The sequence below is a fragment of the Gottfriedia sp. S16(2024) genome, assembly GCF_050473765.1.
In the GTDB taxonomy this organism is placed as follows: Bacteria; Bacillota; Bacilli; order Bacillales; family Bacillaceae_G; genus Gottfriedia.
In genome coordinates, this window is the sequence record NZ_JBFLUO010000001.1 from 5,244,503 (window position 1) to 5,299,574 (window position 55,072).

The following is a 55,072-nucleotide window of genomic DNA, read 5'->3' on the forward strand; positions in this document are numbered from 1 at the left end:
ATTATTTACATTACAACCCGCTTCGAGCGTATCTTGTTTATGAAGTTCCCAAGAATCATCCTCTGACATTACTGCTGCAATTCCACCTTGTGCAAGCATCGAATTGCTGTCCCAAATTTTTTTCTTTGTGAATAGAATCACATTTTTAGACTGACAAATTTCCTCAGCAGCCATTAAAGCAGCAATCCCACTGCCAATAATGACAACGTCTGCAGTTCGCATAGTTGCCCCCTCCATTTACAGTACCTCTATTTAAATTTTATCTTATAGATAAAAAAGCTGTCTTGACACCTATATTTACATATATTTAAACTAATGACAAGAAATTTTTTTTTAATGAGTAAAAAAGGAGACTTTAAATTGATTTATTTAGACTATGCTGCTACGACTCCAATGAGTGAAGAAGCAATTGAGACATTTGTCACTGCCTCTAAAAATTACTTTGGGAATGAGCGAAGTTTACATGATATTGGCTCAAAGGCTTCACTGCTACTTGAAGCATGCCGTAAACAATTAGCGGGATTTATAAATGCTAGCCCCGCTTCAATTTACTTTACAAGTGGAGGAACTGAATCAAATTTAATTGCGATCCAAACCCTCTTAAAGAGTACAAAAAAAATCGGAAAACATATTTTAACTACAACATTAGAGCATTCTTCAATTGGTAATTATTTAAAAGTATTGGAAGAACAAGGCTATGAAGTATCTTATTTGCCGGTAACAAATAGCGGGATTATCTCATTAGAAATGATTGAAAATGCCATTCGTGAAGATACTGTATTAGGTATTTTTCAACATGTAAATTCTGAAATTGGAGCAATTCAACCGATTAACGAGATTGCAAATTTATTTAGTTCGTCTAATATTTTACTTCATTGCGATTGTGTACAATCATTTGGAAAAATAGCAATAGATGTCTCAAAATATGAAATTTCTAGTTTGAGTATTTCAGGTCATAAATTATATGGACCAAAAGGGATTGGAGCCCTTTATTTAAATCCTAAATTAACTTGTCAACCTATCTATCCCGGTACATCACATGAAAGTGGAATTCGTCCCGGAACTGTTAATGTTCCAGCAATTGCATCATTCGTAACATCAGCTGGTCATATAATAAAAAATCAAGACGAAGAGCAAAAGAGATGTCACAATTTAAAAAATGTTTTAAAATCACAATTACAAGATGTTAACCAACTTGTAAAATTTGAAGGTAACGATGGCGAATGTATTCCAAATATAATAGGAATGAGGATTATTGGACTTGAAGGTCAGTTTGTGATGCTTGAATGTAATCGACATCAATTTGCCATTTCAACTGGAAGCGCTTGTGCCATTGGCATGCAGAAACCTTCAGAAACGATGTTAGCCATTGGAAGAGACCCTCATGAGGCAAAACAATTCTTCAGAGTTTCAATCGGAAAACATACAATAGAAGATGACTTAATCAAATTTTCGTCTGTGTTAAAATTAATCATTAATCAAAATTTTTAATCGAGGAAATTAAAATGAATAAAAAACTTTTAGGGGAAGAAAGAAGAAAGAAAGTTTTACAATGGTTAAAGGAGTCTGAGTCACCCCTATCAGGTAATTCCTTAGCTAAAAAAGCAAATGTTAGTCGACAAGTAGTTGTAGGTGATATTACACTTTTAAAAGCGAAAAATGAGCCTATACTAGCAACTGCTCAAGGTTATATTTATATACATCCTAATAAGGAAACTGACAAAATTAAAAAAGTAATTATTTGTCACCATACAGCAGAAGAAACTCAAAAAGAACTAGAAATATTAGTCGATCACGGTGTTACAGTTAAGGATGTAATGGTTGAACATCCTGTCTATGGATATATCACAGCCCAATTACAAATTGCAAACCGTTATGATATAACCTTATTTCTTCAAAAAATGGGAGAAACTAGCTCTGTCCCACTGTCTAATTTAACAAATGGAACACATCTTCATACGATCGAAGCAGATAGTGAACAACAGCTAGAAAGTGCGATCTTACAATTAAAAAATGAAGGTTTTTTGGTAGATATACCGTAAGTATAGGGTTATGAGGTTTGAAATGGTATTGGTAGATTTCTTTGATTATACGGTAAGGGCGATGTCTCATGTGTCAGAGTAAGGAACACATGGGCATCCCTTTTTTATTAGAGCAGGGTATCTAAGCCAGACTTTAATTTGTAGTTAATATTTTAGATTTTTTTATTGATCATTTTAGCCATTTTATAGTCAAAATAGGAAGAATTAGAGTAAAATTGCTCCCTTCCTTTTTAATGGTCATTATTTTGTACAATTTTAAGCCAAAATACCTTTACTAGCATGGGTAAAACTTTATCTTATTTGCGATTTTCGAAATTCATTTGCAGTTCGCGATTTATTTGCGATTCCCCAATCCTTATTTGCAGTACTTTATTTTTGAAATAAAAAAAAGAGGGTGTTGGACACCCTCTTTTTATATAGAAATTTTTAATCGATAAATTCGAATTCGTATTCAGAAATTTTAACGATATCTCCGTTTTTAGCACCTCGTTGGCGTAATGCTTCATCGATCCCCATACCACGCATTTGACGTGCAAATCGACGAATTGACTCTTCACGTTCAAAGTTAGTCATTTTGAATAGTTTTTCAAGCTCTTCACCTTTAACGACGAACGTTCCATCACTTTCACGAGTAATCTCAAAAGTAGGTTCTTCTTTTTGATATTTATAAAGAACTCGTAATGGTTTGTCTTCCTCTTCGTCATGAAGTGGGAATTCTGGAGTTGTTTCCACTAAATCTGCAACTGTAAATAATAAATCACGTAAACCTTGACGTGTTACTGCAGAAATTGGGAAAATTTGAACTTCATCTCCAACTTGTTCTCTAAACTTATTTAAGTTTTCTTCAGCTTCTGGAATATCCATTTTATTTGCAACGACTACTTGAGGTCGTTCAGTTAAACGTAAATTATATTCTTTTAGCTCTTGATTAATTGTTAAGTAATCATCATATGGGTCTCTGCCTTCAAGACCTGACATATCAATTACATGAACAATTACACGTGTTCTTTCAATATGACGTAGGAATTGATGCCCAAGTCCAACACCTTGATGTGCCCCTTCAATTAACCCTGGTAAATCGGCCATAACAAAACTACGATTATCTTCAGTTTCTACAACACCTAAATTAGGAACAATTGTTGTAAAATGATATTCAGCAATTTTTGGTCTAGCAGAACTTACAACTGATAATAATGTTGATTTACCAACACTTGGGAAACCAACTAAACCAACATCAGCTAACACTTTAAGTTCAAGTTTAATGTTTCTTTCCTTACCTGGCTCTCCATTTTCAGCTATTTCTGGAGCCGGATTTGCAGGCGATGCAAATCGACTATTCCCACGGCCTCCACGGCCTCCTCTTGCAATAATAGCTGTTTGACCATCCATTGTAAGGTCTGCTATTAATTCACCTGAATCAGCATCTGTTACGATCGTCCCAGGTGGTACTTTTACAATCATATCTTCTGCATTTTTACCATGTTGATTTTTAGACATTCCGTGTTGACCACGATCTGCTTTAAAATGACGTTTATAACGGAAATCCATTAATGTTCTTAAGCCTTCATCTACTCTAAATACAACATTAGCTCCCTTACCACCGTCTCCACCAGCAGGGCCACCTTTTGGTACATATTTTTCACGACGGAAGGCTACCATACCGTTTCCACCGTCTCCACCTTTTACATATATCTTGACTTGATCAATAAACATAAATCCACCACTCTTTTATTTTTCCAATTTAAATTCGATACTACATTCTTCTGTCTCGCAAAAATATGACATCATTCTAATTTTTGAGCTGTCATTTGATGATGAAACAATCCACTTCAACATATCTTCTTTCTTTGTTAGTTTACCTCTGAAGTCAAAAAAGAAACTAACTGTTTTATCATTTATTTCAATTGTTAAACTAACAAAATTTTCCTCATAAATATGTACCCAAGATTCTAGTTTTTCTAAAAAATTTTGAATCCATACTGTCATCACTTCGTCTAGATTTTTAAGCGAACATGGTTCCCCTAAAATTTCATAATCTAGTACAATTGTACGAGGCTTCCAGTTATAGGTAATGATAAATTCTGCAAACTCTGGAATTTGTAACGAACAAATTTTAGCTTCATTTAAAGAATCAGCAACAATTTTCGTAATCGTTTCTTCTAGCTGGTCAGATTGACCTGTGGCCATATATCCTTTTATTAATTGAATTCGGTTTAACCAATCATGACGCGAATGCCTTAATACCTCTAGAACGTCCCATTTCTCCTGCATTGTATTTCTCCTATAGGTTTACATTTTTGGTATTTATGAAGGTATAAAAAAGTTAGACTCGGCATTTTGATTGATCATTTTGAATGTCTCAAACTAGTGTTTACCTTGTAAAATGCCGAGTCTCGGAGCATATTGTTTGAGAGGTTGCTATAACAACACTTTTTTCTATGTTGAAAAGCAATTTATTATAAATAAATAGATCTTAAGTACAGAAAAACTCTAACCTAAAAGGTTAGAGTTTCTAAGTTAGTTTCTTAAGCTTCTTGAGCTACAGGGTATACACTTACTTGTTTGCGGTCACGGCCTAAACGTTCGAATTTAACTACGCCATCAACCTTCGCAAATAATGTGTCATCTCCACCACGACCAACGTTTACACCTGGATAAATCTTAGTGCCGCGTTGACGGTAAAGAATTGAACCACCAGTTACGAATTGTCCGTCAGCACGTTTAGCGCCAAGACGTTTTGACATTGAGTCACGACCGTTTTTTGTAGAACCTACTCCCTTTTTAGAAGCAAATAACTGAAGATTTAATTTTAACATGGTTACACCTCCTGTTTTACTCGTTTATAGTGACATAGTCACCGTAACTTGCAGCGATAGTTTGTAAAGATACGATCATCGCTTCAAGGATAAGTTGCGCTTTTTGCATATTATCTTCATTTAAATCAATCGGTAATTGATACTTCAAGAAACCTTTCTTTTCATCAATCACTGTATTTAATTCAGAATCTATACGACAAATTGCTTCCAAAGCATTTACAGTTCCTACTGAAACTGCTGATATACCGGCACAAACAATGTCAGTCCCAGCATCAGAAAAAAATGCATGTCCACTTATTTTAAAGGAACCTATACGTCCATCTTTTAAACGTTCAATTGTTATTTTAGTCATTACTTAAAATTAAGCGTTGATTTTTTCGATAACAACTTTAGTGTAAGGTTGACGATGACCTTGCTTACGACGGTAGTTCTTTTTAGATTTGTATTTGAATACAAGAATCTTTTTAGCTTTACCGTTCTTTTCAACTTTTGCAGTTACAGTAGCTCCTTCAACAGTTGGGCTACCAACTTTGATGTTTTCGCCACCTACGAATAAAACTTTGTCGAATGTTACAGTTTCACCTGCGTTAGTATCAAGCTTTTCGATGTAGATTGCTTGACCTTCTTCAACTTTGATTTGTTTACCACCAGTTTCAATAATTGCGTACATAATTGCACCTCCTCAATAGTCTAAGACTCGCCACCAATAGGCATGCTAATAATAGCAATTTAATACCTATTATGCGCGGTTGTAGCACGGGTGCGCTACAAACAATAACATTATGATGTTACCATGACATATGTCGAATGTCAACAACTACTTCAGTTAATGTCAGTTTCTAAATAGCTAGTTATTTCCTTGGTCGTTCCAGTTCTAGCTATATTATAAAATGGTGTTTTTGAAGATATAATTTTTAAACAGATTTTTATAAACATTGCTTTTTCTAGTCTTTGAACATGATTATTTTGATCTCCATTTAACGCTTTTGCAACATCTTCACTACATTCAACAAGTAATGCCTCAATATCACGACTTGTTGAGAGTTCCCAAAGCTCTCTTTCTAACTCAAAGGCTGTCTGAACAGTGTTTTTTACAAGCCCACTACCATTACACTCAGGACACTTTTGATGTGTTGCTTCGATATGTGAATGAGCTGTTCTTTTGCGTGTAAGTTCGAATAAACCAAGTCCTGAAAACCCAAATAGCTTTGTATATGCTCGGTCATTTTTAAACGCTTCCTTTAATAAAACACCTATACTTTTTTGCTGTTCAATGGACTTCATATTAATAAAATCAACAATAATCATTCCACCAATATCACGAAGTCTTAATTGGCGAACAATCTCAATTGCAGCTAATTGATTTGTATGATACACGGTTTCTTCACGATTATTTTTCCCGCTAAATTTACCAGTATTTACATCGATTACTGTCATAGCTTCAGTTTGCTCGATTAGTAGAAATGAGCCATTTTTTAACCATACAATTTGTTTAAAGGATTTCTCTATTTGTTCTTCTATTTTAAATGCTACAAAAATATTTTCATTTCCTCTATAACTAATTATTTGAAGATCTTCAGGCAAATAATTTTTATAAGCAGCTAAATCATCAATTATTAATTCACTGATTGTATCTTTAGGATGCAATTTAAAAAACTTAGTAAACAAGGAATTCGCTTCCCATACACAAGTGATTTTTTTAAAACTTTGATTTTTAAACGACTCATAAACTATTTGAAATCCTTTTAACTCATTTAAAATCTCATCCGATTCGGCATTTTCACATGAAGATCTGAAAATTAGCCCCTCACTATCACTAGTGTAATCCCGACCTAATGAATATAATTTATTTCGTTTCGATTCTTTTTTTATTTTATTTGATACAGCAACTTGTTTTGTAAGAGGGAAATATACTACGTAATCACCAGAAAATTCAAGATTATTTGTTAGCTTAGGACCTTTCTCATCAAACGCATCCTTTATTACTTGAACCAAAATATATTGTCCTTTTTGGAACTTTTTTCGTATTAATTCATCTTTATTGATTTCAGTTTCTTTACCCTCGATTGTATCTTCCAATCTCATGAAGCCATTTTTATTTAAACCAATATTTACAAAAATGGCATTTAATTTCGGCATGACCTCTTGGATTTGTCCTACATATATATTTCCCACATGTGTATTTTTATCAGCAGAAGAAAACCATTCTACTAGCTGGTCATTTTCAGTTACAGCAATTCTTTTCTCTGAATGTTTAACATTCATAATAACTTTCTTCAAACTCATCTTCCTAACTATGTATAGTACCTATCATTTTATTCATTTAATTAGAAAAAAGCTAGTTAATATAATCGATTAGTTAGTCTACTCACATGAATATTAGAAATTGAATATTATATTTAGATTTCTCTTACATTGTTCTTTAAAGAGACATTATTTTTCCCTTTCTTTTACTTAATCCTGATTTAGATAGGAGCGATTATATGGATATAATTCTATCAATTCTTATTCCAACTGTCCCCGAAAGAATGGGGTATTTAAATAATATTATTAATGAATTAGATAAACAGAGTAAAACATATCCTGTTGAAATATTAGTACTTTTAGAAAATAAAAAAAGAAGCATTGGTGAAAAAAGAAATGTTCTAATTGAGCAAGCAAAAGGAGATTATGTAGTATTTATAGATGACGATGATCGGATAGAACCAAATTATATCGAATTATTGTGCTCAGCAATAAATGAAACGCCAAATGTTGACTGTATTGTATTTGACGTTTTAGTAAATTTTAATAACCAATATTCAAAAGTTTGTAAGTATGGGAAAGAGTTTGCCCATGGGGAAGATGATCATTATTATTATCGAAAACCAAATCATTTAATGTGCTATTCAAAAAAGATTGCCTCGGCACATAAGTTTCTTAATATTAGTTTTGGTGAAGACGATGAATGGGGCAGACGAGTTTCAAACGATATAAAAATTCAAAAAAGGATCCCTTCTATATTGTATTACTATGACTATATTCCAAAAGACTCATCGTGGTATGTATAAATAGAATTGAATAATACAAATTTAAAAAAATGGCCTCAACTAGAGACCATCTTTTTTTGTCAAACTCTTATATTTTTTGGGATTAAGTAAAATTTCTCAAAGTTGTTGGGAAAAGTTTAAAGTAAATGCAATCTAACTAATTAGTTCTTCAAGCGAATAGGTTGCTTTCTTCTCAGTAAAGTAAGCATGTAATAATTCATTTTCATCTAACATTTGTTGATTTTTTTTATCAAGAGAAAAGACGACGTTGTATTTATACCCTTTTTGAAAGTTAGAAAAAACTTCAAATAATTTTGTTTCTTTATTCAAGGAGATTGATTTAATTTTTTGGATATATTGTTTGTTTCCATAAAATCGTTCCATTAAAAATCGTATAACAACAAAATGCCTATTTTTCCATTCACCCCATAAGGAAACGATTAAAAATAATAGACAAACCCAAATAGTAATGTTCATAGGCTGAATTATGATTGTAAGTAATGAGGATAACACTAAAAATACAAATGATGAGTACAAGCTATATATATGGGCTCTAACGAACGGAAAGATCAATGAAAATAAATGATGTATTAATTTTCCACCGTCTAATGGCCAAATTGGTAATAAATTAAAACAAAGAATACTAAGATTGTAGTTGATAAAAAGCGTATAAAGGTTTTCTGGCATTAAATTCATTCGAAATAGAAAGTTAGCGATTATATATAAAGTTAAATGTTGAATGGGACCAGAGATTGTAACAATAAACTCCTCGTAAGTTGGTCGATTTCCATGTTCATCAAGATCTACAACTCCACCAAACGGAAGTAGCGTAATTTTATTAATTCTCCAATTAAATGAAGTAGCAGCAATGGCGTGACCTAATTCGTGGCAAAAAATAATAATGGATACAAACAATACTGACCAAAAATTAGCTGTCATAATACCAATACATGCAATTAACAAATACAGTGGATGAACTGAAATTTTTGAAGGAAGAATTAGCCATTTATTCAAATGGAATCACCTGTTTCGGATCAATAAATTTTTCCCCCATTTTAATTGCAAAATAATAAGTACCTAGATTCCCTTCATCATTAGATGACACCGTTCCGATAATCTTTTTACTATCCACTTCGTCGTATACTTTTACGTTAGTTGTTCCTAATTTTCCATACCAAGATTCTGAACCATCGGCGTGTTGAATAATAACCGTATTTCCTAAATTATCTTTCTTTCCTACAAAAAGGACTCGACCCTTTTTGATTGACTCTACTTTTTGGTTAGCTTCAGTTTGAATCAATATCCCTTGGCCGTCCGTTTTAAAGCTTTGTAGTACTTTACCACTTGCAGGAACAGCATAATTATCATTTCCTACATTCTTTTTTTGATCATTTAATTGCGGTAAAAAAGCAATTGGACTTCCAAACCGATCTTCATACCATTTCTGTAATGAGGCAAATTGAAATTCACTTTCATAAACTTGGGATAGACCATGCCGAACTTGAGATGCCATAGGTGAGTTACTTTTTAAGATGATGGCTAAAGCTAGTACAATGATCGCGCATAATAAACTTCTAAACATAAAGTTAGAATTATTCATTATTTTCTTACCTTGCTCTTCTACCAAATCATCATAAGTATAAGTGTATCCGCCCTCAGTATTTTGCACTTCTTTTACCGGAAATTTGCTCATCGCTTGATTCGGATTTCCCCATTTTTCTTCTTGTTCACGCCGTTTAGCGATCCGCTTTCTTATATCATCTACGCGCTTACTCAAAGTGTCACCTCTCCTCGCAAACTAGTTAATTAATTTATATGAACGGGTAGGACAACTTATGAGTAGATAATTTGAAAAATGGACAAAGGTATTAGGCAGGATTTTGGGAGAAAATTGAAAAATGGATAAAAGAAAAACACTTCGTTTTTTACGAAGTGTTATCGGATACCAAATAACTTTTTCACTTTAAAGAAAATGCTCTTTTCAGTTTCTAATGATTGTAATGGTACAGATTCCCCTAGCACTCTTCTTGCAATATTTCTATATGCAATAGAAGCTTTTGAATTTGGATTCATAGCTACAGGTTCACCACTATTAGTTGCTTTAATAACGTTTTCATCATCTTGGACAATACCAATTAAATCTACAGCTAACATTGAAGTAATTTCATCAACATCTAAGCTATCCCTATTTTCCATCATATGACTTCTAATACGATTGATTACTAGTTTAGGAGGTTCAATATCCTCTTGATCTAATAATCCAATAATACGATCTGCATCACGAATTGAAGAAACTTCAGGAGTTGTGACAACAATCGCCTTATCTGCACCTGCTACTGCATTTTTATATCCTTGCTCAATACCAGCAGGGCAATCTATTAATATATAATCATAGTCCTTTTTTAATTCATCAACAAGCTCTCTCATTTGTTCAGGAGAAACAGCAGTTTTATCGCTTGTTTGTGCAGCAGGTAATAAATATAAGCATTCAAATCGCTTATCCTTTATTAGTGCCTGATGCGTTTTACAGCGACCTTCAACAACGTCTACTAAATCATAGACGATGCGATTTTCTAATCCCATGACAACGTCTAAGTTACGTAGGCCGATATCAGTGTCAATTAAGCACACTTTTTTTCCAAACATCGCTAATGCTGTTCCTAAATTTGCTGATGTAGTTGTTTTACCAACTCCACCTTTACCAGATGTAATTACTATAGCCTCTCCCACAGTTACATCATGCCCCTTTCTAACCTTGTCAAACTAGGTCTAAGATGAGTCAGAAATTGTATGCGATCGACAATGATTTGGCTATCTTCGTTTATATACGCACATTCCATCTCATTGCCTTCATCACCATAATGATCCGGTGCTCTGTTCATTATGCTGCAAATTCTCAACTGCATTGGTCTCATTATTGATGCCGCAATAACTGCCTCCTTATTACCATTAAAGCCGGCATGAGCAGTACCTCTTAGTGCACCCATAATAAAGATATTTCCACCCGCAATAACAGTTCCACCTGGGTTAACATCACCGATTAACAGTAAATCACCTTTCACTTGGAGAATCTGACCGGATCTTACCATTCTACAAATAGGTACAATTTCCTCCCTTTTCATCCATTCAATAGCGTCTTGCTTCGAAATCACATTACTTTCGATTGTTTCAACCACAAGATTATTCTTTTTACGAACAATTGAACGAATAATTTCATCTTGTTCAGGAGATAAAAAACGATTTCCTATTTTTAATCGAACTGCAAGTAAGGGACGATCATTGCTCTCAAACAAGTGGGTAGACAGTCTTTCTTCAATTTCATCTACTAAAATTTGAAAAGAACATGTATCATCGAGGTGCAGTGTTAGACCATCTTTCGTTCCTTTTATTGTAACATATTGTTGCCTCTGTTCCATGATAAGTGTTCACCCCGATTGTATAATTCGACATGCACCCGAAAAATCCTTTATTTTTCCTCATTATTTTCACTAATCGTTCTTAATAATGATGAGAAAGGATATGCAAAAATTAATATAAATAGTGCATTCAGTAGTAGTGTCGGAAATAATCGATGATTCATAAAGTATGTATTATTCATATTAGTAAATCCGAATAACGCATTTAATCCGTATACTAAATATTCTAAAGCCGCTGTCCAGATTAAAACAAGAATACTTCGAACGAATAAATTCGCATAAAGTATTTTAATTGCTTGACTTATTAAAAAGATAAATAACGGAAAAGCAGCTAAATATATACCTATAATCTCTGTATAAACAATATCATAAACGAATCCAAAGATAACACCATAAATAAGTGCCTTCTTCGGATTGTAATATAATGTAATAAATAATAAACCAAAAAATAAAAAATGTGGAACAATTATCGCATTATGACCAAGAATGTTTGGCGATACAGTTGATACATAAATGTTTTCTAATATAAACAGAAATGTTAAAAGGAGAGGTAAACCATACTTACTCATTTACTAATTACTCTCCTTTCTGTGGCTGATCAATTGAACGCTTAACAGCTAGTACATGATTTATGTCATTAAAATCTGCTTGCGGTTTAATATAAGCTGTTTGTGTTAGCCCATGTTCATCAGGCACAACTTCCTCAACTTTACCTATTACTAGATTAGCTGGGAAAACACCACCAAGACCTGAAGTCACAACTGTTTGTCCTTTTTTTACTTTTGCATTTGAAGGAATTCGTTTGAATAATAAAGCTTGCTTCTCAACATCATAGCCTTCTATCAAACCAAAAACCGTATCTTTTTCTTGAATTTTAGCAGAAATTCGATTTGTTCGATCTGAAGAACTTAATAATTGTACAGTTGATGAAAATTTAGAAACATTTTTAACTTTACCAATTAAGCCCTTAGATGTGATAACTGCCATTTCTTTTTCAATTCCACCTATAGATCCTTTATCAATAGTAATGATTTGTTGCCATTTATCAGGATCTCTTATTGTTACTGTTGCTTGGAATGTATCATAATCACTTAAACTTTTTTTGATTCCAATCGTGTCTTTTAATTCTTTGTTTTCTTTTTCTAATGCTTTCTCACGTACAGATAATTCAACATATTTATCGAGCTTACTTTTCAAAACTTGATTTTCATCATATGTATCTTTTAAGTCCGCCATATTGTTAAATAAACCCGCAATAAGTTGTGCGGGCTTATTAAAAACTTTTTCAGTCAAACTTACTGTATCTTTAATAAACTGCTCAGGAATGGAAAGGTTTCTATTACTTCTTAAAGAATAACCTAGAAGTGCCACTAGTAAGATAATAGCAGCTAAGACAATCATTAAACGTTTATTTTGAAAAAATTGTGGCATTCTTACACCCTCTTATAACAATTCAACTTTTTTGTTCTAACGATTTCATGAATGTAATCCTCACTAATTGTAGTGAGGATTACAAATTTTAATTAATCTTCTTATTAAAGAACTTATTTGCTAGTTCAACTTTTTAGAAAACTAGCCAAATTTATTTATTACCAATCAACCTTATCGATATGAAGAGCTTGAAGAAGAATAATTCTTTTTGAAAATATCGATATTATCTAATGCTTTACCTGTACCCATTGCAACACAGTCAAGAGGGTCTTCCGCAACTATTACAGGCATATTTGTTTCTTGAGCAATTACTTTGTCAATATTACGAAGAAGTGCTCCACCACCAGTAAGAACGATTCCACGATCAATAATGTCCGCTGCTAATTCAGGTGGCGTTTTCTCTAATGTATTTTTTACAGATTCAACAATTGCTTCTACTGTGTCACTTAAAGCTGCTGCAATTTCTTCTCCATGGATTGTAATTGTTTTAGGTAAACCTGAAATTAAATCACGACCACGAATATCCATTTGCTCATCTGAATCAGTTTTAATAGCTGAACCAATTTCAAGCTTTAACTGTTCGGCAGTACGTTCACCAATTGATAAGTTATAGTTCTTTTTAATATATTGGATAATCGCTTCGTCCATATCATCACCAGCAGTACGAATCGATTGGCTAGTAACGATTCCACCTAATGAGATAATTGCAACCTCAGTTGTTCCTCCACCAATATCAACAACCATACTTCCAGTTGGTTCCATAACCGGTAAATTAGCACCAATTGCTGCAGCAAAAGGTTCTTCAATTAAGAATGCATCACGTGCACCCGCTTGTCTTGTTGCATCAATAACAGCTCTTTTTTCAACAGCAGTAATGCCTGATGGTACGCATACCATTACATAAGGTTTACGTGAGAAAAATCCGTTACTCTTTTGAGCTTGATCAATGTAGTGTTTCATCATTGTTGCTGTTGTTTCAAAGTCAGCAATAACCCCATCTTTCATTGGTCTAGTTGCAACAACATTCCCCGGAGTACGACCAATCATAAGTTTTGCTGAACTCCCTACAGCAACAATTTGTTTCGTATCTGTTTTTAAAGCAACAACTGAAGGTTCTCTAACTACTATTCCTTTTCCTTTTACAAAGACTAAAGTATTCGCAGTACCTAAGTCTATTCCTAAATCACGAGTAAATCCACCTAATCCAAACATATGTATCTTCCTTTCTAAAACGTACAACTTTATATTTAAAGTATCTATACTATATTCTCTTATCGTTAGTAAATAACAGGTTTTTATCCATAACTTACATTATAAAACAATTAGCTACTAATGAACACCCTTAAACGTAACCTTTTTCTTTTAAACTGACGTACTTATGTTCACCAATTATGATATGGTCTAGTAATTCAATTCCAATTATTTTTCCACATTCAACTAATCGTTTTGTTACTTCGATATCTTCTCGACTTGGAGTTGGATCCCCACTTGGATGATTGTGTAAACAAATAATCGAGCTTGCAGATCTACGAAAAGCTTCTTTAAAAACTTCACGAGGATGGACAATTGAAGCATTTAAACTACCTTTAAAAATAGTTTCGCGGGCAATAACTTGATTTTTTGTATTTAAGTATAAACATACAAAATGCTCTTGTTCAAGAAATCGCATTTCATCCATCATAAATTTAGCACAATCATCTGGACTTTTAATCATAAATCTTTCGTCATATTGAAGTCGGTTAATCCTTTTTCCTAATTCAAAGGCAGCGATCAGCTGTACAGCTTTTGCTTCGCCGATTCCTTTAATATTTGATATTTCTTCAACGGAAGCACTCATTAATAATCTTAGTCCATCAAATTTCAATAAAAGTTCGTTTGAAACTTTTAAAACCGATTCATTTTTTGTCCCTGTTCTTAATAAAACCGCAAGTAAATCCTGGTTAGACAAACTTCCGGGACCAAATTTTAACAATCGCTCTCTAGGCCTTTCATCTTTCGGAAAATCTTTAATGAGAAGCGAATTTGGCAAAGTACCACCTCAAATCAAAAGTTAAAAATTTAGTTCATTTAGTTTTTTCTTAACTTTATTGATCGGAAGTCCAACAACAGAGTAATAGTCGCCGTCTATTTTCTCTACAAATGTACCACCATATCCTTGTATGCCGTAAGAACCAGCTTTATCCATTGGTTCGTTCGTATTGATATAATCAATTATTTCTTGGTCACTTAGTTCACTAAAGGTAATTTTTGTACATTGATAAAAACTACTACTTTTACCTTCATTAATAATTGAAACTCCAGTAAAAACCTCATGTGTTTTTCCAGATAGCATTTTTAACATTGCAAAAGCATCTTCTTTTGAGGTAGGCTTACCTAGTTTTTTATCATTATAAGTAACGATTGTATCAGCACCTATTACGACTGCGTTTGGAAATTTATTGGATACATCTATTGCTTTTTCTTCCGCCAATTTCATTACAATCTCAGAAGACTGCAGGTTCTGCTCCATTACTTCTTCAACATCACTAGTTTCAATGATAAAAGGGATATTTAACATGCTAAGAAGTTCTTTTCTTCGAGGAGATGCAGAGGCTAATATAAGTTTTTTCATTTCATTCACCTATTATTTTTTTTTAAAAGGAAGGATACATGACTATCCTACCCAAGTAATCACTATAACACAAATTAGTAAAAAACACTTTTAGTTGTCTATTCGTTATTAAAATGTAATAAAATTGAAAGTTTTGTTAAGTATTAAAATGCCCTAATAATAAAATTTCATTTTTAAATATTTTATGTCTAAATCCCGTCTTTTCAGAATAAAGTTTGCTTTAAATTTGAATAGATATAAATTACAATAAGAAATTTTTAATGATATATATTAATTTCTTTCATTTAATTTGTAATAAATAATACACAAACAAAAATATTTTGGCAGTATTTTCAAGTTGTAAAAAAGTCAATTAACTTACCAAGTTTTCGTAAAGGAGTAGAGTGTTGTTCATCAAAAAAAGTCTGCAATAAAGCCTAATCAAAAAGCCTTTACTTAGAGTATCCTACAGTTGTTTATTAATCAGATTGTAGGTCAATTACTATCGAACATTAATTAAACTAATCAATTAATACGCTATTCTATAAATTAGCTCATAATATTTTTAACTCCTGAAAAAAACATTACTAGTTTTATTAGAATCATAAAATTGCTCAAACATATTAACATTTACAACCATAAATAGATCATCCAAAAAATAAAAATTTCATTTCATCATTAATAAATGTCCACTTAAAGTACTTTTTCTCTATTCGCCGTTTTATTTCAACAAACTAAAATACACTAACAAAATTTAATTTGTCAGTGTATTTTTTTGTTCTTTTAATATTTTAAATAATGATAGCAAATCATCTTGGACTGATAGGGTTACTTTATTTAGATTTTGCTTACTACTTGAAGACATAACTTTTTCGATGTTTTGTAGATGCTTAAGTCCACTTAGTAATTGCTTATTTTTAATGTAATCTTTTTGTTTACTCAAAATTAACATCGTTGAGCTTATTTGTTCAAGTTGTTTCTCATTATTAAAGTTTTTTTCTGTTAAATACGATAACATAAAATTAAATGTTTCCACTTCAGCTTTATACATATCTACTGATTGTTTTGGGCCTTTGTAAACTTGCCCACCAACTGTTTCTTCTTTTAAATAAGTACTTTTTAATTTTTTCTTAACTTCATCTGCTAAAAACGTGCTATCTTTCCCACTCAATGCAATAATGACAAAGAATTTATCATTTTTTTCATAAATGACAGGGGTTAAGCCATTTGTAGATAATTCTTTTTCATTTTTCTTCGCTGATTCCATACTTTTATACATTCCAACTTGTGCCAAATCAACCTTCACCGCTGGAATCTTAAGTTGTACTTGAGTCGTTGCTGTACCAGAAACCGATACACTATTTTTTGTTGGGTTAAGTTTATCTGGCTTTGATTGTTTAAATATCCCTAAAAATACAAACCCAAAACATAGTCCTATTAAACTTGCACCTATTATCGAAATAATAATACTTTTCGAAGGTGACTTCTTTGTGAAAAAAGAAATCTTCTTTTTCACTTTCACCTTTTGCTCTGGCTTAATCTTTTTCTTCTTTTTAACATCATCTAAAACGATTACTTTTTTACCTAACCCATCAGGAGTTGGTAAAACCCAATCAAATTCCCCATCCTTCTCTACCTGATCTTGGGATGTCACGGCACCTTCTTCAAATGCTTTTTCCTCGCCATTAATTTTTATTGATATCTTTGAGGACTTGTCCATATGAATCCTCCTACTACTTTATTTTAAAACGTAAAAAAATACTAACATATAATTCCAGAAAAACACGCCGACATTTGTCGAGGACAACCAGGTATCGTGCAACAAAAAATTACAAAAAATTGCCCATTTCTTATCTATACAAAATAAAAAACCACCGTAGGATTCCCGGTGGTTATTTGCTATACATTGCCACTTTATTTCTACCGGCATTTTTTGCTTTTGAATACATAGCTTTGTCAGCACATCGAATTAAGTCTGACGGTTCACTCGCCACAAATGGTGCAACTGCTGCACCTATACTTGCTGTTACTGTTAATTTAATCTTTTGATCTTCGTTAGTCATATGATTTGTTATGTAAAATGGAATAATTTCAAGCGATTTTCTAATTTCTTCTGCTAAATTATATGTTTCTCTTTCATTATGATTTACTAGTAGAACTGAGAATTCTTCTCCACCAAAACGAGCAACTAAACCAGATTGATTCACTACCATTTTAATTCGTCTAGCAACTTCTAATAATACTTCATTACCTGCTTGATGACCGTACATGTCATTCACTCTTTTAAAATAATCTAAATCAAGTAGAAGTAATGAAATTGACTTTATCCTGAATGTTTTCAAACGTTCAAATTCATCTTTTATTTTAGATTCGAGATATTCAAAATTATATAGGCCGGTTAAAGAATCAGTTTCACTTTTGATTTTTGTTTGTAAGTAAAACCTTGCATTTTCAATCGCAATTGCGAGATATAAAGCAAGTATTTCAATCAGCACTATTTGGTATTTTTTATAAGCATTTTTTTGTTCTGATGCTATTGTAAGTACACCAACTACTTCTTGATTTTTTATAACGGGGATTGATAATAAACTTTCTGCTTCTAAAAATATTAAATGATCATTTGTGTACCATTGTGATCGTCTATTAAAACTATATCTTCTTTTTTCAAAAAATACTTTTTCAGATATTGAGCCTTCATGCGTTTCAAAGTAAGGACAACTGAATATTTTTTCATCACATTTATTTTGAAAATACCTTTTTAATTTAAGCGATTTATCTTCAACTATAAATAAATTTCCATATGAAACTGGAATTAAAGTAGTTAATTGTTCAAAAAATTCATCGATTACTTTCTCTTCTTCCATTCTTTGAGACAGCTTTTGACTTATTTTCATCGTTTTCTTTAAATATTTGTTCATATTTAAAGCAGAGGATAAAGAGTTTAAAATAATCATTAAAATAATATAGTAGATTGTTATGTAAATGATTGTAATATATCCTTTTGTCTCTAACATTAAATATAGACTTATTCCGATTGGATACATTAATAGATAAATAAACAAATCCCACTTAAATTCCCTATTAATCAATTTCATTTCTCTCTTATACAAGTAAATTGTAATAAAATAAATAACGATTTGATTAATCCAAAAAGATGTAAGTGTGTAAATGAGGATTGGAATTAAGTTACTCAATATTTCCTTAGTCCCAATAGGTTCAATCTTTCCTCCAACTAAATAATAAAGAAGCGCACTACCAATGGAACAAAGTGCAAACATCATCGAATTAAGCGGCATTCGGTAGAGAGTTTTTTTTGTAATACTTAATCTTATATATAAAATTATATAGGCTAATTGACTAATTAAAAGTTCTGCAACTAAACCATATGATAAAAAAACTAATATTGAGATTCCGAAAATAAAAGAAAATGTAGCATCATTAATTTTAATCGGCATATTTGCTACAATTAGAAATAACGCGATTATAATCAAAAAACTCGAACGATCTATATGTCTAAGAGGGCTAACCAAATTAGCATAATAAAATATGATAGGCATTAGAACAATCCATGCGATCCAAATCAACCTATTACTATGCTTACTAATCAAGATTATGGGCCCTCCTTTACAATTCTAAGCGAATTTTTTTAGCAAGTATCTTCTGACTACTGAGATAAAATATAAAGAACCGGTTATTAACAATATCTCGTTTTCCTGACTATCCTTTATATTCTTCTCTAATGCAATAGATAAATCACTTTCATATTTTATATCGAGTGTATTAGCATTCGAAATTAACTCGTCTTTATTCATCGCTCTAGGAAAATCAAAAGTTGTCATTACAATATTATTTGTTATTTCTCGTAATTCTTTTAACATCTCTTCAACTTTTTTATCTTTTAAGGCAGAGAACAGAATCTTTATTTTCTTATCATGAAAATGGCTATTCATCGTCTCCACTAAACTTTGAATTCCTTCAACATTATGTGCGCCATCAATATAAATGACAGGATTAGATGCTATTTTTTCTAATCTACCTGCTTTATGAGCTATTTTTAATCCCCTTTTGATATTCTCTTCACTAAATTTCATCTCATATTTAGTTTGTAATAATTGAACAACACAAATTGCGCAAGAAGCATTCCTAATTTGATGTTGCCCAAGCATTGATAACTCAATATTTTCAATTAACTTGTCAATGCCATGGTAATTAAATTTTTCATTAAGTGAATCTTTCAAAGGAGAAGCAAAAAAATGCTTTCCATATTCAAAATAATCAGCTTCATTCTTGATTGCAGTATTTTGAATAATCGTTAAAGCTTTATCTTTCAATTCTGCTGTAACAATTGGAATTCCCTTTTTAATGATTCCTGCCTTATGCTTAGAGATTTCTTCTATTGTTTCACCAAGAATTTGTTGATGATCATGGCCAATACTCGTAATAATACTAATTAAGGGTGTCATAACATTTGTGCAATCCTCTAACCCACCTAAACCAGCTTCTACTAAAAATATGTCTGGTTCTTTAATTTTACCGAAATAGTAAAAAGCCATTGCCGTAATGATTTCAAATTCAGTTGGAGCACCACAAGGTAACTGTTCAACTTCTTCAACAACTGGAATCATACAGTTTACTAGTTGAATAAATTCTTGTTCACTAATCATTTCACCGCAAAACATGATTTGTTCACGATAATCTAATATATATGGTGATGTAAAAGTTCCTACAGTATACCCTGCATCTAATAAAATACTTTGAAGAAACGTAATTGTTGAGCCTTTCCCATTCGTACCTGCGACATGAATTGTTTTAACACTTAACTGGGGATTTCCTAATCTAGCAAGCATTTCTTCCATTCTTTGTAATCCAGGTACAATGCCAAATTTTGTTCTGTTATACATCCATTTCAGAGCTTCCTCATATGTATTAACCATCATAACCCTACCTTTATAGTAAAAAACGACGAATCATTAACTCAATTCGCCGTTTTTATCTTACTAACTTTTATTACAGTCAATTAAATCAACTGCTTAAACTACTTATTTACTTAGTTCTGCAATTCGAGCTCTTACAGATTCTTGTTTTTCAAGATAATCTTTTTCTTTACGACGCTCTTCTTCAATAACTGCTTCAGGAGCTTTCGCTACAAATCCTTGGTTACTTAATTTCTTTTGAACTCGTTCAACTTCACTAGTCCATTTTTCTAATTCTTTCTCTAAACGTTTTTTCTCTTCTTCAAGATTAATTAATCCTTCTAGAGGAAGATAAAGTTCTGCCCCACTAATTACTGCTGACATCGATTTTTCTGGTGCAGTTAAGTTAGTAGAAATTGTTAATTCTTCTGGATTACAGAAGCGCTCAATATAAGAACGGTTTTCTTCTAATGCTGCTGCAATCGTTTCATCCTTTGCAGAGATCATTAGTTGAACTTTTTTGCTCATTGGCGTGTTTACTTCTGCACGAATATTACGAACTGAACGAATTAACTCAACTAATATTTTCATCGTTTCAGAAGCTTCTTTATTTGTTAATTCCTCTCTAACTGTTGGCCAAGCAGAAACTGTAATAGATTCACCTTGGTGAGGTAGAGATTGCCAAATTTCTTCAGTAACGAAAGGCATAAATGGATGTAAAAGCTTCATTGTACTTTCTAATACGTGTGCTAGAACTGAACGAGTCATATTTTTTGCATCTTCATTGTCACCGTATAAAGGAATCTTTGCCATTTCGATATACCAGTCACAAACATCGTCCCAAATGAAGTTATAAAGTACACGACCTACTTCACCAAATTCATAACGATCGATTAAAGCTGTTACACTTTCAATTGTTTCATTTAAGCGAGTTAAAATCCATTCATCAGCAACAGATTTTTCTTTCGTTAAATCAATATTTTCATATGTGAAACCTTCCATATTCATTAAAGCAAAACGAGAAGCATTCCAAATTTTGTTTACAAAGTTCCAAGTCGCTTCAACTTTCTCAATACTGAAACGTAAATCTTGGCCTGGTGAACTTCCTGTTGTTAAGAAGTAACGTAATGAATCTGCTCCATATTTCTCAATAACATCCATTGGGTCAACACCGTTACCAAGTGATTTACTCATTTTACGTCCTTGCTCGTCACGTACTAAGCCATGAATTAAAACATCGTTAAATGGACGTTTACCTGTAAATTCAATTCCTTGGAAAATCATTCTTGATACCCAGAAGAAAATAATATCATATCCAGTTACTAATACATTAGTTGGGAAATAGGCTTGGAAATCCTTACTTTCTTCATTTGGCCAACCTAAAGTTGAGAATGGCCATAATGCTGAACTGAACCAAGTATCTAAAACGTCGTTATCTTGATTCCAATTTTCAATATCAGCTGGTGGCTCTTGATTTACATAAATCTCACCAGTTTCTTTATGGTACCAAGCCGGAATACGATGTCCCCACCATAATTGACGTGAAATACACCAGTCACGAATATTTTCCATCCAACGTAGATACGTTTTTTCAAATCGATCTGGTACAAATTTTACGCTATCATCAGAATTTTGTAATGCTACTGCAGCATCAGCTAGTGGTTGCATTTTAACAAACCATTGAGTTGATAAATAAGGCTCAACAACCGCTCCGCTACGTTCACTATGACCTACAGAATGCATATGTTCTTCGATTTCAACAAGAACACCCATCTCTTGTAAATCTTTAACGATTTGTTTACGGCATTCAAAGCGATCCATACCATTGTATTTTCCTGCTTTTTCATTCATCGTACCATCTTCATTCATTACAAGAATGCGAGGTAAGTCATGACGGTTTCCAACTTCAAAGTCATTAGGGTCATGAGCAGGAGTAATTTTTACAACTCCAGTACCAAATTCCATATCAACATAATCGTCAGCAATAATTGGAATTTCACGATTAACGATAGGAAGTGTAACTGTTTTACCAACCATTGATTTATATCTTTCGTCCTCCGGATGAACCGCAATTGCAGTATCTCCAAGCATTGTTTCAGGACGAGTAGTTGCAATTTGAATGTTTCCAGTTCCGTCTGTTAATGGGTATTGCATATGGTAGAATGCACCTTGAACATCCTTATAAATAACTTCGATATCTGATAAAGCTGTTTTTGTTGCTGGATCCCAGTTGATGATATATTCACCACGATAGATTAATCCTTTTTTGTATAGCTTAACGAATACTTCTTTTACTGCATCTGATAGACCTTCATCTAATGTGAAGCGTTCACGAGAGTAATCTAAACCTAAACCGATTTTTTCCCATTGAGAACGAATATGAGAAGCATATTCTTCTTTCCACTCCCAAGCTTTTTCTAGGAATTTTTCACGTCCTAAATCATATCTTGATAAGCCTTCTTCACGTAATTTTGCTTCAACTTTTGCTTGTGTAGCAATACCAGCGTGGTCCATACCAGGTAAATAAAGTACATCATAACCTTGCATTCGTTTAGTACGAGTTAAAATATCTTGTAATGTTGTATCCCATGCATGACCTAAGTGTAATTTTCCAGTTACGTTTGGTGGAGGAATTACGATTGTATATTTTGGCTTTTCTGATTCCACTTGTGCTTCAAAGAATTTCCCATCTAACCAAAATTGGTAACGATCTTTTTCAACTAAATTTGGATCATATTTTGTTGGTAATGATTTTTTTGTAGTTTCCATTCGGATTCATCTCCTCTAATAATTATTGAAAAATAAAAAAACTCCACTCATCCTTGAAAAGGACGAATGGAGTTGAATTCGCGGTACCACCTTTTTTTGTCAGAAAAAACTTGTGTTTAGCTGACACACTTAAAAAAGATAACGGATCATCCGGTAACTTCTAATCACAAAAAGCTTTCGAAGCCACTGCTCAAGGGCGACATTCCAACTCTATTTTCTAGAAACCTCTCACCAAATGGTTTCCTCTCTGAAGAACTAGTTCGTTGTACTCTTCCCTATCAATGCATTTCATTATGAATATATGTAATAGTCTACAAAATTTACTTAAGCTTAGTCAACAGTATTTCTTATTTCTTTGTAGATTATTCAATAAGTGTCAATATAGTACCATATTTTTTAACACATAAAAAAAATACGAAAAATAATTGTAATGATTATTTAACATTCTGGTATACTAGTACTTATTTAATTATGCGATAATTATAAAGTATGTAGATATAATTTTTAGGGGGATATTCATGGGTTTATTTAAAAATACATTAGCTCGTGTTCTCGGAATCGGTGGAACGAGAATCGATACAAAGCTTGAAAAAAAAGAATATCAAGCTGGTGAACGAGTAAAAGGTGAATTATATATAAAAGGTGGACGAGTTAAGCAAGAACTAGATTCCGTCTTTTTACATGTAATGACTGAATATCAAGTTGAATCAAATGATAAGATTATTAATAAGAATGGTACTTTACAAAAATTTATCGTATCAGTTGATCGTATAATAAATGCAAATGAAGAAGTTGTTATTCCTTTCTTTTTCACCTTATCTGAAAATACACCGGTATCACTTCACAAATCCCATATTTGGATTAAAACTCATTTAGAAATAGAAAAGGCTGTTGACCAATATGATGCTGATGGCGTTCAAGTAGTTCCTTCAGTTGGCTTAAAAACGGTAATCCAAGCACTTCAAGAAGAAGGATTTGTATTAAGAGATAGTGAAAACAAAAAGAAATATGGAAAAATTATTCAAGAATTTGAATTTTATCCAATGAATGGCGAATTCCGTGGAAAATTAGAAGAGGTTGAGGTTAATTATTTAAGCTTTGACAAAACAGTCGACTTAATTCTTCAACTTAATCAAAAACAAAAAGAAACAACAAGTAAGTTTTCTAAGTTATTTGGTACTGATGAAAATAATGTTCGAATCTCTTTTTCAAAGGATCATATTACGGACAAGGATTTTGTACGTAAGAGTGTAGTTAATGCTATTAAACGTCATGTAAAATAATAAATATAAAAAAACATCTATCCATGTATTCTCCAACACCATTAGTTGTTGCTACCATTAATGCGGTGATACATTTTTTGGATAGATGTTTTATTTTCTCTTAATTAGGCAGTCTGAATTCATAAATCATCTATAGATTTCGCTGCTTCAATATCCTCTTGAATTTTAGAGACAAAATATTCAATATTAATCATATGCCAGTATGCATTTAATAAATCTCTTACATTGTCTTTTTCATTATTAACCTCGGATCGCTTTAAATATTTAGAAATTTTGGAAGCAAACTGAGTTGGATATGCCATATAGCTTAAAAATAACATTCTTTCCTCTTCTCTTAATGAAAAATTCTTTTCATACATATTAAGCCAATTATTACGATCAGATTGCTGAATAGGATAGGTTTTAAAAGAAGTCTTATAATAGTTAGTTAAGTCTTGAATTGGTGTAGTTTCTTGTGCATTTTCTAGATTAATAAAGACACCTTCACCTCTTTTATTTACAAGAAAGTGCGAAATAGATAAATTTCCATGGTTCATGACAACTCTTGTATTTTCAGTTTCCTTCATTTTTTTAAACCATTCATCTAACTGACCCTTAGCAAATTGATGTGCACTTAATATTTTATGAAAATACGTGCAATAGCTTAGTTCATAAGGTGACATATACCAATTATCTTCAGCAGCTTCAATGAAATTTTCCAATACATCTTTATCTTTACTCCATCTTTTTGTTAACGTATCATAATGGATTTGTAATTGATCTTTATCTACCTTTTTCTCTTTTTGTGTACTGTTGTGCATTTTACCTAGTGAAGTAAACATTCGTTGAAAATGTAAATTCTCATCTGACTTTTCATCAACACTCTCAATCCACGGCATTAAATAGTAATGCTTCGTATTAAATTCAACAATATAATCCCCGCTCTGGGTATGATAAATTGGCACAACATTTCGAAAGCCTTTATCTTGTAAAGAACGAACATTATCAATCAAATTATTTCTATAAACTCGATTCACATTTGCCTCTTTTAGTGCGAATACACCTTGATTCGTATAGATTTTAACTACTTTACCAACAGTTTCAAAATAATTTGGGACAATATGATACTGTGCTAAAATGACGCTTATTTCATCTTTAGGTTTTCTATACAAGATGCGTCACTCTCACTTTCTAAATGCGTAAAAGCCTTGTATTAGTAGACAAGTGTCTTAACTAATACAAAGCTCTCACCATATTGTTATTGTTTTATTGCAGTTACGGGAATATAAATGATTTGCCCTTCTGATAAAAATTCATCATTCAAGTTATTAACACGATTTAACTGCTGAGTTTGTAAGTTATATTTTTTAGCTACGGATTCAATTGTATCTCCATTTTGAGCTAAATATAATTTTAATTTTGTATAAGAATCTTCTCTTCCTTCGCCTGTAAACAAACTTGAAAGTAGATTGTCACTTTTAACACTTCTTGCTTCGCTTACTTCTTCTTTTACTTCCTTGTTTACAACTGGTTCAGCTTTTATTTCTACTTTTGGTAATTCAGGTGGTGCTTCTTGTTGCTCTACTTGAGCTTGATAATAATCCGCATAATAAGGTGGTGTTTGACGAACATCATCATTTGGACTCACGAAAGAATTTTCTTGATTTACTTGAGGGAATGGATTTTGATAGTATTGTTGCTGATTTTGATTATATGCAAATGGTGCTTGCTGAAATTGTTGGTTAACATATGGTTGATAGTTTTGCTCTAAAGTTCGATTATATAGTTCTTCATATTTTTCTATTTCTTTTTGAGCATTACTTTCATTACTAGCATTTTGTAAAGTGCTAAAATCATTATCTAAGAAGCTAGGTCTACTATTTAATGAATTGTTTAAATAGCTGTGTACATTAAAATCATTATTCAAGAAACTAGGTCGCTCATTATACGTATTATTTACACTGTTAGATTCCTGTGCATCATTTACACTTTGACTAGCTTCTGCATCATTATTATTCATTAAGAAGCTCGGGGTTGTTTCCACTGCTTGTGGCTCCATTACTTGCGGTTCCACTGCTTGCGGTTCCACTGCTTGCGGTTCCATTGCTTGTGGTTCCATTGCTTGTGGTTCAAACACTTGTGGCTCCATTGCTTCGGCTGATATATTAAAGCCTCTAAATACGTCTTCATATTCTTCTTCCTCTTGGGCTTCTGATTGTTCTTCTAACTGTTCTGACTGCTCTGACTGAGCCATAATTTCAACATTAAATTGTTCTTCTACTTGTTGTTCCTCTTCAAAACTTTGTTCATTGCTTTCTACTAACTCATAATAATGTTCCACTTCATTTTCAACTTCTTCGACTCGATCTTCAACTACTTCTTCAGGCTGAAAAACCTCTAAGTAAGTAGGTTGCCCAGGATATGTGTCTTGTTCTTCTTGTTCATCATTCTCTTCAAGGGATTGAATCCAATCACTGCCGTAAAGATTATTTTGTTCACTTGCTTCCTGTTCCGAAGTTGGTTGATGAAAGAACTGGAATTGTTCTTCTTGTTCTCTTTCTGGCTGATACTCATATCCTTCATTTCCCTCATTACTTGAGCGATATTCATTTTCGTATGAGTAGTTATTATATTGCTCATAGCCTCTTTGTTCTTGATAAGTTTCTACTGCCCTATTATGGTCGTGTAGACCAGAAATACATAAATCAGCAGCAATTTGAATACTTCCTTTTTCAGCTAATTGATAATCAAATGTCTCTACAGAAACACATAGATTTTCAAGATCAGTAATTCTAGTTAATGGTATTGAAATATCTACAGGGAACTGATGACTCAATTGACAACTTCCATCTTCAAGAGCGATTACATTTTCAATCATTCTTGAAGGTGCTAGTTCTCTTAATGAATAATAATCACCTTGATTCGCCAAATCAGGTGTGTAATTACCTTCTAAGGTTAAGACACCCTTCACCTGAACATATTCTTCAAATTGCTGTATAGTAATGTCTGGATTTAACGAGAGTGACCTTACCTCTTTAACTTCCTGTCCTTTTTGGAACCAGACAGTTTCTTTCAATGAAAAGCGAATGTTTGTTTGATTTTCTGAAGACACCTTAATGTCCTCCTCTCATCGTCCAATTTGGTCTATGACATTACATTTTTATGAAAGAAACGAAAAATTTATGAAGAAAAGATTGTTATTTTATATTAAGAAAGGTTTAATAATCGAAGGATTAAAGAAAAACAGTAATAAAGGAATGGGAAAAAGAAAAATCAAAAGTAAGATTTGGGAAGCACTGGACGAATAGTATCAGAAAAACTAAAGAGAAAAATGGGCAATATAAGTCATTAAAATTAATTACTAAATACTAATACGGGTAACCATAGGATGCTTTTTATTCGCAATTACTATAATGGATTATATTTATAGATTTTTCTTCGAGATTTTATTGCAGTTTTGCTAATCATATTAGCGATGCTCTGATTTTATTTGCGATTTGAGGATTTTATTTGCAGTTTACTTTTCTTTGTAGATTCACTTCAATTTTTTGCATAGGTTGTCATCTTATTTGCAACTTCTCCTTATCTATTTTTGCACAGATCGTCATCTTATTTGCGATTCTCTACATCTATTGGCGGCTTGAACTTCTCTATTTTTCTCTACAATCATTCTACTAAAACTTTACTAACTCTATTTTGCTATAACAAAAAATGGTGCCTCTAAAAGAGGACACCACTTTAAATTAAACTAATTGCGAAAATGCGTATTCAGCAGCTGCAATCGTTTTTTGAATATCTTCGTCTGTATGTGAAGTTGATAGGAATAGACCTTCAAATTGTGATGGTGGTAAGAAGACACCTTGTTCAGCCATTAGTTGATAGTATTTAGCAAACATTTCTAAATTAGAAGTTTTTGCTGTTTCGTAATTTTCAACTTTTTCGTTTGTGAAGAAAAATCCAACCATTGAACCTGCACGATTAATACAATGTGGAATATTGTATTTTTCAGCTGCAGCTTTATAACCTGCTTCTAGTAGATCAGCTTTACGGTTAAATTCTACATAATCTTCTTTAGATAGCTGACTTAATGTTTCGAAACCAGCCGTCATCGCTAAAGGATTTCCTGAAAGAGTTCCAGCTTGATAAATCGGGCCACTTGGAGCAATTTGATTCATAATTTCAGCTTTACCACCATATGCACCTACTGGTAATCCTCCACCGATTACTTTTCCTAAGCAAGTGATATCAGGTGTTACACCAAAATGACCTTGAGCACAATTATAACCTACACGGAAGCCAGTCATAACTTCATCAAATATCAATAATGTACCATATTGAGTCGTAATTTCTCTTAAGCCTTGTAAGAAACCTTCAACTGGTGGAACAACACCCATATTACCTGCAACCGGCTCAACAATAACCGCTGCTAGGTCATCTCCATATTGTTCAAAAGCATATCTTATACTTTCTAAATCATTATAAGGAACAGTGATTGTATTAGATGCAACACCTTCAGGTACACCAGGGCTATCTGGTAATCCAAGTGTAGCAACACCAGAACCAGCTTTAATTAATAAAGAGTCACCATGTCCGTGGTAGCAGCCTTCAAATTTTAAAATTTTATTTCGACCAGTAAATCCGCGAGCAAGACGTAAAGCACTCATTGTCGCTTCTGTTCCTGAGTTTACCATTCGAACAACTTCTATCGAAGGTACTCTCTCGATCACAAGCTTAGCTAATTCTGTTTCTTTTAATGTTGGTGCCCCAAAGCTAGTTCCAGTTTCTGCTGTTCGCTTTAAGCCTTCAACTACACGCTCATTTGAGTGACCTAAAATTAGTGGTCCCCATGATAGTACATAATCAATATACTCATTTCCGTCAATATCATATATTTTAGAACCTTTTCCATGGCTCATAAAAATTGGTGACATATTAACACTTTTAAATGCACGTACAGGACTATTTACTCCGCCAGGAAGTACTTGTTTAGCCTCTTCAAACGCTTCAATTGACTTGTTATATGATCTCATTTATTATTACTTCCCTTCTGATAACCATCTGCAAGCATCTTTAGCATGATAAGTCATAATCATATCTGCACCAGCACGTTTCATACTAATTAATTTTTCCATTACAACCTTTTCTTCTTCAATCCAACCATTTATAGCAGCAGCTTTAACCATTGCATATTCTCCACTAACATTATAAGCAACGATTGGTTGGTGATAGTTATTTCTGATATCACGAATGATATCTAAATATGAAAGAGCTGGTTTAATGATTAAGAAATCTGCACCTTCAACTGTATCTGATTCTGCTTCACGGAATGCTTCTAAACGATTGGCAGGGTCCATTTGATATGCTTTACGATCACCTTGTCCTGGAGCACTTTGAGCTGCCTCACGGAATGGTCCATAAAATGCTGAAGCATATTTTACCGCATATGACATAATTGGAATATTATCAAATCCAGCTTCATCTAATGCATGACGAATTGTTGCTACGAATCCATCCATCATATTTGAAGGAGCAATAATATCTGCGCCAGCTTGTGCTTGGCTTACAGCTGTTTTTGCTAATAGTATTAACGATTCATCATTATTAACATACCCATCTTCTAAAACTCCACAATGTCCATGATCTGTATACTCACATAAACATGTATCTGCAATAACAATCATTTCAGGATATTGTTCTTTTGTTTGTGAAATCGCACGTTGAACAATTCCAGTTGCACAATAAGCTTCTGAACCTACTGCGTCTTTAACATCAGGAATACCAAAGAATATGACAGATTTTATACCTAATGATACAATTTCATCCATTTCTTTTTTTAATTCATCCAACGAAAATTGAAATACACCTGGCATTGAACTAATAGGATTTTTAACCCCTTGTCCTTCAACAACAAAAAGAGGATAAATAAAATCTTCTTTATGTAAATGTGTCTCTCTAACCATAGAGCGTAATGCTTGTGTGCTTCTTAAACGACGGTGACGATCAAACGGAATAGAATAAGTCATTTTTTTCTCCTTCTTTTTAAAGACGAACTGATTAATCAATATCATCTACTATTTTTTTAATTAAAGCCTCTGTTGTAAATTTACTAGGAACAATAATATTATTCAAACCTTTTTCTCTAGCTTTTTGCGCGGTTACTTCGCCGATACAAGCAATTTGAATGTTCTTTAAATCTTCCATACTAAATGCATTTCCAATCAAAAAACAAAACTGTTCTACACTAAATGGATTCAAAAATGTAATCACATCAAGTTTTTTATTTATTAATAAATTTAACAGTTCATTTTTAATCCCTAGATTTGCAATGGTTTCATAAACGGTTAATAAATTAACTACATGACCATTTTCTCCTAGTATTTTTGGTACGTTATCACTCGCTAAAGAGCCACGTAAAAATAAAAATTTTGTTCCTTTTTCTACTATGTAACTTAACTCAGAAGCAAATGTTTTACCAGTAAATTGACTTGGAAGGAAAGCTACTTCAAATCCTTCTTCAATTAATCGATTCTTTGTTTTTTCCCCGACAGCACCAATTTTTTTTTGAAGAATTTTTTGTTTAAGATCCTTTGTAACGTTTTGCACAAAGTAATTTACTGAATTAACACTTGTGAATAAAATCCATTCTGTATCAAGTACTAACTTTTCCAATTCATTCATTGAAATATCACTTTTAACTATTTTTTGAAGTGGAAGATTAATAGGACAACCACCAAACTGATGAATTAATTGATTGAATTCATCAGCTTGGTGCTCTGCCCTTGTCACTAATATTTTCATTCCATTTAAGGAATTATTCATCCGCTGCCTCTTTTACAGAATCAATAATATCCTTTGCTCCACGTTCAATTAATAGATTTGCAGCTTTTTCACCAATTTCAGTAGGATCAGTACCTTTAACAGTTTCTTTTAAGATAATTGTTCCATCTGGTTTAGCTACTAATGCTGTTAGCGAGATTTCATCTTTTTCATCGATCGTTGCAAATCCAGCAATAGGAACTTGGCAACCACCTTCCATTTTATGAAGAAATACACGTTCAGCTTCTACTGTTGTATATGTTAATTCATCATTCAGTCTATTTAGTAATTCACGGATTTCTGTATCATTTTCACGACATTCGATTGCAAGTGAACCTTGGCCTACTGCTGGTACACAGATTGTTTCATCAATGTATTCAGTTATACTTTCTTCAGCCCAACCCATTCTAGTTAAACCAGCTGCTGCAAGAATAATCGCATCATATTCATTATCCTTTAGCTTTTGAATACGTGTATCGATATTTCCACGAATCCATTTGATTTGTAGATCTGGACGAACTGCTTTAATTTGAGCACTTCTTCTTAAACTACTTGTACCGACAATTGCTCCTTCTTCAAGTTCCATTAATCCTTTTCCACTATTTGAAAGTAGCGCATCTCTAGGATCAACACGTTTTGGAGTACATCCAATCATCAAACCTTCAGGTAAAATAGCCGGCATATCCTTCATACTATGTACAGCTAAATCAATTTCACTCGTTAGCATTGCATGTTCAATTTCTTTAACGAATAAACCTTTTCCTCCAACCTTTGAAAGCGTTACATCAAGTATTACATCACCTTTTGTAACGATCTCCTTTAACTCAAATTCATAATCGGGTGCTACTTCTTTTAGTTTCTCTACAAACCATTTAGTTTGTGTTAATGCTAGTTTACTTCTTCTTGTACCAACTATTATTTTACGCATTGTTACATCTCCTTACGTACTCCATAAATGAAACTTTGAATATAGATTTGAAACAACATAATTTCCGAACAAAACTAAGAAGCAACAGATGTTAAATATGCAAAGAGATTTGCCATAGAAACGGTTGCTTACCTTTAAATACATAAATGTACTATACATGATTAAAACGAAAAATGAGCCTATTACTTTCATATCATACCAAACAAATGTGTGTACTCGAATACTCGCCCAAATAACACCTAAAATAAGGGAAGTTAGCATTAGTGGAACTCCAAATAAGTTAAATGTAATAAACATTTTTTCCAACTTACCTAAACTCCCCAATTTCTTTAAATGTGTTGACCATTTCTTCTTTTTTAGTAATACATATTGAAAAATGTACATAACTGAAAAAATAAAGGACAGGGTAAAAGCACCGTATGCTAAGAAAGCAAGTCCAATATGGATATATAATAACTCCGATTTTAACTGATCGACTAAAGTAGCTGTTTTACCCGCCTTCGGAATTAAAATTGATAATGAAAATACTAAAAATGAAACAACATTTGTAAAGAAAACTAAGTACTCTAGTTTTACTACCCAATTAATAACCATTGAAAGTGATATTATGATCCATACATAAATATATAGCCCTTCCCTGGAAGTAATAAAGGAGTATAAACTGTATTGGCTAATAGTGTAAATCATTAAAACAGAAGAAAACACCCAAACAATCGCTAGCAAATAAAATGCTACTCGACTTGCCATCCTATTTGAATCTATAAAATCTATAAAAGAAAAAACGATACTCCATGCAAACAATAAGATTAATAAATGATAGATAAAACTACTTTCCAAAAGCGCCACTAGCTAAACCTCATAAAAAACCTAAATTTTGTTTTAAAGAAATAGTCTCTTTTTCTTTGTTAGTTTGCATGTGTTTTTCATCTTTAGATTCTTGGAAAATTTCATCTAGACTAAAAATTTCTTTAAAAAGGGCAATTTGTGCTTCTGAGTGTTTAGATGTACCCATTTCTTTAGCTTTCATAATTGGATCTCGTAAAAGTTGATTTACGATACTTTTTGTGTGCTTTTGAATAATTTTTAAATCTCTTTCGGATAAATGAGGTAGCTTTCTCTCTAGACTACTCATTGTATCTGCTTGAATATCTAACGCCTTTTCACGTAATGCAGAGATTACTGGAACAACACCTAACATTGATAACCAAGATTGGAAAATATCAATTTCTTCAGTTATTGACTTTTTAATTTTTACTGCCTCGCGTTCACGTTCTGCTAAATTCTCTGCAACAATTCCTTGAAGATCATCAATATCATACAAGAATGCACTATCAATATGATGAATTGATGGTTCAATATCTCTTGGAACAGCGATATCGACTAAGAATAGCGGGTTACCTTTTCTTGATTTTTCAATTCGACGAATCATTTTTTCCGTAATCACGTATTCTTTTGATCCAGTTGAACTAATAACGATATCTGCTTCTTTTAGAGCATTTTCAAGTGATTCTAACCCTTTTCCGATTCCATTAAATTGGTCTGCAAGTCTAACTGCATTTTCAACAGTTCGGTTAATAACTGTAACTTTCCCTACACCTTGAGAATACAAGTTTTGTAAAGCTAAGTTACTCATTTTCCCAGCTCCAACAATCAGTACATTGCAGCCTTTTAAATTGCTAAAAATCTTTTTTGAAAGCTCTACAGCAGCATAACTTACAGATACAGCATTTTCACCGATTCCAGTTTCTGAGTGAACTTTTTTTGCAAATGTAATTGCTTGCTTAAATAATTGATTAAAAATCGTACCAATTACATTATTCTCTTGAGCAAGTAAATAACTATCTTTTACTTGTCCAAGAATTTGAGTCTCACCAATTACCATAGAATCTAAACCACTTGCTACAGTGAATAAATGGTTGATTGCATCATCTCCGGTTTTAATGATTAAATATGGTGATAATTCCTCGTCTTTTAAGCCAAAACGTTGTAACAAAAAGCGTTTCATATAATATTGACCAGTATGAATTTGATCGACAACTGCATAAATCTCCGTACGATTACAAGTAGAAACAATAATGTTTTCCAAAATGCTTTTTTCATTTTTTAATGAGTTCATTGCGTCCTGTAGTTCATTTGGAGCAAATGCTACCCTTTCTCGCACTTCAACTGGGGCAGTCTTATAATTAATCCCTATTGTTATGATGTGCATGCCCTAAAGCCCCCCTAAAAACTTTGTACAAACTTGTGTTTTTATATCTATCTTTACTTATCAAAATATCATATCTATGTTCTACATCAATATGCTATCATAAATGTAATATTTTGTAGAATTTTTAATCCGATTTATACTATTAAATGTTCACAAATTTTATTATACAATAATTTTAAAATAAAAGTGATTACAAATAATGTTAAACAGGAGTTGTTATGAAAAAAAATCGATTATTTATTGGAATCCTATTAATTGGCTTTGGCATTTATTATCTTATTTCAAAATGGCAAGTCCCAGCTTTACACATTTTTACATTTTGGACGACTCCGATCTTGATTACTGGAATTGCACTTCTCGTTCAAGCTTTTAAAGGAAGAGAATACCATTATGTATTTCCAGGAATAGTCGTCCTTGGATTTGGCATTCATTTTTATGCCATCGAACATTTTCAAACTTGGCCAAACCATTGGTCGGTTCTTACACTCATCATTTCAATCGGAATGTTGCTACAATCTCGAAATGGAAAAGGTGAGCTATTACCAGGTTTACTATTATTTATTATGTCTCTATTTTTCCTTTTTAATGAAAAGCTTGCAACAATGCTTAGTTCGCTTCAATCACAAGTCTCTTATTTCCAGCAATATTGGCCAATATTAATTGCTGTTGTCGGTTTATATCTTCTATTTTCTAAAAAATAAACATTCTTTTTTATACATAACTAGCCGTTTTAAAAAGAGGAATATTCTTTGTATACTTCCTTGTACTTTGGAAAAAATTTGTATCATTTAATTATGCTTCAATTATAATTCTATCTATTCTAATTGTTTCTTTTGGTTCAATAACAATACATATTTTAGAACTAGAAACCTTTCCAAATTTAAATGAACAATTAAATATTCCAAAGCTAAGGGAATGTAAATTGAATTCTACTAATTGTTAATTTATTGCTAGGAAAATTTTATTAAAAAAGATAACTAAAAAAGCTTTTATTAAGGATTATTTTAAACTAAAAATACTAACAGGTTGCTCGAGACCTGGACACAAAAAAATGCTGGTGGCCTTTTAGCCACCAGCATTTTTTATTTACACATACGATCAATTACTGACCATGCTTTTTCTTTACCCATACCAGTTTCAGATGAGAATAAAATTAATTCATCGCCTTCTTCAATCTTTAACTTTTCACGAACCACTTTTGCATGTTTATCCCATTTTCCTTTAGGGATTTTATCTGCTTTTGTTCCTACTATAATGACTGGGATTCCGTAATGCTTTAAGAAATCATACATCATGACATCATCTTCTGTTGGTGAATGACGTAGATCAACTAATAAAATAACAGCTCTTAATTGCTCACGAGTTGTAATATATGTTTCGATCATTTTCCCCCATGCTTCTCGTTCCTTTTTGGAAACTTTAGCATAACCATAACCTGGTACGTCAACGTAGAAAAGCTGTTCATTAATTAGGAAGAAATTTAATGTTTGAGTTTTTCCAGGTTTTGATGATGTTCGGGCTAATGCCTTACGATTTAACATTTTATTTATAAATGAAGATTTCCCAACATTTGAACGACCTGCCAAAGCGATTTCAGGAAACTGTGTTTCTGGATATTGATTTGGTCGGACTGCACTAATGACAATATCCGCTGTTGTTACTTTCATTTTTTCACTCCTACTATTGCATGCACAAGCACTTCATCTAAATGGGAAACAGGTATAACAGTTAAACCTTCTTTCACCATTGGTGGTACATCTTCTAAATCTTTTTCATTTTCTTTTGGTATGATAACAGTCGTTAAGCCTGCTCGATGCGCACTAAGCATTTTTTCTTTTAATCCACCTATTGGTAATACGCGACCACGTAATGTGATTTCACCAGTCATTCCAACCTCTTTGCGGATTGGTTTATTTGTTAATGCTGAAATCAATGCTGTTGCCATCGTTATACCTGCTGAAGGGCCATCTTTTGGAACTGCACCTTCAGGAACATGAATATGAATATCATATTTCTCATGGAAGTTTTGGTCAATATTCAGCTCTTCTGCTTTTGAGCGAATATAGCTAAACGCAGCCTGTGCTGACTCCTTCATTACATCCCCTAGCTTACCAGTTAAAGTTAGCTTACCCTTTCCAGGATATAGTGATACTTCTATAGAAAGTGTGTCTCCACCAAATGCAGTATACGCTAAACCTGTCGCTACACCAATTTGGTCTTCGCTTTCCATTTGACCATAAGAGAATGTTTTCTTACCTAAAAATTCTTCAATATTTTTATCGGTAAATATTATTTTTTGTCTTTCGTTTGAAACAATCAACTTAGCAGCTTTTCTACATAGTGTCGCAAGAACTCGCTCTAACGATCTTACTCCAGCTTCACGTGTATAATGACGAATAATTGCACTCAGGGCACTTTCGCGAATTTGTACAGTAGATTTATTTAAGCCATGCTCTGCTAATTTTTTAGGGAATAAATGTTTTTTAGCTATATTAACTTTTTCAAGTTCAGTATATCCAGATAAAGTAATTATCTCCATTCGATCACGTAATGGACCTGGAATAGTTGATAAATCATTTGCAGTTGCTACAAATAAAACTTGAGATAAATCAAATGGCTCTTCGATGTAATGATCACTAAATGTATGATTTTGTTCAGGGTCCAATACTTCTAACATTGCTGATGCCGGATCCCCTCTAAAATCGCTCGACATTTTATCAATTTCATCAAGTAAGAATACAGGGTTATTTGTTCCTGCTTTCTTCATCCCTTGGATAATTCGACCTGGCATAGCTCCGATGTATGTTCTTCTATGGCCTTTTATTTCTGATTCATCTCTTACACCACCTAGAGATACACGTACAAAGTTTCTAGACAGAGCGTTTGCGATTGATTTCGCTAAAGATGTTTTACCAACTCCAGGAGGACCTGCTAAACATAAAATTGGACCACGTAATGAATTCGTAAGTTGTTGAACAGCTAGATATTCTAATATTCTTTCTTTTACTTTTTCAAGACCTTCATGTTCATTATTCAGTATCTTTTCAGAACGATGTATATCCAGTGTGTCTTCTGTTTGCTTAGACCATGGTAGAGCTACCATCCAATCTAAATATGTACGAACTACACCTGCTTCTGCAGCATTAGGAGGTAGTTTCTCATATCTAGCTAACTCTTTTAGTACTACTTCCTTTGTTTCTTCAGGCATATTTGCCTCTTCGATTTTTGTTAAAAACTTATCAACTTCTTCAGTTTTACCTTCACGATCACCTAATTCGCGTTGAATAACCTTTAATTGCTCTCTTAAGAAATATTCTTTTTGAGTTTTATCAATATTTTTCTTAACTTGTAGACCAATCTTTTCCTCAAGCTTTAGTAATTCTTTTTCATCTTGAAGGAAATTTAAGATAATATGTATTCGTTCAGTAACATCAATTGTTGCTAATATTTTTTGTTTTTCTTCTTCCCTTAATGGAATTGAATCGATCATTGCATCTGCAAGTTTACCTGGATGGTCTTGCTTAACAATTGATGCAATTGTCTCTGGCAAAATTCGCTTCGATAATTTACTGTATTGTTTAAAATGCTGCAATAAAGTTCTCATTAAAGCACGAAGCTCTTTAGATTCATCTTCTACATCTGGATATTCTTCTACCTTTGCAGTTAAGAAATCATTTTGATCAATAATTGATTTGATTTTTCCTCTGTGTAATCCTTCGACAGTAATACGAACAGTACCATTTGGAAGTGTAATTTTTTGTGTTAATTTAGCTAAAGTTCCAAATTGGTATAATTCATCGATCTTTGGATTTTCAGTATCTGCATCTATTTGAGTAACAACAAAAATTAAATGATCTAACTCATCAGCTTCTTGTATAGCTTTTATCGATTTCGTTCTTCCTACATCTAGATGTGCAATAGTGGCAGGAAATACACTAATTCCTCTTAAAGGTAGGAGGGGTACAACTTTTTCTTTTGTAACATTCATCACGTTACACCTCCATGTTTTTCATTCTATTTAGTTATTTTACCTTAACATATATATCATTTACAATGATATGCATCAAAAGAAATAAAGAAGCAATATAATCAATCAACAACTGCCTAGAAACATACCATAAATAAATGTTTTTAGCGATAATCTTGATTTTTACTAAAAATACGCAGTAAGACTCGTAATAAGATTAAATCATATAGAATGTATTTCCACAAAATAAAAAGTGTTCGATCACTTCATTGAAAAATAGAATGCAAAAATAGTTTGTATTCTTTATTTATTCAAAATGAAATGATTCGAACACTTATTTTTATCTACATAGATTGCGATTGATTCTCTTCAAACAATGTTAATTGTTGGAAATCAGTTTTTGTTTGAGTTGGTACTTCAAATTTCCAATTATCTTTAAAGACTTCATGAAGAACTTTTTCAATGCGATCTACTGCTAATATTTCTACATCTTTATATTGATGTAATGTAGCTTGATCGTTTTCTTTCGGTACAATAATTTTAGTTGCTCCTGCTTTAACAGCTGCCTTTACTTTTTCTGGAACACCACCAACTGGTTTTACATCACCTTGAATGCTCATTTCGCCAGTCAAAGCGATTGTATTTAATACTGGAACATTATTAACCGCTGAAAAAATGCCTACTACCATGGCAATCCCTGCAGATGGGCCATCAATTAATGCGCCGCTTGGAAAATTAATGTGAATCGTAAAATCATCGATTGGTACACCAATTTTACGTAAGATTGTCGTAACATTTTCTAAAGAGCCTTTTGCCATACTTTTTCTTCGAATAGATTTAGCTTGATTACCTAAGCTTTCTTCTTCAACAATCCCAGTAATTGTAATTGAACCTTTACCGATTTCTTTTGCCTTCATTGCACTTACTTCAATCGGTAGCAATGCACCAATATTTGCACCATAAACAGCTAAACCGTTTACTAATCCTACAGTTGGTGCTTCTGGAATTTTGTTAACAAGTCTTGGTGATAAACGACTTACAGAAACAACCCAACCAATATCATCTTCTATTAATTCTTTTCGACCAGAAGTTAAAACCATTCCGCCAGCTAACTGAATTAAGTTAATCGCTTCACGACCATTTTTTGCATATGTACCGACTAATTCTAAAGCTTTTTCCGAGAGGCTTAATTCAATTTTTTCAGCAGAACGTTTAGCTACTGCTTGAATTTCATCCTGTTCTAATTCTCTAAAAAATATTTCTAAACAACGTGAACGAATTGCTGGTGGGATATCTTCTGGTGATCTTGTTGTTGCACCAACTAACCTGAAATCCGCTGGTAAACCGTGTTTGAAAATTTCATGAATATGTGCGGGTATAGAAGGATTTTCTTCTTGGTAGTATGCACTCTCAAATTTTACTTTTCGGTCTTCAAGTACCTTAAGCATTTTGTTCATTTGAATTGGATGAAGCTCGCCAATTTCATCAATAAATAAAATCCCGCCATGCGCGTCGGTTACTGCTCCTTTTTTAGGTTGAGGAACGCCTGCTTGCCCCATCGCCCCTGCACCTTGATAAATTGGATCGTGAACTGAACCAATTAAAGGATCCGCAATCCCTCTTTCATCAAATCGAGCAGTTGTAGCGTCTAATTCTATAAATACTGCATCTTGTTTAAAAGGAGTATTTGGGCTCTTTTTCGCTTCTTCTAATACAAGTCTAGCTGCTGCCGTTTTTCCGACACCAGGTGGCCCATAAATGATCACATGTTGAGGATTAGCACTGCAAAGTGAAGCTTTTAACGCTTTTATTCCATCCTCTTGGCCAACTATATCATCAAAAGTAGTTGGTCTAACTCTCTCTGCTAACGGAACAGTTAAAGAGATTGACTTTAATTTACGTAACTGCTCCATTTCTTTTTTTGATTCTCTGTCAATCGAAACTTTAGTTGTTCGTTGACCTTTTAATAAATGAATAAAATACAATGCAACGATTGTACCTAATGCTAATTGAGCTAATAATATAATAGTTGTTAAACTCATTATTTACCCCTCCACTGAAGTAGAAATTAATTTTAGTATCGCCCTCTAAATGGAAGGATAAACCAAATTTTAAAAATTAAAGGCAAGGTTTACCGAGTAAAGTTTTTAATCATTTAAGAAAGATTAAAAAAACTCACTTAAATAAAGTCAAAATAAAAAACCAAATGCAAATGCATTTGGTTTTTTACTTATGCTAATTTATTTTCTTTTTTCTTTAAATCTAATTCTGTTCCATCTTCTAATACAAGCTTAGGAGCTGCACCAGTTTTTACAGTTTCTGCTGAGATAATACATTTTTGAATATCCTCACGTGAAGGTAATTCAAACATAATATCTAACATAATCCCTTCAATGATCGAACGTAGTCCACGAGCTCCAGTTTTACGCTCAATTGCTTTTTTAGCAATTTCAGTTAATGCGTTATCCTCAAACTCAAGATCAACTTGGTCAAGCTCTAGTAATTTTTGATATTGCTTAATTAAAGCATTTTTTGGTTTAGTTAAAATTTCAACTAATGATGCTTCATCAAGTTGCTCTAAATTAGCTAAAACTGGTAAACGACCAATGAACTCTGGAATTAAACCAAAGCGTAATAGGTCTTCTGGTAATACGTGGTTTAAAATTTCTTTTGAGCTTAAATCGCTCTTTTCAGAATCACCACTGAAACCAATTACCTTTTTACCTAAACGGCGTTTGATAATTTGTTCGATGCCATCAAATGCTCCACCACAAATAAATAAAATATTTGTCGTATCAATTTGAATGAATTCTTGATGAGGATGCTTACGACCACCTTGAGGAGGTACGCTTGCAACAGTTCCTTCAAGAATTTTTAAAAGCGCTTGCTGAACACCTTCACCAGACACATCACGTGTAATTGAAGGGTTTTCAGACTTACGTGCAACTTTATCAATTTCATCGATATAAATAATACCTTTTTCAGCGCGTTCTACATCATAATCAGCTGCTTGGATTAATTTTAAAAGAATGTTTTCAACATCTTCCCCAACATATCCAGCTTCTGTTAATGAAGTTGCATCCGCAATCGCAAATGGTACATTTAAAATTCGTGCTAAAGTTTGAGCTAATAATGTTTTACCACTACCAGTTGGCCCAATCATTGCAATATTACTTTTTGATAACTCAACCTCATCAATTTTGCTATTTGAATTAATACGTTTGTAATGATTATAAACAGCAACAGATAAAGCTTTTTTCGCATTATCCTGACCGATAACGTATTCATCAAGAATTTCGCAAATTTCTTTCGGTTTCGGAACGTCTTTAAACTCTACTTCCTCTTCTTTTGCTAGCTCTTCTTGAACAATTTCAGTACAAAGCTCAATACACTCGTCACAAATATATACACCAGGTCCTGCAACTAATTTTCTTACCTGAGACTGTGACTTCCCACAGAACGAACATTTTAGCTGTCCTTTTTCTTCGTTAAATTTGAACATATGTTCACTCCCTCTAAAAATTTCTAAAAACACTCAATATGTATGTAATCCCAAAAATATGTATCTTGTAGCTATATGATAGCATACAAAACAAACAAAGCAATTAAATACTACTCTAAAATTGTTTAAATTTTTAGAATATATATATTCTAATCTAAAGCTGATAATCCTTCTTTTAAAGAATTATTTTTAGTATAGCCACAATAATTTTTTAAAATCTGTATAACAGATTCTAACATATGTATATGTGTATTTTAAAGGAAACAGTTCTCTTTACCAAATATTTCATTATTTAAAAACAAGGCACGAAAAATCTCGCGCCTTGTTTAAGTCAATATTTGTTTATTTAACGCTTATTTTTTTCTGCTATCAACTAATAACTCAACAGCTTTACGGATTTGAATATCATCACGTACAGCGTCAGTTCCACCAAGCATAGTTACTAATTGCTCTGAAGGAATGTTATACATTGCAGATAAACGAGCTAATTCTTCGTTCATTTCTTCTTCAGTTGCATCGATTTTTTCAGCTTCAATGATTGCATCGATTGTTAAGTCGATTCTTACACGAGCTTCAGCATCTTGACGCATTTGAGCACGAAGATCTTCTTCTTTAGTACCAGTGAATTGGTAGTAAAGTTCTAAGTTTAATCCTTGTTGTGCAATACGTTGTTCAAAGTCTTTAACCATACGGTCAACTTGGCTTTCGAACATTACGTCTGGGATTTCGATTTCAGCATTTTCAGCTGCTTTTTGAACTAAAGCATCACGTAAGCTACCTTCAGCTTGAGATTTTTTAGATTCAACTAAATCATTTTTGATTTTAGCTTTAAGATCTTCTAAAGTTTCTACTTCGTCATTTACGTCTTTAGCAAACTCGTCGTTTAACTCAGGAAGTTCTTTCGCTTTAATTTCATGAACAGTTACTTTGAAAGTAGCAGCTTTTCCTGCTAATTCAGCACTGTGGTATTCTTCTGGGAATGTTACATTAACATCAGTTTCTACACCAGATTTAGTACCGATTAAAGCTTCTTCAAATCCAGGAATGAAAGAACCTGAACCGATTTCTAGTGGATAGTTTTCACCTTTTCCACCTTCGAAAGCTACGCCATCAACGAAACCTTCGAAATCAATTACAGCTGTATTTCCGTTTTCAACAGTACCATCTTCTTTAACTACTAACTCAGCTTGACGCTCTTGTAATGTAGTTAATTCAGCTTGTACGTCTTCGTCAGTTACAGTTGCATCCATTTCTTCAACTTCTAAGCCTTTGTATTCGCCTAATTTTACTTCAGGTTTTACAGTAACTTTTGCTTTGAAGATTAAAGTTTTACCTTTTTCCATTTGCTCAACGTCAACTTCTGGACGGTCAACTGGCTCAATACCAACCTCTTCAACAGCTTTGCCGTAAGCTTCTGGTAAAATTACATCTAAAGCATCATTATAAAGTGCTTCAATACCAAATTTTTGTTCGAAAATTGGGCGAGGTAATTTACCTTTACGGAATCCCGGTACATTGATAGTTTTTACAACTTTTTTGAAAGCTGCATCTAAACCTTTATCTACTTCAGAAGCTTCAACTTCTACAGTTAATAGACCAACGTTAGCTTCTAATTTTTCCCATTTAGCAGTCATTGTTAGTTCCCTCCAAAATTATCTAAAAAAATATATGTGTTTACGTATTTTCGTACTATACATGCCTGTCCATATTTAATAAAGAAAATGCATGTATAATTAAGTAAATAGTCGTTACAACCATTCTATTATAACACATTCCTTTTTTGTTTCAATATTTCCTATTTTTATAAGGAGAAAATATTAGGATTTTTTAATTTAGGAAGTAAATCATTTTTATTTTTAGATTACTTTTATAGTAGGCCGCGACCTAATCCTTCTAGTCAAGTTTGCTCTTATGAATTCTAGGTCTTCTTACATCGCCCGTAGGAAGAAGACCTAGAATTCATATCAACCAAACTTCCTTTATAGTACTTATTTTCCATTCCTTTTTTAACTTAAAAAACATAGAAGACCGAATGGACCATCTATGTTTTTCCAACTATGTTATTTTATGTTAAAGTATCCTTCATCTTCAAAGCGTTTTACTAAAGCAATTGCACTTTTTACAGGAAAATATTCTACATTAAATAAGTCTTTTAGTTCCTCTTCATCTACGCTACGATCAAAAAATTGTTGAACGATGCAATAGAAGCAAGCTGCCCATGTATTGATATCCGCTGGTATTGGGATAAAAGGGAAGTAAATTGTAATAAAGTGCTGGAAGTGTGTTTTTGCGATTTCGAAAGCAGAAGGGTCTTCACTTTCTAATACGTCACTTAATTTTTTTAATATAGCATCTACAAATGTTTTATGTTCATCGACTGAAACTGATGTATTCCAAACCATTCTTTGGTTTACTTTGTTAAGTTCAAAATCTTTATCGATTGATTGTTCTTGTAAAATAAACAAAATAAAACTTTGAATTAACGGATTTGCTCTGGGGCTTTTTAATATTTCGCTAATTTGGTCGATAACAAGGTTACAATCCAATCCCCTTAATTCATTAATTAATTCGAGCTGTTTATCAATGGGCTCAGAGTTTTCAACTATCATATGTAAATTAAGAACTTCACCCTTAATGCCTTCACGATCTGAAATTACTTTCTTTGATAATGAGAGCATCGCCTGAAACTTATCCATTTGATTTTCATCAATCCGTTTTTGAGTGAGTAGTCTTTTTATATTTTTTTGTAATTCTTCATATTCTTTTAATTGGAATAAAATGCTTATGTATACTTCAATTGCTTCATCACTCTCAAATGGCCCGAAAACTAAATCCTCACATCTCTCCTTAGCTTCCCTAGCCTGATTCCCTTCTAAAAGACACGCGACTGCAGCAAGTTCTGTTTGTGAATTATGCTCATTCATTTCTTTTAATTGATTACATAACATTAAAGCTTTACTATAATTTTTTTCTTCTAATGCTTTTTTACCTAAATTTATGATCCGATCCTTCAGTTTAGGAAAAAAGACAATATTGTCTTCCATGTTACTCTCCCCTAACATTTGTTATTTCCTGCACAAACTAGTTATGAAAAAGTGTATCATGAATTAAAATTATTTAAAATATTAAAGATACGCATATGGATGAATCAGTTTTTAAGTTACCATTTATTCCAACTACTGCATTTAGCTATTTTTTAGTATCCTAATGGTTTATTGCCAAATCTTTTCCATAACTTTGGAAACTTAGCTTTTAATTCGTCTTTCGACTTCCAATCGATCGTTAATTGTTGTTCAGGATAATCATAGCCTTTGCTTTCAATTAGTGAATTGAATTCATTCCACAATTGATCATCCCAATCATCATCGCCTTTACGCTTGATTGTATATGCTTGTAAAGCTAGATCTAACATATCTTCTAATTCTGGCGTAAGTCCCTCTTCTTCATAAATAGGAAAGATGTATTCAGCTAAATAATCCGGGTCATTTAACGTTTTCTTGTAAACTTGTTCTCCTTGACCGATTAACCACGCTCTAAAATGTGCAAATGAATCCTCAGAACAGCCATCCATGATGATCCATCCAGCTCCTAAAAGATTTGTGGTATACGCTTTCGAAAAAAAAGTTTCAAATTGAATTTCAAAACTAGCTATCTCTTCCTCTGATTGTTTAGTTAAATGATTTATTACCCATTCATATGGTTCTTCAACAATATGCATTTTGGATATTAAACTCCAAAATTCTTTTTCGTTCATTTATATCACTCCACTCTTTTTTTATACTAGAATAACATATCTAGTATAAATTTTATGATGATCTAAGATTTCTAATAATTGAAAGGAATCCTTACTAATTTATATAGTAAACGTAATTCATCATTTTATTTCTAAGGTTCTTAAATTAAAAGTAGTTAAAACACAAAAAAAGACACTTATTTTACATTTCGTAAAACAAGTGTCTTTTGGACGTCCTGAGAGGGATTCGAACCCCCGACCGCTATTTGAAAATAATAAATCCGCGCTTGTTCTATTCGTTCATTTCACGCAAATTTCATCGATTGAGTACGGCGTTCACTACCGTTCTTTCGCGAAAATCTTGACCGCTATACGATTAGTTTAACAAAGAATACGTATTTTAGTAAAGTAATTTTTCGGAATGGCTCCGTTACTTACTCGGAAGTTTATCGTTCATTTCTACGCAAATATCGGCGGAAGTTGACCGATAACCTAGACGTACCCTTCTCGCACGTTTTAACCGTCCATATAGCGTCCTAATCCTTCTCGAATATCTAACGTCCCATTAACGAAATTAACGCTAATTTGACGCTAATTTTAACGGTACACGCAATAATCGGAACGCTCCGTCATACATATGTATTACCGCTAGATGAAAAACGGCGGTTTGGTATTACGTATGTATTACCGAATTAACGAGGAGGTTTTCGAATGGATAATTTTATCGGAATTGACGCAGGCAACGACGGAACGAAAGTGGCGTACGATGGCGGAGTCTTCTCTTTTCCGTCATGCATTGGCGAAGCTCGCGACCGCAAATTAGAAAACAAACACGGAGCCTACGATTTAGACGTCGTATTCCGCAATAAACGGTATTTTATGGGAACACTAGCGAAGTATGAGAGCGATATGATCCGTCAAACTGGCGGCTTATCGAAGGTCAAAGAGGAAACGTTACTCCGCGTCTTGACGGCGTTGTTCCTCGCTTACAAAACGGATTACTCCGAAATCATTTCCGTAAACGTTGTCGTAGGCCAGCCGATTAAGATGCACACGCCGGACGAGAAATCGAAATTGCGCCATATAATAGAAGGAACGCACTCAATCAAGGTTAACGGCGCAGAAAAAACGTTCCATATCGCTAAGTGTTCCGTTGCAGCTGAGGGCGCTTCCGCTTACTTTTCTCTTCAATTTTACGAGGAAATTGTTCGGATAATCGATATAGGGTCCGGAACTGTTAACTTCGCTACAATTCGAGAAAATCGATTTATTGACCGTGATTCAAATACGTTAAACTTCGGAACAGAAAAAACGAACGATCACGAAGCGCTAGCGAAAGCAATCGTAGCATTCGTCGATAATCGTTGGAATAAAAAAGATAAGATTTATATCGTTGGAGGAAGTCACGAGAAATTTGCGGAGTTACTCTGCGACGAACTTAACATCAACATTCTAAAACCAGCGAGTTTATCGGCCGGAGAGTTATCGCCTATATATGCCAACGCAATCGGATTCTATCGCATATGTAAGAAGATAGGCCGATGAAGGCGCGCGTGATTAAGTCCGTATCATTTAACGCAAGTGATCCGATTGAGTTGTCGATGCTGGCGCATTTAACGAAATTCAGTAGCTTTTCCGTGTATGTGAAGCGATTAATTCAACGAGATATGGACGGAAGTTATGCGCCACCGAAAGCTACGCAAACATATCAGCAGACTCCGGAATTTGATGACGATAAAATTGATTACGAAAGTTTTACGTAAGGCTTCTCAAGGACACGCAACTTTCGGAAAGTTGGCGCATAAGCTAATAGCGTAAAGCGTAGCCGCTAAGTTAGCTTCGAAGAAAAGTAATACCGCCTGATTGGCGGTTTTTTATCACCTTAGCGCTATTACCGATAATACCGAAAATCTAACGGGAGGGATTCGAATGGGAAACAAATTTGTGAAGTCCGTTTCCTTTAATATTACGAATAAGGATGACGAAATTATTTTGAAGGCGGTCAAACGTCGCAACTTTTCCGGTTATGTTAAGAAATTAATTATGGCGGATATCCAGGCGAAGCAATTAGCGAAGGAGCCGGAGTCAGTCGAAAAGCCTGCCGTAGTTAAAAAAGAAGTTAAGCCGGAATCTAAAATCGATCAATTAAAAAAGCGCCAACAACAAGGAAAGTCGTCAGCACCACAAGTATTTAAACCGAATAGTTAAAACGAATGTTTAAAGTCCTAATAAAACCGATATTCCTCCGATAATAGCTCCGCCAATTAATCCTAATACTACATGCATTAAAATCACTCCTTTATTTAAGTTAAAATTAGTATTACCCTCTTTCGCCCGTTTATGCGAAGTTTACGAAATTAAAACGAAAAGGAAATGATTGCCGTGAAAACTAAGAGTTATACGATAAAAGAATTTTTAAATAAACAAAACAATCCTACGATTAGTATGAGTATTATCGATTTTATTATGATCTGTTTTTGGATAATTTTATTTTCACCGATTAAATATTTTTAGGAGGTCGTCATCATGGCGAAAACAACTACGATTAACTTTAACGACTTTATGTCCGGAGCATACAAAACGCCGAGAAAGGCGAAGCTGACGTTACCCAAGCGCAAGCCTCAAACGGTCAAAGAGGCGGTTAAAGACGTAATAGGCATCATATCTGCTTCCGGGTTAGCCTATCGAGTGATATCGATGGAAACGGTATTAGCTGCGAGTGCTGACGCAACTTTCGGAAATGTTCATGGCGCATTGATGAAGGCGTTCGATGCCGGCGTAGTATTAGTAATCATTTTCGCAGGCGCAAGTTGGGCGCTAGGACATCGTACGAAGGCCATCGAGATTATTATCGGAGTATGCTGCGGATATGTTTTAGCGAGACACGCGATCGACATTCGCGACTTTTTAAAAGGAATTTAAATGAGTAACCATTATAAGGAGGAATTGAAATGATAATTTTAGGTTATACAGTATCGATTTTAGCTTACGGAGCGTATTACGCAGCTTTTGGATACACAGGTTATGAAGTTGGGAAAATGTCATATCAGGCGGTAGTCAGAACGGTTAAAACTGTAAAAAATAAAAAATAGGGGTGTTCGAAATGGCTAGAAGAAAAACAACGCCAAAGAAATCGAAATCAAAAATTAAAAAGGTGCTAAAGAATACGAAAAAAGCCGCTATTAAAACTAAAAATATCACCGCGAAAGTTACGGATAAAATTAACAGTATTTGGGGGTATTGACGATGAAATTTCGATTAAGTGGCGCATTTGGCGAGTTATCGCCAGTACGCGACGGACGTCCTCATACCGGAATCGATATCGCAATGCCCGAAGGCACTGAGCTCCGTTCTATTTGCGAAGGTGTGGTCCAACGCGTAGTCGATTACGGTCATAACAATATCGGAAAAGGCGTAATCATTAAAGGAAACGACGGTAACTTTTATATCTACGGACACATGAGTAAAATTCGCGTTCAGAAAGGCACGTACGTTCACGACGGCTCATTCATCGGATTATCCGGAAATACCGGACATTCGACGGGCCCGCACTTACATTTCGGAATTCAAGCGCCAAACGGACACTTTATCGACCCTACTTCTACTTTTGATCATCTCGTAGCAAACTCCGGAAACAATTCGATAGGCGGTGCGTTATGGGAACGATTTAAGGACGTTCATGGCGCAAATGGCGTTAAAGATAACGCAGTCGATAAATTTATGAATCACCTGGCGACGGACTTATCGCATTGGTGCTCCGTTAAAATGCACGAATTTCATGATTGGTTTACGTGGGCATTGCCGGATATGGTCGGTTATCTAGCGCTAATCTCAGCGCTAAGTATTATGTTATTTTCGATAGTTGATACGAAATGGGTTAAGCGTACGATAGGCGGATTTGCCGCAGCTTTCATTGCTGCAGTCGGATATCTTACGTATAACTAAGGAGGCTTACGGCATGAGTAACGATAACTACGAAGTCATGCGAAATAACGGAAGTAGCGATTATCTTCCGCAAGTTAGAACGAATTATTATCCTGCTTTATATAATGACGGCAAGCCATCGGAAAAGCCACGCGGCACGAAGTCGTGGTCTAACGTTTGGAAGGCGAAAATTGAGACGATTAAATGGAACGACTTTTTTGAAGTAGAGCGCAATAAGATGGTCACTTATCGAATTATTCCGCATTCTAACGTAACGAATAATACGAAGCGATTATGGAGGACAATTTTTAAAATGTACGAAATGTATGAAGGTATAGGCAGCCGATTAGAACGCGATGGCTTTAAGTTAAGATATCGCGAAAAGGATACGTTTTGGTACGACATTATTTTCCGTCAAGTTAACGGTCAGAAAAAAGTCGAGTTCTACGTAAGCACTTCCGAATACCAAGCGCAGAAATTAAAACGCAAACTTGAAAATAAAATGCACGTTACGATAAAGGAAGCGAATGTTGAGGACTTGCGTGTACCTTCCGAGAATACTATCGTTCAAGAGTTGCGTTATTTGAAGCACGATTTATTCTCGATGAATACGAACTCAACGGACACGAAGACGCCAATCGCCGGCATTCTGAACACGGTTGACGAGTTGCAATTCGACGGAGACTTCGCTCGCCTTTCGATATGTAACGAAGCAGAAAATCGCAATAAATGGATTAAAAACGCAAGCTGGGCGTTTGAGAAAATCGGCAAAGGTAAAGTTCCGCAGCGTGCTGATCTTAACGCTAAGAAAATCGTGAACGCTTCGAAGATAGGAATTGCCGGCATCCTCAACGAAATTAACGACTTAATCACGGATACCTTCCAAGCGTTCACGAACGTATTCTTTAAGTCGGAGGAAAAGTATAAAAAGTCGAAGGTTATTCCGAAAGCCTATTCGCTAGAGGACGAAATTAGCTCGCGCACTCTCTCCGCCACTACTCGCGAAAAAGCGAATCAACCCGTATTCAAATCGCGCATACGCGTTGTATCGCATTCTAATGACCGTCTAACACGCGAAACGATGGGCGAGACTCTAGCGTTAGCCTTTAACGAAATCGCCGAAAATAACGAACTACACGGCGTTAAAATACGTATCAAAGCGCGTCAGAAGGAAGTTATCTCCGAGTTGAATACGCTAACCCTTTCGAATAAAACGAAGCTAGACGGAAACGTTAACCTGATTTCAACGGATGAAATGTCGAAGCTAGCGTTACAAATGCCAACGCAGGAGATTCAACGCAAGTATGCCGATGCTATGAGCGTTAAGGTTAACGTCGAAACGGATATTCCGAAGGCATTGCAGGATACGACGGGCATTTACCTCGGAGTTAGTGAAGTTAAAGACCGCAAAGTTCCGATTTACTTGCCGTACAAGAATCCGGATGACTTTTACCGAGGCTATGCGTTTATCGGCGCGCAAGGAATGGGAAAAGATACGGCGCTACAGAATTTCGTAGTTGAAAGTAATACGAAGCATAATATAAGTTTCGTTATTCCAGACGTTATTGTCGAGGAAGGCGACCGAGGATTAGCCGATGGGATTCGCGACTCTTTGCCCGCAGATAAAATAATTGATCTCGATTTAAACGATGAGACGTACAAAATTCCGCTTGATTTAACGGAAGTCGTTACGAAGTTAGGCCGCGCAGGCTCCGACCGTTTTGCTGACGAAATTATTAACTTGCTGAAACTTGACGGTCATATCGTAGCTAAACGGATATTACGTACCGCAGCAAAAGCGAGTCAAGGTTCGTTATATAATATCAAGCGAATTATCGAAAACGAAGATTACCGCTTTAGACGTATAGCAGAATTACAAGACGAAGGTAATTGGCGATTAGCAGACGAATTGTTATCGTGGGGAACGAACTTACCGACGAAAGATGAAAAAGGCGATACTGGACCGTCAATCGGAAATAAAGCTGACCCGGTATTGAACCGCTTAGACGACTTCTTCGGAAGCGATACTTTATTCGATATTTTCGCTCAATCACCTCTACCGGAATTAGATTTCGCTAAATGGATGACGGAAGGAAAAGTTATAATCGTTAGAATTCCTATTCGAAAAATTGGCGAAGCTGCTGCGAAGGTTTTAACGCATTGGCTTATTATTAAAACGTGGATGACGCGTATGTTAATGGCGAAGCAGGAACAGGAAAACGGATGCTTCGTAATATTTAACGAGCCGGAGCAGTTTATGACCGAAGGAATGGCGGACTTTATGAGCCGTATCGCAACGCAAGGACGTAAGGAAAGACTCGGTAGCCTGTTCGCGTTCCATCATTGGAACAAATTGCCGGCATCACTGCAAGAAAACTTAATCGCTGGCGGAATCAATCAGTTCCTTTTCGCTAACGATCATAAGCGCACGTTTGAACTCGCAAGTGAACGATTAGCGCCGACATTTACCGTCGAGGATGCGATGAGGATTCCGAAACATACCGCTATCAATATAGTTCGTGTTAACGGCTCCCCTGCTCACGCATTCCTCGTACAAATGGCGCCCCCTTGCGCTAAGCCTTACGATAACTCCTTCTTAACGAAACGCCACGCGAGGATTTACGGACGCCATTGGCAAGAATTGCAGAACGCGCTTTAAATAAAAAGGATATTTTATCCAATTTATAGAATATAGTTAGATTAGATTAATAAATGGAGGAATGAAAAAATGAAAAAACCTTTTTATAAAAAATGGTGGGTTTGGTTAATCGCGGTATTTCTATTCATAGGATTTGTTAACGCATTTAACGATACTGATACGGCTTCGACTAAACCTAAAGAAGAAGTAAAGAAAGAAACGATAAAAAAAGAGAAACCTAAGAAAGTTGCCACACCTAAGAAAGTCGATAACTCAATTAAATCTGGTATGTACAAAGTAGGTAGCGACATTCAGCCCGGAGAGTACGTTCTAATTTCAAACGGAATAGGCTACTTCCAAGTTTCTAAAGATAGTACCGGTAAGTTAGAAAGTATTATCTCAAATGATAACTTTACTACGAACGCAATCGTAAGTGTTAAATCCGGTCAATATTTGAGTTTAAAGGATCAAAAGCTTACCCAATCGCTAAAGCTCCTAAATTAGAACCTAAAAACGGTAAGTTAGGAGAAGGCACTTATAAAGTAGGACTTCACATTCAACCGGGCGAATATAAAGTATCAGCCGATGGAACGGGGTATGTTGAAGTAGCTAAGTCTAGTTACCACAATTTAACCGATATTGTAACTAACGATAATTTTGAAGGCGAAAAATACATCACGCTTAAAGCCGGTCAGTATATTAAGGTTCAAACGCGAGTATCATAGTTAAATAATTAAAGGCCTCTGACTTTTTCAGAGGTTTTATTTTTGTTATATTATAGGAAAACGCGCTACAATATCGTTAGGAGGCGAGCGTTATGTTTCCGCTAAAAAATTACTATGAAGCGTGTATTAAACGAGAAATTTACGGAATGCGAAAAGAGGACGCGATGAAGCGCTTGACGAATATACTTGCGTGTCATGTCGTGACAAAAGATACGGCTGAGTCCGTTCATGTCCGTTACTTTTCGTGCAAGTTGGACGGAGTTGAAATGGTGCCGAATATGGACCGTTGGATAGGGACGATTGCGTTGCGGATTGAGGGCGGATTTGTGCGAGAGTCGGCGATTAGCGTTTCGGATAAACAAAAATAGCGCCCCGCTTCCGAAGAGGCAGGGCGTTTGTTGTTGCGTTATAAAAACATTCGAAGCTTATCACAGTGATAGATTTTTTCCTCTCTAGTGACACCTTGTTTCGTTATCTCAAACAAGAAACTAGCTAAATATTCATTTCCGGCGATTTCATTGATCACATCAGATGGTAACTTACCGTACTGTAAGAAGAGTGTTTTTCGTTCAATCTCGTATGCAATCGCTAGTTTTTCCATGAGCTCATCATTTGCTGGAACTCTTTTATTTCTTTCGATATCGGAAATGTACGCCTCAGATACGCCAACTTCATTTGCAATGTCAATCATCTTCTTGTTATTACTACGTCTAGTTGTTCGAAGTATATATCCTACAGTTTTCATTTGGTTATTCCTTCCATTTTGGCGGTAATATAATTGTACCAAATTTTCTGCTTTTATGAAACAACCACTTAAAACAAAAAGTAGAACTGAGATTTTATTTGAAATTGTTACTGAACTATATGTTCCAAGTGTTCATCAACCAACTCGATACCACGTTCCACCATAGTACTCTAAAACGATAGTAGCGTAAGCGTTTAAGTTAGTTTGTAACACTCCATCAATTAATTGATCGTTTGTTAATCTTATATATGGATTACACCCACTGTTGTTATCAATACGTTTAATAGTAATTCGATAACCATCAGGGTACGAAGAAAGCACTGAACCATCTTGTAAATCCTGTATTCTAGGGAATCCACTTTGTCCAGTTCCATCAAAAATGAGTATTTTTAAGCTAGAGTCCCATGTAGTAAATCCTGTTGCATTTTTCTTCCCACTAGTTGGAGTAGTAATAGTTAAAAATTGATTGTTAACAAATTTTAAATCTCCATCAATAGGACTTTTAACTACATCTCCATTAGAACCAGATAAATGAGTCTTTAACGCTAACACTTTACTATCTGTTAATGAAAACTTATTAGAACCAGTTGCGTAGATTTGTGCCTTAGTATCATTTGTACTAGTACCATTGTTTGTATGTTTTGGTGGTGAAATAAAAATTCCACTACCTAAATATAGTTTTGTAGTCATTGCAACGGTATTATTTTTAAAATACAAAAAGCCATTTGTATAGGTTGTTCCGTAAAAATTCAAGGAGACTTGACTAGCATAAAAAGATAAAACATTTCCAGTGTCGTATTCTCTGAATATTGCGTTGTAGTCTGATGTATCAATAAAAACATTGTAAACAACGTTATCTAATACAACACGATCTATATCACCTTTGTTCTTTGTAATTAACATTCGTTTGGCAGTAGTAGCAGTCGTTTGATTTGAAACAATGTTTTTGAAAGTAACATTATTAATGTAGACATCTTCAATTCTTATTTGCCCATAATCATACGTGTATACATAATTCGCTTCACCATATACATTTGTAACCGTAAGATTTTTAACATTACCTCTAGTTGGTTTACCATAGTTACCAATTAAGATTATACTGTCATTGCAGTCACCATATAACCCATCAACTGTTAAATTAGTAGATGTGAACCCACCACTTGTATAAATCGCAACAGCTCTCCAAGGATTACGACCACTTGAATGTTTTTGAGGTCTAATGTTACGAACAACAATATTTTGAATGTCTGCTGCTACTGTATTTGTTCCTGCCCAATCTACCCCACTAAGAACGGCAACTAAATCATCATCACTAAAACCACTTATATTTTCAATTAACAGGTTACTAGACATTCCGGTTACTCCGTCTCGTCTTGAACCACCATTTACATTAAGTGTTGATAATCCTTGTGCAACTTGGATGTCTCTAAATGTTGCGTAGTTACAATTCCAATGGTTAATTCCATGCCCTCTAATGTTTTTTAACGTTACTTTTTCAACTAATAAATTTGTAACGTTTTTAAAGACCATTCCTTTACAAGTGTCATAATTTGAACCTGTTTCTACTCCTTGGTTAGCATCGTTACCATTGATTATGCCACCTTTCCAAGTTATGTT

General features: G+C 33.9%; 52 protein-coding genes and 2 other annotated features (1 of these 54 only partly in view). Of the genes, 15 read left to right on the forward strand and 37 right to left on the reverse strand.

The features are described from left to right. Positions 1-222: the beginning of an L-aspartate oxidase gene (gene nadB / locus AB1282_RS25290; protein WP_429901009.1), read on the reverse strand. Its footprint begins 1,260 nt before the window's first position; 222 of the gene's 1,482 nt are visible here — the first part of the coding sequence; its start codon is at positions 220-222; its stop codon lies off the left edge, out of view. Positions 223-336: 114 nt separating this feature from the next. Between nadB and AB1282_RS25295 the strand changes: the two genes are divergently transcribed. Both AB1282_RS25295 and AB1282_RS25300 read left to right on the forward strand, forming a co-directional pair. After that, entirely contained in the window at positions 337-1,491 is a 1,155-nt protein-coding gene (locus AB1282_RS25295) for an IscS subfamily cysteine desulfurase (RefSeq protein WP_429901011.1), read from the forward strand. An 8-nt stretch (positions 1,492-1,499) separates the two neighbouring features. Beyond that, positions 1,500-2,042 carry a transcription repressor NadR gene (locus tag AB1282_RS25300; RefSeq protein ID WP_429901231.1) on the forward strand — a complete coding sequence of 181 codons (543 nt, stop codon included), beginning with the start codon at positions 1,500-1,502 and terminating at the stop codon, positions 2,040-2,042. Positions 2,043-2,468: 426 nt separating this feature from the next. Here AB1282_RS25300 and obgE read toward each other — a convergent pair whose 3' ends face one another. The 6 genes from obgE to AB1282_RS25330 form a co-directional block, all read right to left on the reverse strand. Beyond that, a complete protein-coding gene (gene obgE / locus AB1282_RS25305) occupies positions 2,469-3,755 on the reverse strand; it encodes a GTPase ObgE (protein WP_056472581.1) in 1,287 nt (428 codons plus the stop codon). 15 nt (positions 3,756-3,770) lie between these two features. Next, positions 3,771-4,313 carry a Spo0B C-terminal domain-containing protein gene (locus AB1282_RS25310; protein WP_056472579.1) on the reverse strand — a complete coding sequence of 181 codons (543 nt, stop codon included), beginning with the start codon at positions 4,311-4,313 and terminating at the stop codon, positions 3,771-3,773. 254 nt (positions 4,314-4,567) lie between these two features. Further along, the gene (rpmA, locus tag AB1282_RS25315; protein ID WP_025672162.1) at positions 4,568-4,858 is read right to left on the reverse strand and encodes a 50S ribosomal protein L27; all 291 of its coding nucleotides are present in this window, start codon (positions 4,856-4,858) and stop codon (positions 4,568-4,570) included. A gap of 16 nt (positions 4,859-4,874) precedes the next feature. Continuing rightward, positions 4,875-5,210: a ribosomal-processing cysteine protease Prp gene (locus AB1282_RS25320; protein ID WP_056472574.1), complete on the reverse strand. Its 336-nt coding sequence runs from the start codon at positions 5,208-5,210 to the stop codon at positions 4,875-4,877. A gap of 9 nt (positions 5,211-5,219) precedes the next feature. Continuing rightward, positions 5,220-5,528 carry a 50S ribosomal protein L21 gene (gene rplU / locus AB1282_RS25325; protein ID WP_025672164.1) on the reverse strand — a complete coding sequence of 103 codons (309 nt, stop codon included), beginning with the start codon at positions 5,526-5,528 and terminating at the stop codon, positions 5,220-5,222. A 13-nt stretch (positions 5,529-5,541) separates the two neighbouring features. Next, positions 5,542-5,619, reverse strand: a sequence feature (ribosomal protein L21 leader region). Positions 5,620-5,680: 61 nt separating this feature from the next. Then, complete coding sequence (locus AB1282_RS25330) at positions 5,681-7,138, reverse strand: Rne/Rng family ribonuclease (RefSeq protein ID WP_429901013.1); 1,458 nt, start codon at positions 7,136-7,138, stop codon at positions 5,681-5,683. 203 nt (positions 7,139-7,341) lie between these two features. Between AB1282_RS25330 and AB1282_RS25335 the strand changes: the two genes are divergently transcribed. After that, the gene (locus tag AB1282_RS25335) at positions 7,342-7,908 is read left to right on the forward strand and encodes a glycosyltransferase family A protein (RefSeq protein ID WP_056472570.1); all 567 of its coding nucleotides are present in this window, start codon (positions 7,342-7,344) and stop codon (positions 7,906-7,908) included. A 132-nt stretch (positions 7,909-8,040) separates the two neighbouring features. On the opposite strand, the gene AB1282_RS25340 is transcribed toward AB1282_RS25335, so the two are convergent. From AB1282_RS25340 to AB1282_RS25400, 13 genes are all read right to left on the reverse strand, one after another. Next, positions 8,041-8,901: a site-2 protease family protein gene (locus AB1282_RS25340; RefSeq protein WP_056472566.1), complete on the reverse strand. Its 861-nt coding sequence runs from the start codon at positions 8,899-8,901 to the stop codon at positions 8,041-8,043. Beyond that, positions 8,894-9,664, reverse strand: coding sequence for a M23 family metallopeptidase (locus AB1282_RS25345; protein WP_056472562.1), 771 nt, complete (start codon positions 9,662-9,664; stop codon positions 8,894-8,896). The genes AB1282_RS25340 and AB1282_RS25345 overlap by 8 nt, the downstream gene beginning before the upstream one ends. Before the next feature lie 158 nt (positions 9,665-9,822). Continuing rightward, entirely contained in the window at positions 9,823-10,617 is a 795-nt protein-coding gene (gene minD, locus AB1282_RS25350) for a septum site-determining protein MinD (RefSeq protein WP_056472557.1), read from the reverse strand. 2 nt (positions 10,618-10,619) lie between these two features. After that, positions 10,620-11,306, reverse strand: coding sequence for a septum site-determining protein MinC (gene minC, locus AB1282_RS25355; protein WP_056472554.1), 687 nt, complete (start codon positions 11,304-11,306; stop codon positions 10,620-10,622). Positions 11,307-11,353: 47 nt separating this feature from the next. After that, on the reverse strand, positions 11,354-11,872 hold the full coding sequence (mreD, locus tag AB1282_RS25360; protein WP_056472550.1) for a rod shape-determining protein MreD: 519 nt from the start codon (positions 11,870-11,872) through the stop codon (positions 11,354-11,356). 7 nt (positions 11,873-11,879) lie between these two features. Next, the gene (gene mreC, locus AB1282_RS25365; protein ID WP_056472548.1) at positions 11,880-12,734 is read right to left on the reverse strand and encodes a rod shape-determining protein MreC; all 855 of its coding nucleotides are present in this window, start codon (positions 12,732-12,734) and stop codon (positions 11,880-11,882) included. A 171-nt stretch (positions 12,735-12,905) separates the two neighbouring features. Further along, complete coding sequence (locus AB1282_RS25370) at positions 12,906-13,946, reverse strand: rod shape-determining protein (RefSeq protein ID WP_056472546.1); 1,041 nt, start codon at positions 13,944-13,946, stop codon at positions 12,906-12,908. 130 nt (positions 13,947-14,076) lie between these two features. Further along, positions 14,077-14,763, reverse strand: a complete 687-nt coding sequence (gene radC / locus AB1282_RS25375; protein WP_056472543.1) for a RadC family protein — start codon at positions 14,761-14,763, stop codon at positions 14,077-14,079. Between the two features lie 21 nt (positions 14,764-14,784). Further along, the gene (locus AB1282_RS25380; protein ID WP_056472540.1) at positions 14,785-15,345 is read right to left on the reverse strand and encodes a Maf family protein; all 561 of its coding nucleotides are present in this window, start codon (positions 15,343-15,345) and stop codon (positions 14,785-14,787) included. A 733-nt stretch (positions 15,346-16,078) separates the two neighbouring features. Continuing rightward, positions 16,079-17,044, reverse strand: coding sequence for a hypothetical protein (locus AB1282_RS25385; RefSeq protein WP_056472537.1), 966 nt, complete (start codon positions 17,042-17,044; stop codon positions 16,079-16,081). A gap of 172 nt (positions 17,045-17,216) precedes the next feature. Beyond that, on the reverse strand, positions 17,217-18,932 hold the full coding sequence (locus AB1282_RS25390) for a diguanylate cyclase (RefSeq protein ID WP_429901017.1): 1,716 nt from the start codon (positions 18,930-18,932) through the stop codon (positions 17,217-17,219). A 24-nt stretch (positions 18,933-18,956) separates the two neighbouring features. Then, entirely contained in the window at positions 18,957-20,258 is a 1,302-nt protein-coding gene (locus AB1282_RS25395; protein ID WP_429901019.1) for a bifunctional folylpolyglutamate synthase/dihydrofolate synthase, read from the reverse strand. Positions 20,259-20,363: 105 nt separating this feature from the next. Beyond that, the gene (locus AB1282_RS25400; protein ID WP_056472526.1) at positions 20,364-23,006 is read right to left on the reverse strand and encodes a valine--tRNA ligase; all 2,643 of its coding nucleotides are present in this window, start codon (positions 23,004-23,006) and stop codon (positions 20,364-20,366) included. Between the two features lie 55 nt (positions 23,007-23,061). Next, positions 23,062-23,297 (reverse strand) — a binding site (T-box leader). Positions 23,298-23,524: 227 nt separating this feature from the next. On the opposite strand from AB1282_RS25400, the gene AB1282_RS25405 reads away from it, so the two are divergent. Next, the gene (locus AB1282_RS25405; protein WP_056472523.1) at positions 23,525-24,289 is read left to right on the forward strand and encodes a sporulation protein; all 765 of its coding nucleotides are present in this window, start codon (positions 23,525-23,527) and stop codon (positions 24,287-24,289) included. A gap of 119 nt (positions 24,290-24,408) precedes the next feature. Here AB1282_RS25405 and ysxE read toward each other — a convergent pair whose 3' ends face one another. From ysxE to hemA, 8 genes are all read right to left on the reverse strand, one after another. Further along, complete coding sequence (ysxE, locus tag AB1282_RS25410; RefSeq protein WP_429901021.1) at positions 24,409-25,440, reverse strand: spore coat protein YsxE; 1,032 nt, start codon at positions 25,438-25,440, stop codon at positions 24,409-24,411. Between the two features lie 86 nt (positions 25,441-25,526). Continuing rightward, on the reverse strand, positions 25,527-27,380 hold the full coding sequence (locus tag AB1282_RS25415) for a LysM peptidoglycan-binding domain-containing protein (protein ID WP_429901023.1): 1,854 nt from the start codon (positions 27,378-27,380) through the stop codon (positions 25,527-25,529). Between the two features lie 631 nt (positions 27,381-28,011). Further along, on the reverse strand, positions 28,012-29,298 hold the full coding sequence (gene hemL / locus AB1282_RS25420) for a glutamate-1-semialdehyde 2,1-aminomutase (protein ID WP_056472512.1): 1,287 nt from the start codon (positions 29,296-29,298) through the stop codon (positions 28,012-28,014). Between the two features lie 6 nt (positions 29,299-29,304). Then, positions 29,305-30,291, reverse strand: a complete 987-nt coding sequence (gene hemB, locus AB1282_RS25425; protein WP_056472509.1) for a porphobilinogen synthase — start codon at positions 30,289-30,291, stop codon at positions 29,305-29,307. A 31-nt stretch (positions 30,292-30,322) separates the two neighbouring features. Beyond that, positions 30,323-31,087, reverse strand: a complete 765-nt coding sequence (locus AB1282_RS25430) for a uroporphyrinogen-III synthase (RefSeq protein ID WP_390309884.1) — start codon at positions 31,085-31,087, stop codon at positions 30,323-30,325. Beyond that, positions 31,080-32,012, reverse strand: a complete 933-nt coding sequence (hemC, locus tag AB1282_RS25435; protein WP_056472503.1) for a hydroxymethylbilane synthase — start codon at positions 32,010-32,012, stop codon at positions 31,080-31,082. The genes AB1282_RS25430 and hemC overlap by 8 nt, the downstream gene beginning before the upstream one ends. 12 nt (positions 32,013-32,024) lie before the next feature. Then, positions 32,025-32,858, reverse strand: a complete 834-nt coding sequence (gene ccsA / locus AB1282_RS25440; RefSeq protein WP_056472500.1) for a cytochrome c biogenesis protein CcsA — start codon at positions 32,856-32,858, stop codon at positions 32,025-32,027. A gap of 10 nt (positions 32,859-32,868) precedes the next feature. Next, positions 32,869-34,221, reverse strand: coding sequence for a glutamyl-tRNA reductase (hemA, locus tag AB1282_RS25445; RefSeq protein ID WP_056472496.1), 1,353 nt, complete (start codon positions 34,219-34,221; stop codon positions 32,869-32,871). A gap of 218 nt (positions 34,222-34,439) precedes the next feature. Between hemA and AB1282_RS25450 the strand changes: the two genes are divergently transcribed. Further along, positions 34,440-34,922: a LiaF transmembrane domain-containing protein gene (locus tag AB1282_RS25450; protein ID WP_056472493.1), complete on the forward strand. Its 483-nt coding sequence runs from the start codon at positions 34,440-34,442 to the stop codon at positions 34,920-34,922. 381 nt (positions 34,923-35,303) lie between these two features. Here the strand turns inward: AB1282_RS25450 and yihA are convergent, their stop codons facing one another. The 7 genes from yihA to AB1282_RS25485 form a co-directional block, all read right to left on the reverse strand. Beyond that, on the reverse strand, positions 35,304-35,888 hold the full coding sequence (yihA, locus tag AB1282_RS25455) for a ribosome biogenesis GTP-binding protein YihA/YsxC (protein ID WP_056472491.1): 585 nt from the start codon (positions 35,886-35,888) through the stop codon (positions 35,304-35,306). Beyond that, positions 35,885-38,209 carry an endopeptidase La gene (gene lon, locus AB1282_RS25460; protein ID WP_429901027.1) on the reverse strand — a complete coding sequence of 775 codons (2,325 nt, stop codon included), beginning with the start codon at positions 38,207-38,209 and terminating at the stop codon, positions 35,885-35,887. Before lon ends, yihA begins: the two co-directional genes overlap by 4 nt. A 323-nt stretch (positions 38,210-38,532) precedes the next feature. After that, positions 38,533-40,230, reverse strand: coding sequence for an ATP-dependent protease LonB (gene lonB / locus AB1282_RS25465; protein WP_056472485.1), 1,698 nt, complete (start codon positions 40,228-40,230; stop codon positions 38,533-38,535). A 188-nt stretch (positions 40,231-40,418) separates the two neighbouring features. After that, entirely contained in the window at positions 40,419-41,690 is a 1,272-nt protein-coding gene (gene clpX, locus AB1282_RS25470; protein WP_056472482.1) for an ATP-dependent protease ATP-binding subunit ClpX, read from the reverse strand. Positions 41,691-42,043: 353 nt separating this feature from the next. Further along, complete coding sequence (gene tig / locus AB1282_RS25475; protein WP_056472479.1) at positions 42,044-43,324, reverse strand: trigger factor; 1,281 nt, start codon at positions 43,322-43,324, stop codon at positions 42,044-42,046. 426 nt (positions 43,325-43,750) lie between these two features. Then, entirely contained in the window at positions 43,751-44,734 is a 984-nt protein-coding gene (locus AB1282_RS25480; RefSeq protein WP_056472477.1) for a hypothetical protein, read from the reverse strand. A gap of 152 nt (positions 44,735-44,886) precedes the next feature. Next, entirely contained in the window at positions 44,887-45,444 is a 558-nt protein-coding gene (locus AB1282_RS25485; RefSeq protein WP_429901030.1) for a DUF4240 domain-containing protein, read from the reverse strand. A 690-nt stretch (positions 45,445-46,134) separates the two neighbouring features. On the opposite strand from AB1282_RS25485, the gene AB1282_RS25490 reads away from it, so the two are divergent. The 10 genes from AB1282_RS25490 (at position 46,135) to AB1282_RS25535 (ending at position 53,078) form a co-directional block, all read left to right on the forward strand. Then, positions 46,135-46,968, forward strand: coding sequence for a ParM/StbA family protein (locus AB1282_RS25490; RefSeq protein ID WP_429898172.1), 834 nt, complete (start codon positions 46,135-46,137; stop codon positions 46,966-46,968). After that, positions 46,965-47,186 (forward strand): hypothetical protein, encoded by a 222-nt coding sequence (locus AB1282_RS25495; protein ID WP_429898173.1) that lies wholly within the window; start codon positions 46,965-46,967, stop codon positions 47,184-47,186. The genes AB1282_RS25490 and AB1282_RS25495 overlap by 4 nt, the downstream gene beginning before the upstream one ends. A 166-nt stretch (positions 47,187-47,352) precedes the next feature. Continuing rightward, on the forward strand, positions 47,353-47,631 hold the full coding sequence (locus tag AB1282_RS25500; RefSeq protein WP_429898174.1) for a hypothetical protein: 279 nt from the start codon (positions 47,353-47,355) through the stop codon (positions 47,629-47,631). A 318-nt stretch (positions 47,632-47,949) separates the two neighbouring features. After that, on the forward strand, positions 47,950-48,345 hold the full coding sequence (locus AB1282_RS25505) for a thiamine-binding protein (RefSeq protein WP_429898175.1): 396 nt from the start codon (positions 47,950-47,952) through the stop codon (positions 48,343-48,345). Between the two features lie 29 nt (positions 48,346-48,374). After that, entirely contained in the window at positions 48,375-48,515 is a 141-nt protein-coding gene (locus AB1282_RS25510; RefSeq protein WP_429898176.1) for a hypothetical protein, read from the forward strand. Between the two features lie 11 nt (positions 48,516-48,526). Further along, complete coding sequence (locus AB1282_RS25515; RefSeq protein ID WP_429898177.1) at positions 48,527-48,667, forward strand: hypothetical protein; 141 nt, start codon at positions 48,527-48,529, stop codon at positions 48,665-48,667. Between the two features lie 2 nt (positions 48,668-48,669). Next, entirely contained in the window at positions 48,670-49,368 is a 699-nt protein-coding gene (locus AB1282_RS25520) for a M23 family metallopeptidase (protein WP_429898178.1), read from the forward strand. Positions 49,369-49,381: 13 nt separating this feature from the next. Further along, positions 49,382-52,006, forward strand: a complete 2,625-nt coding sequence (locus tag AB1282_RS25525) for an ATP-binding protein (RefSeq protein ID WP_429898179.1) — start codon at positions 49,382-49,384, stop codon at positions 52,004-52,006. A 69-nt stretch (positions 52,007-52,075) separates the two neighbouring features. Further along, a complete protein-coding gene (locus AB1282_RS25530; protein WP_429901032.1) occupies positions 52,076-52,489 on the forward strand; it encodes a hypothetical protein in 414 nt (137 codons plus the stop codon). Positions 52,490-52,802: 313 nt separating this feature from the next. Beyond that, positions 52,803-53,078, forward strand: coding sequence for a hypothetical protein (locus AB1282_RS25535; protein WP_429898181.1), 276 nt, complete (start codon positions 52,803-52,805; stop codon positions 53,076-53,078). 38 nt (positions 53,079-53,116) lie between these two features. Here the strand turns inward: AB1282_RS25535 and AB1282_RS25540 are convergent, their stop codons facing one another. Together AB1282_RS25540 and AB1282_RS25545 are read right to left on the reverse strand one after the other, a co-directional pair. Beyond that, positions 53,117-53,455, reverse strand: coding sequence for a helix-turn-helix domain-containing protein (locus tag AB1282_RS25540; protein ID WP_429898182.1), 339 nt, complete (start codon positions 53,453-53,455; stop codon positions 53,117-53,119). Between the two features lie 135 nt (positions 53,456-53,590). Further along, positions 53,591-55,072: hypothetical protein (locus AB1282_RS25545; RefSeq protein WP_429901033.1), on the reverse strand; the 1,482-nt coding region annotated here is incomplete at its 5' end.

Excerpts from the sequence above, each read along its gene's own strand:
- AB1282_RS25335 (WP_056472570.1), top strand. The coding sequence starts at position 7,342 with ATGGATATAATTCTATCAATTCTTATTCCAACTGTCCCCGAAAGAATG.
- hemL (WP_056472512.1), bottom strand. The coding sequence starts at position 29,298 with ATGAGATCATATAACAAGTCAATTGAAGCGTTTGAAGAGGCTAAACAA.
- AB1282_RS25490 (WP_429898172.1), top strand. The coding sequence starts at position 46,135 with ATGGATAATTTTATCGGAATTGACGCAGGCAACGACGGAACGAAAGTG.
- AB1282_RS25450 (WP_056472493.1), top strand. The coding sequence starts at position 34,440 with ATGAAAAAAAATCGATTATTTATTGGAATCCTATTAATTGGCTTTGGC.
- AB1282_RS25370 (WP_056472546.1), bottom strand. The coding sequence starts at position 13,946 with ATGTTTGGATTAGGTGGATTTACTCGTGATTTAGGAATAGACTTAGGT.
- AB1282_RS25500 (WP_429898174.1), top strand. The coding sequence starts at position 47,353 with ATGGGAAACAAATTTGTGAAGTCCGTTTCCTTTAATATTACGAATAAG.
- AB1282_RS25430 (WP_390309884.1), bottom strand. The coding sequence starts at position 31,087 with ATGAATAATTCCTTAAATGGAATGAAAATATTAGTGACAAGGGCAGAG.
- obgE (WP_056472581.1), bottom strand. The coding sequence starts at position 3,755 with ATGTTTATTGATCAAGTCAAGATATATGTAAAAGGTGGAGACGGTGGA.
- mreD (WP_056472550.1), bottom strand. The coding sequence starts at position 11,872 with ATGAGTAAGTATGGTTTACCTCTCCTTTTAACATTTCTGTTTATATTA.
- rpmA (WP_025672162.1), bottom strand. The coding sequence starts at position 4,858 with ATGTTAAAATTAAATCTTCAGTTATTTGCTTCTAAAAAGGGAGTAGGT.
- AB1282_RS25525 (WP_429898179.1), top strand. The coding sequence starts at position 49,382 with ATGAGTAACGATAACTACGAAGTCATGCGAAATAACGGAAGTAGCGAT.
- AB1282_RS25310 (WP_056472579.1), bottom strand. The coding sequence starts at position 4,313 with ATGCAGGAGAAATGGGACGTTCTAGAGGTATTAAGGCATTCGCGTCAT.
- AB1282_RS25405 (WP_056472523.1), top strand. The coding sequence starts at position 23,525 with ATGGGTTTATTTAAAAATACATTAGCTCGTGTTCTCGGAATCGGTGGA.
- rplU (WP_025672164.1), bottom strand. The coding sequence starts at position 5,528 with ATGTACGCAATTATTGAAACTGGTGGTAAACAAATCAAAGTTGAAGAA.
- lonB (WP_056472485.1), bottom strand. The coding sequence starts at position 40,230 with ATGAGTTTAACAACTATTATATTATTAGCTCAATTAGCATTAGGTACA.
- AB1282_RS25515 (WP_429898177.1), top strand. The coding sequence starts at position 48,527 with ATGGCTAGAAGAAAAACAACGCCAAAGAAATCGAAATCAAAAATTAAA.
- AB1282_RS25320 (WP_056472574.1), bottom strand. The coding sequence starts at position 5,210 with ATGACTAAAATAACAATTGAACGTTTAAAAGATGGACGTATAGGTTCC.
- AB1282_RS25485 (WP_429901030.1), bottom strand. The coding sequence starts at position 45,444 with ATGAACGAAAAAGAATTTTGGAGTTTAATATCCAAAATGCATATTGTT.
- AB1282_RS25510 (WP_429898176.1), top strand. The coding sequence starts at position 48,375 with ATGATAATTTTAGGTTATACAGTATCGATTTTAGCTTACGGAGCGTAT.
- mreC (WP_056472548.1), bottom strand. The coding sequence starts at position 12,734 with ATGCCACAATTTTTTCAAAATAAACGTTTAATGATTGTCTTAGCTGCT.
- tig (WP_056472479.1), bottom strand. The coding sequence starts at position 43,324 with ATGACTGCTAAATGGGAAAAATTAGAAGCTAACGTTGGTCTATTAACT.
- AB1282_RS25530 (WP_429901032.1), top strand. The coding sequence starts at position 52,076 with ATGAAAAAACCTTTTTATAAAAAATGGTGGGTTTGGTTAATCGCGGTA.
- AB1282_RS25535 (WP_429898181.1), top strand. The coding sequence starts at position 52,803 with ATGTTTCCGCTAAAAAATTACTATGAAGCGTGTATTAAACGAGAAATT.
- AB1282_RS25395 (WP_429901019.1), bottom strand. The coding sequence starts at position 20,258 with ATGGTTAATACATATGAGGAAGCTCTGAAATGGATGTATAACAGAACA.
- hemB (WP_056472509.1), bottom strand. The coding sequence starts at position 30,291 with ATGACTTATTCTATTCCGTTTGATCGTCACCGTCGTTTAAGAAGCACA.
- AB1282_RS25480 (WP_056472477.1), bottom strand. The coding sequence starts at position 44,734 with ATGGAAGACAATATTGTCTTTTTTCCTAAACTGAAGGATCGGATCATA.
- AB1282_RS25520 (WP_429898178.1), top strand. The coding sequence starts at position 48,670 with ATGAAATTTCGATTAAGTGGCGCATTTGGCGAGTTATCGCCAGTACGC.
- AB1282_RS25295 (WP_429901011.1), top strand. The coding sequence starts at position 337 with ATGAGTAAAAAAGGAGACTTTAAATTGATTTATTTAGACTATGCTGCT.
- AB1282_RS25495 (WP_429898173.1), top strand. The coding sequence starts at position 46,965 with ATGAAGGCGCGCGTGATTAAGTCCGTATCATTTAACGCAAGTGATCCG.
- hemC (WP_056472503.1), bottom strand. The coding sequence starts at position 32,012 with ATGCGTAAAATAATAGTTGGTACAAGAAGAAGTAAACTAGCATTAACA.
- AB1282_RS25385 (WP_056472537.1), bottom strand. The coding sequence starts at position 17,044 with ATGGACAAGTCCTCAAAGATATCAATAAAAATTAATGGCGAGGAAAAA.
- lon (WP_429901027.1), bottom strand. The coding sequence starts at position 38,209 with ATGAATGTTACAAAAGAAAAAGTTGTACCCCTCCTACCTTTAAGAGGA.
- AB1282_RS25540 (WP_429898182.1), bottom strand. The coding sequence starts at position 53,455 with ATGAAAACTGTAGGATATATACTTCGAACAACTAGACGTAGTAATAAC.
- AB1282_RS25400 (WP_056472526.1), bottom strand. The coding sequence starts at position 23,006 with ATGGAAACTACAAAAAAATCATTACCAACAAAATATGATCCAAATTTA.
- hemA (WP_056472496.1), bottom strand. The coding sequence starts at position 34,221 with ATGCACATCATAACAATAGGGATTAATTATAAGACTGCCCCAGTTGAA.
- AB1282_RS25380 (WP_056472540.1), bottom strand. The coding sequence starts at position 15,345 with ATGAAAAAACTTATATTAGCCTCTGCATCTCCTCGAAGAAAAGAACTT.
- AB1282_RS25505 (WP_429898175.1), top strand. The coding sequence starts at position 47,950 with ATGGCGAAAACAACTACGATTAACTTTAACGACTTTATGTCCGGAGCA.
- yihA (WP_056472491.1), bottom strand. The coding sequence starts at position 35,888 with ATGAAAGTAACAACAGCGGATATTGTCATTAGTGCAGTCCGACCAAAT.
- clpX (WP_056472482.1), bottom strand. The coding sequence starts at position 41,690 with ATGTTCAAATTTAACGAAGAAAAAGGACAGCTAAAATGTTCGTTCTGT.